Source organism: Helicobacter pullorum NCTC 12824, assembly GCF_017979475.1.
In the GTDB taxonomy this organism is placed as follows: Bacteria; Campylobacterota; Campylobacteria; order Campylobacterales; family Helicobacteraceae; genus Helicobacter_D; species Helicobacter_D pullorum.
In genome coordinates this window covers 230,687-282,205 of record NZ_JAERIT010000001.1, presented here as the reverse complement: position 1 = coordinate 282,205, position 51,519 = coordinate 230,687, and the positions used below count along the sequence as shown (strand labels likewise).

51 protein-coding genes and 6 tRNA genes (1 of these 57 running past the window's edge) are annotated in these 51,519 nt (G+C 35.6%); 25 read left to right on the top strand and 32 right to left on the bottom strand.

Translation table 11 applies throughout. From position 1 onward, the window contains the following. Positions 1 to 175: 175 nt before the first annotated feature. From JJQ98_RS01455 to accB, 3 genes are read right to left on the bottom strand one after another with little or no spacing between them, the layout of a single operon-like run. Complete coding sequence (locus tag JJQ98_RS01455; RefSeq protein WP_005021303.1) at positions 176 to 931, bottom strand: flagellin; 756 nt, start codon at positions 929 to 931, stop codon at positions 176 to 178. A 45-nt stretch (positions 932 to 976) separates the two neighbouring features. Next, the gene (locus JJQ98_RS01450) at positions 977 to 2,341 is read right to left on the bottom strand and encodes an acetyl-CoA carboxylase biotin carboxylase subunit (RefSeq protein WP_005021304.1); all 1,365 of its coding nucleotides are present in this window, start codon (positions 2,339 to 2,341) and stop codon (positions 977 to 979) included. After that, positions 2,341 to 2,814 carry an acetyl-CoA carboxylase biotin carboxyl carrier protein gene (gene accB, locus JJQ98_RS01445; RefSeq protein ID WP_134044101.1) on the bottom strand — a complete coding sequence of 158 codons (474 nt, stop codon included), beginning with the start codon at positions 2,812 to 2,814 and terminating at the stop codon, positions 2,341 to 2,343. The genes JJQ98_RS01450 and accB overlap by 1 nt, the downstream gene beginning before the upstream one ends. Positions 2,815 to 2,888: 74 nt before the next feature. On the opposite strand from accB, the gene dcd reads away from it, so the two are divergent. Continuing rightward, positions 2,889 to 3,449, top strand: a complete 561-nt coding sequence (gene dcd, locus JJQ98_RS01440) for a dCTP deaminase (protein ID WP_005021306.1) — start codon at positions 2,889 to 2,891, stop codon at positions 3,447 to 3,449. Between the two features lie 17 nt (positions 3,450 to 3,466). Here the strand turns inward: dcd and JJQ98_RS01435 are convergent, their stop codons facing one another. Beyond that, entirely contained in the window at positions 3,467 to 4,141 is a 675-nt protein-coding gene (locus JJQ98_RS01435; protein ID WP_151105259.1) for a toxin-antitoxin system YwqK family antitoxin, read from the bottom strand. Next, positions 4,134 to 5,213: an FUSC family protein gene (locus JJQ98_RS01430; protein ID WP_151105258.1), complete on the bottom strand. Its 1,080-nt coding sequence runs from the start codon at positions 5,211 to 5,213 to the stop codon at positions 4,134 to 4,136. Before JJQ98_RS01430 ends, JJQ98_RS01435 begins: the two co-directional genes overlap by 8 nt. 115 nt (positions 5,214 to 5,328) lie before the next feature. Here JJQ98_RS01430 and JJQ98_RS01425 point away from each other — a divergent pair, with 115 nt between their 5' ends. The 4 genes from JJQ98_RS01425 to JJQ98_RS01410 are packed head-to-tail and all read left to right on the top strand — an operon-like array spanning position 5,329 to position 7,977. Beyond that, positions 5,329 to 6,033, top strand: coding sequence for a triose-phosphate isomerase (locus JJQ98_RS01425; protein ID WP_151105257.1), 705 nt, complete (start codon positions 5,329 to 5,331; stop codon positions 6,031 to 6,033). 10 nt (positions 6,034 to 6,043) lie between these two features. Further along, positions 6,044 to 6,862, top strand: a complete 819-nt coding sequence (gene fabI / locus JJQ98_RS01420) for an enoyl-ACP reductase FabI (RefSeq protein WP_005021318.1) — start codon at positions 6,044 to 6,046, stop codon at positions 6,860 to 6,862. 27 nt (positions 6,863 to 6,889) lie between these two features. Further along, positions 6,890 to 7,156 carry a flagellar biosynthesis protein FliQ gene (gene fliQ, locus JJQ98_RS01415; RefSeq protein WP_005021320.1) on the top strand — a complete coding sequence of 89 codons (267 nt, stop codon included), beginning with the start codon at positions 6,890 to 6,892 and terminating at the stop codon, positions 7,154 to 7,156. After that, positions 7,156 to 7,977, top strand: a complete 822-nt coding sequence (locus JJQ98_RS01410) for a UDP-N-acetylmuramate dehydrogenase (protein ID WP_151105256.1) — start codon at positions 7,156 to 7,158, stop codon at positions 7,975 to 7,977. Before fliQ ends, JJQ98_RS01410 begins: the two co-directional genes overlap by 1 nt. A gap of 75 nt (positions 7,978 to 8,052) precedes the next feature. Here JJQ98_RS01410 and JJQ98_RS01405 read toward each other — a convergent pair. Beyond that, a tRNA-Asn gene (locus JJQ98_RS01405) sits at positions 8,053 to 8,127 on the bottom strand. Between the two features lie 150 nt (positions 8,128 to 8,277). On the opposite strand from JJQ98_RS01405, the gene JJQ98_RS01400 reads away from it, so the two are divergent. The 9 genes from JJQ98_RS01400 (at position 8,278) to JJQ98_RS01360 (ending at position 16,915) form a co-directional block, all read left to right on the top strand. After that, positions 8,278 to 8,991 carry a YebC/PmpR family DNA-binding transcriptional regulator gene (locus JJQ98_RS01400; RefSeq protein ID WP_054195091.1) on the top strand — a complete coding sequence of 238 codons (714 nt, stop codon included), beginning with the start codon at positions 8,278 to 8,280 and terminating at the stop codon, positions 8,989 to 8,991. Between the two features lie 101 nt (positions 8,992 to 9,092). Continuing rightward, positions 9,093 to 9,413 carry a thioredoxin family protein gene (locus tag JJQ98_RS01395; protein WP_172594062.1) on the top strand — a complete coding sequence of 107 codons (321 nt, stop codon included), beginning with the start codon at positions 9,093 to 9,095 and terminating at the stop codon, positions 9,411 to 9,413. A 129-nt stretch (positions 9,414 to 9,542) separates the two neighbouring features. Further along, the gene (locus JJQ98_RS01390) at positions 9,543 to 10,982 is read left to right on the top strand and encodes a M23 family metallopeptidase (protein ID WP_170252236.1); all 1,440 of its coding nucleotides are present in this window, start codon (positions 9,543 to 9,545) and stop codon (positions 10,980 to 10,982) included. An 8-nt stretch (positions 10,983 to 10,990) separates the two neighbouring features. Further along, positions 10,991 to 11,569, top strand: a complete 579-nt coding sequence (locus tag JJQ98_RS01385; RefSeq protein ID WP_054197857.1) for a septum site-determining protein MinC — start codon at positions 10,991 to 10,993, stop codon at positions 11,567 to 11,569. Beyond that, complete coding sequence (lpxC, locus tag JJQ98_RS01380; RefSeq protein ID WP_005021329.1) at positions 11,566 to 12,459, top strand: UDP-3-O-acyl-N-acetylglucosamine deacetylase; 894 nt, start codon at positions 11,566 to 11,568, stop codon at positions 12,457 to 12,459. The genes JJQ98_RS01385 and lpxC overlap by 4 nt, the downstream gene beginning before the upstream one ends. Positions 12,460 to 12,467: 8 nt before the next feature. Further along, complete coding sequence (locus JJQ98_RS01375; RefSeq protein ID WP_065829430.1) at positions 12,468 to 12,923, top strand: hypothetical protein; 456 nt, start codon at positions 12,468 to 12,470, stop codon at positions 12,921 to 12,923. A gap of 1 nt (position 12,924) precedes the next feature. Beyond that, positions 12,925 to 13,806 carry a cation diffusion facilitator family transporter gene (locus JJQ98_RS01370; RefSeq protein ID WP_054197859.1) on the top strand — a complete coding sequence of 294 codons (882 nt, stop codon included), beginning with the start codon at positions 12,925 to 12,927 and terminating at the stop codon, positions 13,804 to 13,806. Beyond that, entirely contained in the window at positions 13,790 to 15,520 is a 1,731-nt protein-coding gene (locus JJQ98_RS01365) for an ATP-binding protein (RefSeq protein ID WP_054197860.1), read from the top strand. Before JJQ98_RS01370 ends, JJQ98_RS01365 begins: the two co-directional genes overlap by 17 nt. Positions 15,521 to 15,580: 60 nt before the next feature. After that, the gene (locus JJQ98_RS01360) at positions 15,581 to 16,915 is read left to right on the top strand and encodes a sodium-dependent transporter (protein WP_054197861.1); all 1,335 of its coding nucleotides are present in this window, start codon (positions 15,581 to 15,583) and stop codon (positions 16,913 to 16,915) included. A 7-nt stretch (positions 16,916 to 16,922) separates the two neighbouring features. Here JJQ98_RS01360 and JJQ98_RS01355 read toward each other — a convergent pair whose 3' ends face one another. The 22 genes from JJQ98_RS01355 to JJQ98_RS01250 all read right to left on the bottom strand — a co-directional run bounded on the left by JJQ98_RS01355 (position 16,923) and on the right by JJQ98_RS01250 (position 36,966). Next, positions 16,923 to 17,252 carry a hypothetical protein gene (locus tag JJQ98_RS01355; RefSeq protein WP_151105255.1) on the bottom strand — a complete coding sequence of 110 codons (330 nt, stop codon included), beginning with the start codon at positions 17,250 to 17,252 and terminating at the stop codon, positions 16,923 to 16,925. 56 nt (positions 17,253 to 17,308) lie between these two features. Continuing rightward, complete coding sequence (locus tag JJQ98_RS01350) at positions 17,309 to 17,524, bottom strand: putative Se/S carrier protein (protein WP_151105254.1); 216 nt, start codon at positions 17,522 to 17,524, stop codon at positions 17,309 to 17,311. Positions 17,525 to 17,541: 17 nt separating this feature from the next. Then, positions 17,542 to 18,702 carry an aminotransferase class V-fold PLP-dependent enzyme gene (locus JJQ98_RS01345; protein WP_151105253.1) on the bottom strand — a complete coding sequence of 387 codons (1,161 nt, stop codon included), beginning with the start codon at positions 18,700 to 18,702 and terminating at the stop codon, positions 17,542 to 17,544. 15 nt (positions 18,703 to 18,717) lie between these two features. Then, on the bottom strand, positions 18,718 to 18,930 hold the full coding sequence (locus JJQ98_RS01340) for a sulfurtransferase TusA family protein (protein ID WP_005021345.1): 213 nt from the start codon (positions 18,928 to 18,930) through the stop codon (positions 18,718 to 18,720). 1 nt (position 18,931) lies between these two features. Then, positions 18,932 to 19,990 (bottom strand): YedE family putative selenium transporter, encoded by a 1,059-nt coding sequence (gene yedE / locus JJQ98_RS01335; RefSeq protein ID WP_065828668.1) that lies wholly within the window; start codon positions 19,988 to 19,990, stop codon positions 18,932 to 18,934. A gap of 187 nt (positions 19,991 to 20,177) precedes the next feature. Next, entirely contained in the window at positions 20,178 to 22,259 is a 2,082-nt protein-coding gene (gene fusA / locus JJQ98_RS01330; RefSeq protein ID WP_005021352.1) for an elongation factor G, read from the bottom strand. A gap of 73 nt (positions 22,260 to 22,332) precedes the next feature. Next, a complete protein-coding gene (gene rpsG / locus JJQ98_RS01325) occupies positions 22,333 to 22,800 on the bottom strand; it encodes a 30S ribosomal protein S7 (protein WP_005021354.1) in 468 nt (155 codons plus the stop codon). Positions 22,801 to 22,812: 12 nt separating this feature from the next. Next, the gene (gene rpsL, locus JJQ98_RS01320) at positions 22,813 to 23,202 is read right to left on the bottom strand and encodes a 30S ribosomal protein S12 (protein WP_005021361.1); all 390 of its coding nucleotides are present in this window, start codon (positions 23,200 to 23,202) and stop codon (positions 22,813 to 22,815) included. Positions 23,203 to 23,297: 95 nt separating this feature from the next. Then, positions 23,298 to 31,943 (bottom strand): DNA-directed RNA polymerase subunit beta/beta', encoded by an 8,646-nt coding sequence (locus JJQ98_RS01315; protein WP_174499460.1) that lies wholly within the window; start codon positions 31,941 to 31,943, stop codon positions 23,298 to 23,300. Positions 31,944 to 32,018: 75 nt separating this feature from the next. Then, positions 32,019 to 32,396: a 50S ribosomal protein L7/L12 gene (rplL, locus tag JJQ98_RS01310; RefSeq protein WP_005021366.1), complete on the bottom strand. Its 378-nt coding sequence runs from the start codon at positions 32,394 to 32,396 to the stop codon at positions 32,019 to 32,021. Between the two features lie 19 nt (positions 32,397 to 32,415). After that, positions 32,416 to 32,898, bottom strand: coding sequence for a 50S ribosomal protein L10 (gene rplJ / locus JJQ98_RS01305; protein WP_005021369.1), 483 nt, complete (start codon positions 32,896 to 32,898; stop codon positions 32,416 to 32,418). A gap of 95 nt (positions 32,899 to 32,993) precedes the next feature. Beyond that, entirely contained in the window at positions 32,994 to 33,698 is a 705-nt protein-coding gene (gene rplA / locus JJQ98_RS01300) for a 50S ribosomal protein L1 (protein ID WP_005021371.1), read from the bottom strand. A gap of 23 nt (positions 33,699 to 33,721) precedes the next feature. Beyond that, positions 33,722 to 34,147, bottom strand: a complete 426-nt coding sequence (gene rplK / locus JJQ98_RS01295; protein ID WP_005021374.1) for a 50S ribosomal protein L11 — start codon at positions 34,145 to 34,147, stop codon at positions 33,722 to 33,724. Positions 34,148 to 34,169: 22 nt separating this feature from the next. Then, on the bottom strand, positions 34,170 to 34,694 hold the full coding sequence (gene nusG / locus JJQ98_RS01290; RefSeq protein WP_172594092.1) for a transcription termination/antitermination protein NusG: 525 nt from the start codon (positions 34,692 to 34,694) through the stop codon (positions 34,170 to 34,172). A 22-nt stretch (positions 34,695 to 34,716) separates the two neighbouring features. Next, the gene (gene secE / locus JJQ98_RS01285) at positions 34,717 to 34,896 is read right to left on the bottom strand and encodes a preprotein translocase subunit SecE (RefSeq protein WP_040499787.1); all 180 of its coding nucleotides are present in this window, start codon (positions 34,894 to 34,896) and stop codon (positions 34,717 to 34,719) included. Positions 34,897 to 34,924: 28 nt separating this feature from the next. Then, positions 34,925 to 35,000 (bottom strand) — tRNA-Trp (locus tag JJQ98_RS01280). A 31-nt stretch (positions 35,001 to 35,031) separates the two neighbouring features. Further along, positions 35,032 to 35,202 (bottom strand): 50S ribosomal protein L33, encoded by a 171-nt coding sequence (rpmG, locus tag JJQ98_RS01275; protein WP_005021381.1) that lies wholly within the window; start codon positions 35,200 to 35,202, stop codon positions 35,032 to 35,034. Between the two features lie 8 nt (positions 35,203 to 35,210). Further along, positions 35,211 to 36,410, bottom strand: coding sequence for an elongation factor Tu (gene tuf / locus JJQ98_RS01270; RefSeq protein WP_005021383.1), 1,200 nt, complete (start codon positions 36,408 to 36,410; stop codon positions 35,211 to 35,213). 114 nt (positions 36,411 to 36,524) lie between these two features. After that, positions 36,525 to 36,599 (bottom strand) — tRNA-Thr (locus JJQ98_RS01265). Positions 36,600 to 36,670: 71 nt separating this feature from the next. Continuing rightward, positions 36,671 to 36,747 (bottom strand) — tRNA-Gly (locus JJQ98_RS01260). A 12-nt stretch (positions 36,748 to 36,759) separates the two neighbouring features. After that, positions 36,760 to 36,844: transfer RNA gene (locus JJQ98_RS01255), tRNA-Tyr, on the bottom strand. Positions 36,845 to 36,890: 46 nt separating this feature from the next. Beyond that, positions 36,891 to 36,966: transfer RNA gene (locus JJQ98_RS01250), tRNA-Thr, on the bottom strand. A 181-nt stretch (positions 36,967 to 37,147) separates the two neighbouring features. Between JJQ98_RS01250 and JJQ98_RS01245 the strand changes: the two genes are divergently transcribed. The 11 genes from JJQ98_RS01245 (at position 37,148) to JJQ98_RS01195 (ending at position 48,565) form a co-directional block, all read left to right on the top strand. Then, the gene (locus JJQ98_RS01245) at positions 37,148 to 39,112 is read left to right on the top strand and encodes a TonB-dependent receptor (RefSeq protein ID WP_151105252.1); all 1,965 of its coding nucleotides are present in this window, start codon (positions 37,148 to 37,150) and stop codon (positions 39,110 to 39,112) included. Further along, on the top strand, positions 39,112 to 39,687 hold the full coding sequence (locus JJQ98_RS01240; RefSeq protein ID WP_151105251.1) for a hypothetical protein: 576 nt from the start codon (positions 39,112 to 39,114) through the stop codon (positions 39,685 to 39,687). The genes JJQ98_RS01245 and JJQ98_RS01240 overlap by 1 nt, the downstream gene beginning before the upstream one ends. Continuing rightward, positions 39,675 to 40,355 (top strand): 5-formyltetrahydrofolate cyclo-ligase, encoded by a 681-nt coding sequence (locus JJQ98_RS01235; protein ID WP_151105250.1) that lies wholly within the window; start codon positions 39,675 to 39,677, stop codon positions 40,353 to 40,355. Before JJQ98_RS01240 ends, JJQ98_RS01235 begins: the two co-directional genes overlap by 13 nt. Continuing rightward, on the top strand, positions 40,270 to 41,841 hold the full coding sequence (gene rny / locus JJQ98_RS01230) for a ribonuclease Y (RefSeq protein ID WP_065829424.1): 1,572 nt from the start codon (positions 40,270 to 40,272) through the stop codon (positions 41,839 to 41,841). The genes JJQ98_RS01235 and rny overlap by 86 nt, the downstream gene beginning before the upstream one ends. Before the next feature lie 3 nt (positions 41,842 to 41,844). Next, on the top strand, positions 41,845 to 42,447 hold the full coding sequence (locus JJQ98_RS01225; protein WP_151105249.1) for a glycosyltransferase family 9 protein: 603 nt from the start codon (positions 41,845 to 41,847) through the stop codon (positions 42,445 to 42,447). A gap of 13 nt (positions 42,448 to 42,460) precedes the next feature. Then, positions 42,461 to 42,868: a glycosyltransferase family 9 protein gene (locus JJQ98_RS01220; RefSeq protein ID WP_151105248.1), complete on the top strand. Its 408-nt coding sequence runs from the start codon at positions 42,461 to 42,463 to the stop codon at positions 42,866 to 42,868. An 83-nt stretch (positions 42,869 to 42,951) separates the two neighbouring features. Then, complete coding sequence (locus JJQ98_RS01215) at positions 42,952 to 43,818, top strand: hypothetical protein (protein ID WP_151105247.1); 867 nt, start codon at positions 42,952 to 42,954, stop codon at positions 43,816 to 43,818. 32 nt (positions 43,819 to 43,850) lie between these two features. Beyond that, complete coding sequence (locus JJQ98_RS01210) at positions 43,851 to 45,269, top strand: capsular polysaccharide export protein, LipB/KpsS family (protein ID WP_151105246.1); 1,419 nt, start codon at positions 43,851 to 43,853, stop codon at positions 45,267 to 45,269. Then, complete coding sequence (locus JJQ98_RS01205) at positions 45,262 to 46,344, top strand: glycosyltransferase family 4 protein (RefSeq protein ID WP_151105245.1); 1,083 nt, start codon at positions 45,262 to 45,264, stop codon at positions 46,342 to 46,344. The genes JJQ98_RS01210 and JJQ98_RS01205 overlap by 8 nt, the downstream gene beginning before the upstream one ends. A gap of 9 nt (positions 46,345 to 46,353) precedes the next feature. Beyond that, on the top strand, positions 46,354 to 47,499 hold the full coding sequence (locus JJQ98_RS01200; protein ID WP_151105244.1) for a glycosyltransferase family protein: 1,146 nt from the start codon (positions 46,354 to 46,356) through the stop codon (positions 47,497 to 47,499). Next, positions 47,480 to 48,565, top strand: coding sequence for a hypothetical protein (locus JJQ98_RS01195; protein WP_151105243.1), 1,086 nt, complete (start codon positions 47,480 to 47,482; stop codon positions 48,563 to 48,565). The genes JJQ98_RS01200 and JJQ98_RS01195 overlap by 20 nt, the downstream gene beginning before the upstream one ends. A gap of 6 nt (positions 48,566 to 48,571) precedes the next feature. Here JJQ98_RS01195 and JJQ98_RS01190 read toward each other — a convergent pair whose 3' ends face one another. The 4 genes in view from JJQ98_RS01190 to JJQ98_RS01175 are tightly spaced (at most 52 nt apart) and all read right to left on the bottom strand, a layout consistent with a single transcriptional unit that may run on beyond the window. Further along, on the bottom strand, positions 48,572 to 49,669 hold the full coding sequence (locus JJQ98_RS01190) for a glycosyltransferase family 4 protein (RefSeq protein WP_210670765.1): 1,098 nt from the start codon (positions 49,667 to 49,669) through the stop codon (positions 48,572 to 48,574). A 9-nt stretch (positions 49,670 to 49,678) separates the two neighbouring features. Further along, a complete protein-coding gene (gene purN, locus JJQ98_RS01185) occupies positions 49,679 to 50,350 on the bottom strand; it encodes a phosphoribosylglycinamide formyltransferase (RefSeq protein ID WP_151105262.1) in 672 nt (223 codons plus the stop codon). Positions 50,351 to 50,402: 52 nt separating this feature from the next. Then, a complete protein-coding gene (locus JJQ98_RS01180) occupies positions 50,403 to 50,642 on the bottom strand; it encodes a hypothetical protein (protein WP_054195114.1) in 240 nt (79 codons plus the stop codon). Further along, a protein-coding gene (locus JJQ98_RS01175; RefSeq protein ID WP_060662813.1) for a DHH family phosphoesterase crosses the window boundary here: on the bottom strand, positions 50,635 to 51,519 show its 3' portion. The gene runs 174 nt beyond the window's last position; only the last 885 of its 1,059 coding nucleotides appear in the window; its start codon lies beyond the right edge, outside the window; it ends in the stop codon at positions 50,635 to 50,637. Before JJQ98_RS01175 ends, JJQ98_RS01180 begins: the two co-directional genes overlap by 8 nt.

The following is a 51,519-nucleotide window of genomic DNA, read 5'->3' as shown; positions in this document are numbered from 1 at the left end:
GGGGGGGGGGCATAATGCGTTTATATGGGTTATTGGCAATCATTGCAAATTAATTATTAGGGGGTGTTTATTTATTTTTGAAAGTGAAAAAATACAAAAGTAAAAATGAATTTTGAGATAAAAATAGCTAAAATCTCAAATCTTTGGAAAAATCCAAAGATTTGTTATGCAAGAGTTAGTTTAATAATGAATCCAAACGGCTTTGTAGATATTGATTGTTGAAACTTGCTGCATAAAGTGCCGCATTGGCTTTTAGCTTGGCTGTATTTAGCTCATTGTAATTTTCTGCTAAATCATCATCTAGCAAATTCCCCTCTGCTGCTTTTAGATTTACCACTGTGTTCATACTTGAATTAATACCGGATTGAATCCCATTCATCGCAGCTCCGATGTCTGCACGACTCATACCCACTTGCTCGATAAAATCCAAAATGCTTTGTTGGTTATTGACGCTCAAATTTGCGGTATTTGGTGCTTGTAGATTGATACTTTCTGTGCCATTACCGGTTACAAAACTCATCTGCCCACTAAAAACATTTTTGCCATTAAAGGTTGCTTGACTAACTGCATCATTCATAGATTGCGTTAATGCTGTCGCTTCATTTTGAATCATTGCTCTTTGGGAGCTATTCAAAGCCGGATTCCCCAATGCCACAGAAAGTTCATTGATTTGGATTGCAGAATCGGTCAAAGTCGAGAGTGTGCCATCTGCAATTTGCAATACACCTAGTGCATCATTAGCATTGCGAATCCCTTGAGACATTGAATTAGCCTGTGCCAAAAGTGCATTAGCAATAGCTAAACTCGCTCCATCAGTAGATTCTATGGGGCGTGGAGAAGAGATTTTTTGAAGTGCTTTTTCTTCTTCTTCCTTTGCTTTATTGAGGTTAATCAAGCTTTCATTTGTGTTTTGTGTGTTGCCAATTTTCATTCTTTAACTCCTTGCTTAAAATTTGCTTCCTTGCTTTGTAGAAAGTTAAGCATTTTTCATTCCACTTTCTATTTTTTGCTCTAAATATTTGGTGTGGATAACTCCTCTTTTAAAATCGTCATTTTTCATCATTTCTTTATGGAAATCAATCGTCGTTTTAATACCCTCGATACAAAACTCATCTAAAGCCCTTTGCATTCTTGCTATGGCTTCATCGCGAGTTTTGCCCCATACGATAAGTTTGCCAATCATCGAATCATAAAACATCGGCACTACATATCCGGCATAAGCGTGGCTATCAATCCGCACATTATTTCCTCCCGGTGCAATCCATTTGGTAATCTTACCTGCTGATGGATAAAACTTCACTGGATCTTCTGCGGTGATTCTGCACTCTATGGCACAGCCATCAAAGCTTACAGAATCTTGCTTTGGCAATTCTTTGCCCTCTGCAATTTCAATCATTAGCTTAATAATATCAAGTCCGCTTACAAGCTCGCTTACAGGGTGTTCTACTTGCAATCTTGTATTCATTTCCATAAAATAGAAATTTTGCTCATTGTCTAATAAAAATTCATAAGTCCCTGCACCCACATATTTAATCGCTTTTGTCGCTTGAATGGCGGTTTCTAAAAGCTTTTTTCTTGTATGTGGCTCTAAAGTTGGCGCTGGGGATTCTTCAATTAACTTTTGGTGTCTTCTTTGGAGTGAGCAATCTCTCTCTCCAATATGCAAAACATTTCCATGTTTATCAGCAAGAATCTGCACTTCAATATGTTTTGGTTTGTCAATAAACTTCTCCATATAAATCGTGCCATCACCAAATGCACTGATTGCTTCGCTTTCTGCTGCTAAATAGGCATTAAACATATTTTCTTCACTTTGGACAATACGCATTCCCCTACCGCCTCCACCTGCTGCGGCTTTCAAAATCACTGGATAACCGATTTCTTTTGCAAGTTTGAGGGCTTCTTCTTTGGATTTTATCGCACCATCGCTACCTGGAATCACAGGCACACCGGCATTTTTCATCACTTCTTTGGCTTTGCTTTTATCACTCATTAATGCCATTACTTCGGAATTAGGACCTATAAACTCGATATTGTGATATTTGCAAATTTCAACAAAGTTTTGATTTTCACTCAAAAAACCATATCCCGGGAAAATCGCATCTGCACTAAAAAGCTCCGCTGCTGAAATAATCGCTGGGATATTCAAATAACTCTCACTTGATTTATCCCCACCTATACAAACTTTTGCATCTGCTAAATCCAAATAATGTGCATCTTTATCTGCTGTGGAATACACTGCAATTGCCTTTTTGCCCATTTCTTTGATTGTGCGGATAGCCCTAAGTGCGATTTCTCCACGATTAGCAATCAAAATTGTATTGATTTGTTTATTTGACATTAGATTTTCTCCACCACAAATAGAGGCGAATTGTATTCCACAGGCTGTGCGTCAGTTGGGATAATTTCTTTTATCACACAATCAAACTCCGCTTCAATCTCATTCATAATTTTCATCGCCTCAATAATTGCTAGAGTTTGCCCCTTTTTGACTTTATCCCCTACATTTACATACGCTGGTGCATCTGGGGAGGGGCAACGATAAAAAGTCCCAACCATCGGAGAATTAATCGTTTCTCCTCTTGTTGTAGGACTTTGGATAGGTGCTTGAGGTGCAACTTCTATTTGAGAGGGAGATTGAGGGGTTTGCGTCGTAATGGGAGATAAAATTTGTGTATTTTGGGATTCTACAATTTGAGGGGTTTTTATGCCCTTTTCTAATTTGATTTTAGAATTTTCTTGTGTGATACTAAGCGCATTAAGAGAGCTTGCATCAAAAATCTTGATGAGTTCTTTTATTTCTTTAAAATCCATATTTCAAGCCTTTATTGAATTTAATTTGTTATAATAGCACATTTCTTATACAAAAAAGTTAAAAGGAATTATAAATGGGATTAAAAGAAGATTCTTGGATAAGAAAAATGGCATTAGAACACAAAATGATTGAGCCTTTTTGTGAAAATCAAATAGGCAAAGGTGTCGTAAGCTATGGATTATCTAGCTATGGGTATGATATAAGAGTAAGCAATGAATTCAAAATTTTTACCAACATTAATGCAATGGTAGTGGATCCAAAAAACTTTGATTCTGCTAATGTCGTGGATTTTGTCGGTGATGTGTGTATCGTCCCGCCTAACTCCTTTGCACTAGCAAGAACAATAGAATATTTTAAGATTCCACGCAATACTTTAGCAATCTGCCTTGGCAAAAGCACTTATGCACGATGTGGAATCATCGTCAATGTTACGCCATTTGAACCAGAATTTGAAGGGCATATCACAATTGAAATTAGCAATACTACACCGCTCCCAGCAAAAATCTATGCTAATGAAGGAATCGCACAAGTATTGTTTTTGGAAGGTGATGCACCTTGTGAAGTGAGCTACAAAGACAAAAAAGGCAAATATCAATCCCAAGAAGGAATCACGCTTCCTAAGATTCTCAAATAACTTTTGCCCTATTCTTCTTAGGGCTTAGATTCTTGCAAACAAACGCCTTTGGCGTATTGCTTTGTTTTGATTAATTTTCCGCTTTTATCATATTCTTTTGCTATGCCCTCTTCTTTTCCATCTTGCACAGGTGTAACACACCAAATCTGCCCATTTTCATAATACACTTTCTCTTCCCCATACATTACCCCATTTTCAAAATACGCTTCATACTTTAGCTGTCCATTAGGATAGTATTCTCTTACTTCACCACATTCTTCATCTTCTTTGTAAGAAGTTTCAGCTTTTAGTATTCCACTTTCATAAAACCACTTATCCACGCCCTGCTTTTTATCCTCTACATAAGGGGTTTGGGATTCAAGATTGCCATTTTCATAAAACCACTTTACAATTCCACACTTTTTGCCTTCTTTGTATGGAATCTCTGCTTTAATCGCTCCGCTTGGATAATACCACTTCTCTACTCCATATTTGCTATTGTCCAAATAAACACTTTCTAACTCTAAATTCCCTTGTGTATCATACTGCCTCATTACGCCACTTACTTTATCTTCAATGAAACTCATTTCTAGCATTAATTTGCCATCTTCATAATATTGCTTTGTAATACCATTTCTTTTTCCATTTTTGTAAGGGACTTCTGCTTTTAGCACACCATTTGGATAGTAAGTTTTTTCTATTTCCTCACTCATTGCCTACCCATTTATAGATAATTTTGTGTGTAATTTTCTCTAAGATATTTCGCAAAAATTTCCAGTGCATTACCGCCCCACCAAGCAATCCAATCACACTTCCAATAGCAATATCCAAAACCCTTGCTTGAATAAGTATATCTGGATTGTAATTCATAAAACTTCCCACCTCTGCCAAATAAGTCGTATAGGGCGTTACAAATATCATTGCCAAAGCATAATTTCGCACAACAACCAATTCGGCAAAAAACATCAAAATCATCATCAAAATTGCAAACTCAATAGGGCTAAAATGAAAGTGCAAAAGAAAATAAGCAAAGCTAACTCCAACAATTGTGCCAAGAATCCTTTGTGTTTGTTTAATCCAAATTTGCTTAAAAGTAATTGCTGTTAGGACAGCTGCACAACTCACCCCAACCCAATATCCCCTCTCTAACTCCAAAAATCCTTGCAAATAGGTAGCAAAAGCAACAAAACTCGCAATAATAATAGGATCAATCACAATCACTCCAAAACCAAACTCACCAGCCTTTGGAATCGGCTTTGGGGTATGCTTAAAAATATAAATCACACTCAAAGAATAAAGAAGCACCATTGCATTTGCGACAATTGTCCCAACTGCTACAAGCCCTATTACCATAAAATAATCTTCGATTTTAAAGGGTATATAAGTCCCAATAAGTGCTGCAAAAGTAAAAAAGAAAAATCCCGGAGCACCTATATTAAAATACCTTACAACTTGTGCGCTTACCATTGTTACAATAAACGCAATCAAAGGAATGAGGCTTGGAAAAAGCTGCCCTACTAAGCCCAAACTAAACGCAAGTATCATCCCAAAAGTACAAGACATACTTAAAACCATTTTGTGATAAATCGGCGTATCTGGCACATACAAAAAGATATTTGCCCCAATAATCGCCACAAGCCCTAAATCAGGACGCTTAAAATAAGCCGCAACAAACAAAATAATTGCGACCCCAACCCCTGCAAAAAATGGCATTTGCCACAATCTATCGCTTTTGTTCCAAGTAAAAATTAATCCTATTTCACCTTTGAGCCTTTCAAGATTCATCTACAATCCTCATTGATACCATTAGTTTTAAAGTTTAAAATGAGGGCATTTTACCACATACTAGTTAAATTTGCTATAATCACAAAAATATTCAATACCAAAGGAATTTTAGCAAATGAAAATCATTGCAAGCAACTTCAAAACCAACCATACAAGAAAATCCACCAAAGAATTTTGCAGAACTTTGCAAGACTTCTTAATGCACCAAAAAATCCCTCATAAAATTACAATTTTCCCTCCTGCAACTGCACTTTTGGATAATGATTTTAACGACTTTAAAATCGGCTCTCAAAATGCTTATCCTGCTGATAATGGCTCTTTTACCGGAGAAATTGGACTAGACCAACTCCGAGAATTTGCAATTAATTCACTCATTATTGGGCATAGTGAGAGGAGAGAGATTTTAGGGGAATCCCAAAAAATGTGTGCCAAAAAATTTGATTTTTTTAAGGCACAAAACTTTGAAATTTTTTATTGCATTGGTGAATCTTTGGAAATCAAAAACAAAGGTTTGCAAGCCACTTTGGATTTTTTGGATTCTCAACTTGATGGTATTGATTTAAACTACCCAAAACTTATTATTGCTTATGAGCCTATTTGGGCAATTGGAACCGGGGTAAGTGCAAGTTTGCAAGAAATTGAGACAATCCACACGCATTTAAAGCAAAAATTGGGTAAAATTCCGCTTTTGTATGGTGGCAGTGTCAAAGCAAATAACACCAAAGATATTTTAAATATTCAAGGGGTTGATGGCGTGCTTATAGGCAGTGCGAGCTGGGAAATTTCTAGCTTTTTAGAAATTTTAAAAAATTCACTTTAGGAGTAAAATTATGATTATGCAAGGCAAAAAAGGATTAATTGTCGGGGTAGCAAATAATAAATCTATCGCTTATGGAATCACAAAAGCTTGTAAAGAGCAAGGTGCAACTATCGCCCTTACTTATATGAATGAATCTATCCAAAAACGCGTTTTACCTATCGCACAAGAAATACAAAGCCCTTATGTTTATGAACTTGATGTCAGCAAAAAAGAGCATTTTGCGGCTTTAAGAGAGCAAATCAAAAAAGATTTTGGAACACTTGATTTTTTGGTGCATAGTGTCGCTTTTGCACCCAAAGAAGCATTAGATGGCAGTTTTTTGGAAACTAGCAAAGAAGCTTTTAATATTGCTATGGAAATCTCTGTGTATTCACTCATTGAACTATGCCGAGAACTAGAGCCTATTTTAGCACCTAATGCTTCAATCCTCACACTTAGTTATCTAGGCAGTGTAAAGCATGTCGCACATTATAATGTTATGGGAGTGGCAAAAGCAGCCTTAGAATCAAGTGTCCGCTATCTTGCCCACGATTTGGGAGTAAAAGGGATTAGGGTTAATGCTATCTCTGCTGGACCTATAAGAACACTTGCAGCAAGCGGAATTGGGGATTTCAAATTTATTCTTAATTGGAATGAAGCAAACTCTCCATTACGCAAAAATGTAAGTATTGAAGAAGTAGGAAATTCTGCTATGTATTTGCTCTCACCTCTTGGGAGTGCCGTTACAGGAGAGATTCACTATGTAGATTGTGGATATAATATTATGGGAATGGCAGCTGTTGAAGAAATAGATGGCAAAGCGTCACTTGTATGGGATAGAGTGAAGTAGAACTAAACTTTTGGTTTAAGGAAAATTATGGAAGCACAATTAATGAATCTAGCAATTGAAACCTACAAAATCACGCTGGTTTTGTCGCTTCCTATGCTTCTTGTTGGGCTAGTAATAGGATTGCTCATCAGCATTTTTCAAGCCACTACACAAATCAATGAAATGACTTTGACTTTCGTCCCAAAGATTCTTGCTGTGATTGTTGTGATTATTTTTACTATGCCATGGATGTTAAATATGCTCATCGACTTTACTGCGCGTATTTTTAATATGATGCCTACTTTTATTTTTTGATGATTCAAAAAGTTATTGATTTTGCAGTTTATAGCAGTATCAAAATTGGTGCTGCACTTCAAGTTTCAATCATACAAACTCCACAAGACTATTATGAAGCCCTGCAATACACAATATCTCCAAACATTGTTGGTGCGGCAAATAATCTATTAGTATCGCCTAATGCAAAAAATCTTATTATGCTTGATAAAAAGTTTTCTTATATCAAAGATTGTGGAGATTACCTAGAAGTGGGGGCTTTAACACCTAGTGGCAAACTTTTTTCTTATGCCAAAAAACATAATTTAGCAGGTTTTGAGATTCTAAGTGGATTGCCCGGCAGTATTGGCGGTATTATCAAAATGAATGCTGGATTAAAAGAATACGAAATCAAATCCACACTCTTAGGCATTTTAAGTGTCCAAAAATCGCCAACTTTAGATTTCATCAAAGCAGATTCTTTGCAATTATCTTATCGTTCAAGTGCTATCAATCAACTTATCTTTGCAGGTATTTTTAAAAAAGAGCAAGGTTTTAATCCAAATCTTGTAAAACTTTTTAAAGAAATGCGAGAAAATCAGCCCAAAGATCCGAGTTTTGGAAGCTGTTTCAAAAATCCTCCCAATGATTTTGCTGGGAGACTCATTGAATCTGTTGGATTAAAAGGTGTTCCTTTTGGTGCCAACAAAACGCTAATGTTTAGCCCAAAACATGCAAATTTTCTAATCAATTTAGGCAAAAGTTCTTTTGATGAGGCATTAGAATTGATACTTCTTGCAAAAGATTATGTTTCCAAAAAACATAATATTACCTTACAAAATGAGGTGCAAATTTTGCAATAAAATCAATTCGCCAAGAAAGTAAAACTTAAAGTTTTAAAAAATCTAAGAATAAATATATTTTTGAGAGTGTTATAGTGGCTCCGGATGTAGGATTCGAACCTACGACCAAGCGGTTAACAGCCGCCTACTCTACCGCTGAGCTAATCCGGAATATAAAAAAGAATTGAAATTATATAAAAAATGCTTTTTTGTGTCAATAGATTTTAGGAATTTTCAATAAAATTTTCTTAGAATTTTGATTTTAGCTCCAAAAAATATTACAATTAGCACTTTGATTTTATATCCTAAAAAGAGGTTTATATGGGACGAGCATTTGAATACCGCAGAGCAAGCAAAGAAAAGCGTTGGGATAAAATGTCCAAACTTTTTCCAAAACTAGGAAAGGCAATTAGTATCGCCGTCAAAGAGGGTGGAAGCGGAGATCCTGATATGAATTCCAAACTCCGCACTGCTATTATGGCAGCAAAAGCACAAAATATGCCAAAAGACAATATCGAAGCAGCAATCAAAAGGGCTTTGGGCAAAGATGGAATCCAAATCACAGAAGTTAATTATGAGATAAAAGCACCTCATGGGGCATTATTTTTTGTCGAATGTGCAACAGATAATACAACTCGCACGGTAGCAAATCTCAAAAGTTATGTCAATAAATTTGGCGGGCAAATGCTCACTAATAATTCTTTAGAATTTATGTTTTCTCGCAAAGCACATTTTGAAGTAGCAAAAGAGGGTTTGGGGAATTTAGAAGAGCTTGAGCTTGAACTCATCGACTATGGTTTAGAATCAATGGAAATAGAAGATGAAATTGTGCATATTTATGGAGATTATACAAGCTTTGGAAGTCTTGCAAATGCACTAGAAAAAATGAATGCCGATGTCAAAAAAGCCGCTTTAGAAAGAATTGCAAATAATCCTGTCGAATTTAGCGAAGAACAACTTGTAGATATCGAAAAATTATTAGATAGGATTGAAGATGATGATGATGTCCAAGCAGTTTTTACCAATATCGCTTAAAGGCAAAAGTGATAAAATCACGATAAAAATCACACTTTCTAGGCTTTTAAGTAAAATTATTTCAAAATGCTTGATGTAAATTTAATTTTAAGGATTGCAAAATGATGAATCAATTAACCAAAGATAATTTTCACAATGAAACCAAAGAAGGTGTTTGCCTTGTAGCAGTGGGTGCGCCTTGGTGTCCTGATTGCAAAAAGATTGAACCTATTATGGGAATGCTTATGCAAGAATATGCACAAAAGGTGAAATTTGGTATCGTTATGGCAGATGAACAAGAAGAACTCAAAGAGCAACTCAATGTCCGCAGAATCCCTACTTTGATTTTTTACAAAAATGGCACAGAAGTTGGGGAAAGACTTGTAGAGCCAAACTCTAAAGCCATGATTGAAGATGCTATCAAAAAAGCTATTGAAGCTTAATCTACTCTTTCAAATTAGGTATTATGCCAAATGACATAATGCCTAATCCCCATTTTACCCTCTTACATAATCTTAACATAAGCACTTTTTGGCTAAAATAAATCTAAAAGCCATATATTAAGGAAACCTATGCAAAATCAACACAAAAGAGATGGATTTGTCAAAATTCTAGGGTTAGTTATACTGATTATTTTTATAGGTGGCGGGATATTTATGCTATCTTCTGATAAATTTGAAAAAGAATCTCCAAAAATTAGCATAAAAGATGAAGCAGTTTGGAATCTCAAAGATTATTTCCCCATACAAATTACAGATAATTCTGGGATTTATAACTACACAATTAGCTTATTGCTCAATCAAGAAAAAATCCCCCTCCAAACTCAAATTTTATCTTCCAAAGATTCACAATGCCTAAATGATGGTGTAGAATTGACCCCATCTCAAGAAATCCAAGAATCCCCAAAAAGCTTATGTATAGGAATCCAAAAGCCCAAAAATATCAAAAATTCTACAAAAGAAATTACACTAGAGATTCAAGCAACAGATACAAGCAAATGGAATTTCTTTGCAGGAAATACAACCACTCAAACTATTCGCATTCCCATTGATACCAAAAAACCTCAACTCGCCATTCTTTCACATTCTTATAAAATCACACAAGGCGGGAGCGCTCTTGTAATTTTTCGTGCAATCGATGACAATCTCAAACAAATTAGAATCTCTAATGGAAAATCCGACTTTTTCCCTCAACCTTTTTACAAAGAAGGCTTTTATATTTCCCTCATTGCATGGGATAAAAACAATTCCGATTTTAATGCAAAAATCTATGTAAGCGACAAAGCAGGCAATGTTAGCATTACGCCTATCAACTTCTATCTCCAAAAAAAGCAATATCGTAGCTCTACTATACCGCTTACAGATTCTTTTATTGATGGCAAAATTTCTACCCTTGTCCAAGAAATCGGCGAAAAAGATTTAGAAGATTTCCCTGATAAACTTTCGATTTTTAAATACATTAATGAAGATGTGCGAAAAAGCAATGCCGCTAAAGTCTATGAAACCGCCTCTAATTATGATAGGGAAACTTTGGTAGAAAATTTTTCTATCCAACCTTTCTCGCCTCTCAAAAATGGTGCTGTTATGGCAAGCTTTGGGGACCATAGGACTTTTAACTATCAAGGGCAAAATGTGAGTGAATCTAATCATATGGGACTTGATCTAGCAAGCACCAAACAAGCACCCATTCTCTTAAGCAACCCCGGAGTAGTTACACTTAGTGAATTTGTAGGCATTAATGGAAACACTCTAATTATTTATCATGGACTTGGATTATCTACACTCTATGCACATTTAACAAGCCAAAATGTCAATGTTGGAGATACTCTAAATGCAGGGGAAGTGATTGCCAAAACAGGAAATACAGGATTAGCTCTAGGCGACCATTTGCATTTTAGTGTGTTAGTGCAAGGACACGAAGTTTGGACAGCAGAATGGCTTGATTCTCACTGGATAAAAGCCAACATAACAGATATTATCAACGAAGCAAAACTAATCATCAATCAATTATAAGGGGCATTATGGTTCAAGCACGACAAAGGAATGTTAGAGCATTTATCTTTATGCAAGGGGAAGAAGAAGAAACCATTGCCTATATTCAAAAAAATTTTATTTTGCTCAAAGATTTTTTATTGATTTTTACTTATCCACTCAATGACAATCTCCTAAAATTTCTACAAACACAAAACCTCAATTTTGTAGAATACAAAAATACCTCCAAACTCGCCCAACAAGAATCCTCCCAAACACAACCTATTCAAAATACACAAGAATCCGCACAAGAAAAAACACCAGAAACAAAAACTCTAACCCTCCACAAAACAATTCGCAGCGGTGAAGAAATCATAACAAAAGGCGATATTACAATTTTTGGTCGTGTCAATAGCGGAGCGAGCATTCAAGCTCAAGGCAATGTTCAGATTTTTGGCGAAATTAATGGAAATGTTTTTTGCAATGGTTCTTATATGATACTTGGTCCTACAAAAGAGGGCAATATACTTTTTGATGGTGAAATTATTGACAAAGAAAAACTCTCTTCTCAAGGTTATAAAAAAATTTACAAAAAAAATGATACAATTGTAGTAGAGGAATTACTATGAATGAACAAACACTTTCCAAACCCATTGAGCTAGTAGGTATTGGCTTACACAAAGGTGTGCCTGTAAAAATGCGTTTAGAACCATTAGAAGAAGGGAGTGGGATTCATTTTTATCGGAGTGATGTGGGAGTAAATATTCCTTTGAAACCAGAAAATGTTGTGGATACAACAATGGCAACCGTCATTGCAAAAGATGGTTTTAAAGTTTCTACAATCGAACATTTACTCTCTGCAATCCATGCTTATGGGATTGATAATCTAAGAATCGTTTTAGACAATGAGGAAGTCCCTATTATGGATGGAAGTAGCATAGGATATTGTATGCTCATAGAAGAAGCCGGCATCCAACAACAACAAGCCCCCAAAAAAGTGCTTAAAATCAAATCCCCCATTGAAATAAAAGAAGGGGATAAATTTGTGCGTTTAGAGCCGAGTGAGCAATGTATTTTTGACTTTTCTATTCATTTTCCTCACCCAGCTATTGGGACACAAAAATACAAATTCACTTTTTCTACTCGCAACTATAAAGAAGAAATTGCAAGAGCAAGGACTTTTGGCTTTTTAAGCGAAGTGCAATATCTACGCTCACAAGGACTTGCATTGGGGGGTTCTTTGGATAATGCGATTGTTTTAGATGATACAACTATTCTCAATAAAGAAGGATTGCGTTACAAAGAAGAATTTGTCCGCCATAAAATTTTAGATGCAATTGGGGATATGTCCTTACTTGGTATTCCTTTGCTTGGAGCGTATGTTTCTTATGCAGGAAGCCATAAACTCAATCATCTTTTAACCAAAAAGATTTTTGAAGAGAGTCAAGCTTATGAGATTGTTCAATCTAGTCAGCCACAAAAAATCTATGACTACTCATTGGTTTATCAAAATATCTAAGATTTCAAATGTTGCAAATCTTTGTTATCCCAACAAGTCAGCCTATTCTTATTGGTTTGTATAAGGATTATCATTTGCTAGAAGAATATACCCTTCAAGCACAACTCTCCGAATCTCTCATTCCCTTTTTTTCTAAGCTCAAACAGCAAAAAAAAGATTTTGAAAGCCTTTATTTCGTGCGTGGTCCGGGTAGTTTTATGGCACTCAAACTCATTTATCTATTTGCAAAAACAATGCAAATTACACAAAATATCAATCTCTTTGGGGCTATTGGATTTCACTTCAATGAAAATTCCCCTATCAAAGCTTATGGGAATTGCTATTTCATCAAAGAAGAAAACCAAGTTATCTTAAAAAACTTTTCCACTCCCCCAAAAACAAAACCCTATGCTCTCCCCAAACAACTCAATCCAAACTTTTTTTCACAAGAGATAGAGCCTCTTTATCTCCTGCCCCCTGTGTAAAATGACGATTCAAAAAAAAGCCACTATCATCTCAAGCCTTGTCGCTTCTGTCTTGATTTGTGTAAAATTTATCGTTGGAATCTTGAGCGGTTCTATTGCAGTCCTTGCTTCTGCTATTGATTCATTGCTTGATTTATGTGCTTCACTTTTCAATCTTTATGCTATTTCAAAATCTGAAAAACCCGCCGATTTGCATTTTAATTATGGTAGAGGAAAAATCGAATCTTTAGCAGCTGTAATTGAAGGGAGCGTTATTTGCATCTCTGGAATCTTCATCTTTTATCAATCCTGCAAAAAGCTCATCTATGGACATCAACTTGAATTGCTCGCATATTCTTTAGGTGTGATGATTTTCTCGACCTTTGTAACCTTTTTTCTCGTCCTTTATTTAAGCTATGTTGCCAAAAAAAGCAATAATCTTGTTATCAAAGCAGATGCCCTGCATTACAAAACGGATATTTTGAGTAATTTAGCGGTTCTTTTTGCATTGATTTTGGTGCATTTCACAGGCATTAGCGAATTTGATGCACTCTTTGGAATAGGGATTGGAATCTATATTGTTTATTCTGCTTTTTTCTTGCTTAAAAGTGGAGTTTTAATCTTGCTTGATGAAGCACTTGATGATGATATTTTGGATTCTATTAAAACCATACTTGATTCAAACAAAGACATTCAAAGTTATCATGATTTGAAAACAAGACAAAGTGGAGAGACTTATTTTGTGGAAGTCCATTTGGTATTTAACCCCGATATTTCTTTGCTTAAAGCACACGATATTGCAGATACTATCGAAAATTCTATTAAAGCTCTTCGGGGCAACTGGATTATTATCACTCACTTAGACCCTCACGATGATGGAGAAAATAATGCAATACCTACTTGATTTTTTACAAACCAATCCGATTAATAAAACCAAAATTTACCCCTTCTTGCGTTGCACAAAAGAAGAAGCATTGATTTTGAGATATTTCTGCCAAGAAATCTTAAAAGGCAATGATGAAATCATTTGCCTTGATATTATTAACTCTCTTTTTGCCCCAAATAATGATGAAGAAATCTTGAAATTCCTTCCTTTGTTTAAAAATTTATTAGATTTAGGTTGGCTGACACAAAATATTTTTCTAAAAAACTTAAGCAATGAAATTCTCTTTTTGGAATTACTCAATTCTGCATTTTCTTTAAGTAGCAGTTTTTTAAAACTCATTCAAGAAGGCGGAATCTATCCAAAACTCCCAAAAATCATTCCCTACTCTGACCATTTGGATTATCTAAAAGACCAATTTTTAGTCATTGACCTCCTCTCAAGCCTCGTCCCTTACAAAAAAGACACTCTCTCTTCACCCCTTTTGGAAAAAGGCAAACAAAAAATAAAATCCCTCCAAGAGCGTATCAAACAAAAGCTTGAACTAACCAAAGATAAACCTGCCCTTGAGATTCTTTTCAAAGAATACAACCTTAATTTACAAGAAAAAATCATCTTTCTAGCATTACTAAAAGAAGAATATTCAGGCAAAGAATCCCAAGCAAGAGAGCTTAATGCCCTTATCAATCTAGTTAGCATGAATGATTATGAAAGAATCAAAAATCGCGCATTGCTTGATGATAGAAGCAAACTCGTGCAAAAAGGCTTAGTTAATTACGATGAGATTCTAGGCAATTTTAGTGGAATCAACCGCACTTTTTTTATTCCCGATGAGATTCTAAAAAAAATCACCCACCCCAACAACGAAGAAAAAAGGCAAAAAATTAGCCTCCAATCCCTCATTGATGAACAAGATATTTTTGAATTTCTTCAACCCAAAATTCCCCTTAGCGAAGTTGTGCTAAATCCAAACACAAGAGAAACTCTAGAGACACTTTTAAAACAAATGGATTCTAAGGTTTTACAAAACCTCAAAAAATGGGGCATAAAAGACAAAAAACGCGGAATTGATGCAAAAATCATTTTTTATGGCACCGCAGGGACAGGAAAAACACTGACTGCTTTAGCACTTGCAAAATCACTCAAAAAAAGCATTTTAAGCTTTGATTGCTCAAAAATCCTCTCAATGTATGTTGGAGAAAGCGAAAAAAATGTGCGAAAAATCTTTGATACTTACAAAGAATTATGCAAAGAAAGCAAAGAAAGTCCCATTTTATTATTAGATGAAGCAGACCAATTTTTAAGTATGCGTAGCACAAGCGCCAGTGGAGCTGATAAAATGCACAACCAAATGCAAAATATTTTCCTAGAACAAATTGAAAAATTTGATGGAATCTTAATTGCCACAACCAACCTATTAGAGACTATCGACACTGCTTTTTCAAGACGCTTTAATTATAAGATTGAATTTAAAAAACCAAACTTAGAAGAGAGGCTTTTATTGTGGGAAAAACTCTTGCCCAAAAACGCTCCCTATGAAAAAAATTTCAATCTTAAATCCCTAGCAGATTTTCCATTGACTGGCGGACAAATTTCACTCATCATCAAAAATTCCGCTTTTCTTGTTGCTGCACAAAAATCTCCGCTTTTTACTATTCAAATATTCATTGATGAGATTAAGCGTGAATTAAATTCAAATTTTGATGGACAAAGAGAAATGGGATTTCACATTTAACTTCATAATTTGCAAGTTTTTTGTTAAGATACATTTTAAATTATACACAAGGTAACTACAATGCGTTTTTCAAAAATAGGCTTTATTTTGGCAGCAGCAGGAAGTGCTATCGGACTTGGCGGGATTTGGAAATTCCCCTATATGGTGGGAGAAAGCGGGGGTGGGGCTTTTGTCCTTGTATTTATCATTGCTTTTTTGATATTTGGATTGAGCGTTTTTATTGTAGAAATGATCTTAGGTAGGGCAAGTGAGCGTGATAGCTTTAGCACCTTTTATACCCTTGCTCCCAAAGACAAAAAATATCTCCAATATGGTGGCATAATGGTTTTTTCAGGCATAATGATTTTTTCATTTTATGTAATTGTGCTTGGGTGGCTTACACATTATATGTTTTTAAGTATCACAGGAATGCCAAAAACGCTTGAAGCTACAAAATCTCTATGGGAGCATTTTATAGGGGAACAAATAGGCTATCAATTATTGTGGCATTTTATCATCGTGGCACTTTGTGCTTATGTGCTCAACCAAGGCATCAAAAAAGGGATTGAACGACTTAATCTCATCTTAATGCCCTTGCTTTTGATTATTTTTGTTGGGCTTTTAGTTTATTCTATGTGCCAAGATTCTTTTATGGAATCTTTTAAATTCTTATTTGCACCCGATTTTAGCAAACTCACTCCACAAGTTATTGTTGATGCGATAGGACAGGCTTTCTTTGCACTTTCTTTGGGTGTAGGTGTCATCCTCACTTATGCAAATTCATTGCCCAAAAAGGGCAATTTCATACGCTCTGCCGTGATTGTAGCGTTATTAAATTTCTTCTTTTGCCTTATGGCTGGACTTGTGATTTTTACCTTTATTTTTGGTTATGGTGCAGAGCCAGATAGTGGAACGGGGCTAGTTTTCATCTCTTTGCCTTTGATTTTTGCTAATATGGGCATAAGCGGGCAAATCATTGCTTTTTTATTTTTTGTTGCACTCATTTTTGCAGGAATCACTTCTGCAATTTCTATGCTAGAGCCACTCAATGCTTGGTTGATTGACAAATTTTCTTTTTCACGCACCAAAGCAAACCTTACAAGTATCGGCATCTCTTATGTGCTTGGTATTTTATTGCTTTTAAGTAATAGTGTATTGTTTGGAGAACATTTAAGCCTTTTGGGTAAAAATCTCTTTGGCTGGTTTGACTATATTAGTGCATCTTATATGCTTCCTTTAGCAGGTGTTTTTATGTGTTTGTTTGTAGGTTGGATACTCCCAAAAAGCAAAGTCTATGCAATGTGTGAAGGACATCTAACAGGCAAAATCTTTCATCTTTGGTATTTTATCATTAAGTATATCGCTCCACTAGGGATTTTAGCAGCAATGATTACACTTGCCATAGGGGGATTCTAAACCCAAACTATTCCCCCTCAAAGATTCCATTTTGAATACTTCGCTGTAATTCTTGTGCTTTTTTTAACAATTCTCTTTGATCCTCACTAGCTTCTTTGGTATTTTTATCTTGAATAGATTCTGCACTCAAAGAAGCTTTGGAGGAATTATTTTGAGGATTATCTATTACCCCCATTTTCACAAAAGTATCTTCATAATTCTTGCCACCTTTTTTAACTCTTATATAAACTTGCCCGCTTGCTTGATCATACAAATAAGTATCATCCATATCATTAAACATTACCCAAGGTTGTGCATATAAACTACCAGCCATTAAAAGAATGCAAAATATCCTCATTACTTACCTCTTTTGATAATTTTGCAATATTTTAACACAAATAGATTGGATTGATTCTATAAAATCTTCATTTCAAATTCTATATTTGCTTCTTGCAAGGCTTCTTGAAGTATTTGTAAATTCTGCACTTCAAAATATATCGCAATCCCACAATCACTTGAAAACTCTCTAGGTGTAGGAGTAAGCTTGAAAGTAAGATTGAGATTTTTGCAAACTATTTCTGCTTCAAATGCGCTTGCAGTAGTAAAAAACAAAAGATAGCCCTTTTGCATTAAATCCCCTTTTTTGCTTAATTTCTTGCAATTGTTGCTAGAGCGGCAATACAAGATTCTATCTCTTCTTGTGTGGTAAATATCCCCGCACTCAAGCGTATGCTCCCTCCACTCTCAAAACTTCCTAAAATCTTATGTGTCGCAGGATTGCAATGCAACCCTACACGCGCACAGATTCCAAACTCCCTATCAAGCCTAAGTCCCACTTCAGACACACTTTTGCCCTCTATTGCAAGCGAAAGTGTAGCATTAGCAGGATTTTTAACCTCATAGATTCTTAGATTTTTTATCTTTTGTAATCCTTGTGTGAGTTGCTCCCTTAATTGCATCTCATAGCAGTGAATCTCCCCTATGCCTTTAGATTCTATCCACTTTAGCCCTGCACACAGCCCAGCAATTCCATGCATATTTGGTGTGCCACTTTCAAATCTATCGGGCAAAAACATTGGCTGAATCTCTTCCTCGCTCAAACTCCCTGTTCCACCAAATATAAGCGGCGAAAGGCTTTTTGTATCAACCCTATCACTCATCACCAATGCCCCCACACCCATAGGGGAAAGTAGCCCTTTATGCGCACTTAATGCCAAAAAATCCACCTGTTCCATCACATTGTGCATTTCTACACAACCCACACTTTGTGCAGCATCAAGCAAAAATGCTACCCCTTCTTGTTTTGCCAATACACTGAGCTCATCAAGTGGTATCATTGCTCCACTAACATTATTAATATGCGCACAAGCAAGAAGTTTTGCCCCCTTTAGAATCTCTCTAGTAGATTCTAAATCTAGCTCACAAAACTGCGTGCAAGGAATCTCCCTAATTTCTATATTTAGTCGCTCACACAATACATTAAGGGGACGCTTCAAAGCATTATGTTCCATTGATGTCGTTACCACCACATCATTTTTTTGCAAAAACCCAAACAAAAGCGTGTTGATTGCCATTGTGGCATTAAGTGTGAAAAGCACTCTTTTGCAATCTTTTAAGCCCAATAAATCTGCCAAAAGTCGGCGTGTATGGTAGAGAATCCGCCCAGATTCGATAGAAAGCGTATGTGCGCTCCTCCCCGGGCTTGACCCAATACCCTCCATAAACTCACACACCGCTTCTTTCACACCCGGAGCTTTAGGGAAACTTGTAGCAGCATTATCCAAATAAATAAATTTTGGGAGTTCCACACTCTACCTTTACTATCACTGCTTTTGTAAATGATAAGTTATCTCGCCTTGCTCCTCTTTGAGAACCTCTACTGCATAGCCATAATGACTTGCCATACGCTTAATATTATCACTTGAAGCCCCACAGCTACATAATACTTCTATTGTATCTTCACCTTCTTCAAGTAGTGGCTTGAGATTTAGCACCGGTTCTGGGCAAGAAAGCCCTCTAACATCAAGTTGTTTCATACTATCTCCTTTCTCTTGCAAACAATGCTACAAGCAAACAAAACACTATGCCCACAAACACTGCAATCGGTGCATTTGCTCCAATTCCATTTGCTGAACTTGCAAGGCTAAAATTATGTGCAAATGCCGCACCCATCAGCAAACCAAATACAAACACGCCCGCATCACTATCACCCTCTCCACTTAGCACAAGTTGCCTACCCGGACAACCACCTGCCAAACTAAAAGCAAATCCAGAAAGCAACATACCCAAAAAATTCCAAACCCAATCATTATGAGCTATGGGCTGTCCGCTAAACCCGGGATTGAAAAAACCTAATGCAAGATTTGTGAAAAATGCCGCAACCACAAGAGCTATGACACCTTGCAAAATATGCGTATCTTTGAGCAATATTGTATCACGCACTGCTGCTATCATACAAAAACGACTTTTTTGAAATATCGCACCCAAAAACAAACCAGCAACAAGTGAAATAATAAGTGGTGCGTGTTGTGAACCCGGACCTTTTTCCGAAAATTTCACTGGTGCTGAAGAATCTACAAGCCCCCAAAGCAACAACCCAAAAAGCCCAAGCACAAAAAGCGGGAAAACAAAGCCTACAACTTTGCTAGCAGGGTAAGAACGCCCAAGTGAAAAACCTCGTTTTAAGAAAAATATACCCATAAGGATTCCAGCGACAAGCCCAAAGATTCCAGCTATTGCAGTAAAATCCCCCGCACTAAATCGAAGCCACATTCTCCAAGGACAACCCAAAAACACTAATGCACCAATCATTGCAAAAAATCCAAGCATAAATCGCACCACCGGTGCAGACCCAGCACGAGGGCGAAACTCTCCAAATGCAAAACTCGCTACCAATGCACCAAACACAAGCCCAATAATTTCAGGACGAATATATTGCACGATAGGGGCTTGATGCAAATTTATCCCACCTGCTATATCACGCGTAAAACATGCTGCACACATTCCCATATTGCCCGGATTTCCCAAAGAAACCAAAATAGGCGCTAAAATACCCAATGCTACACCTGCCAAAATAGGCCAAATAGCTAATCGCATAAAAACTCCTAAAAATAATCAATGACAGCTTTAGTAAGAATCTAAGAAGTGCTGTGTGCTTAATCCTTAAGCCAAACAAAATAAAATCGTAATGCAAAATGCCTTAAAAAGGTATAAAATACAACCAATGAAGAATTTAAAAAAGTATTAATGAAGTAAAAATAAAACTTTAAGCTAAGCAAAAAGCTTAGCCATTTCTTTTTTCCATAATTTCTTTAGAAATATTGCTTGGCACTTCACCATAATGGTCAAATTCCATTGTGTAAGTCCCACGCCCTTGTGTAGCAGAACGCAAATCTGTAGAATAGCCAAACATCTCTGCTAATGGGACAAACGCATTAACAATTTTCAATCCCATTCTATCATCCATTGAATTAATCTGCCCTCTTCTACGATTCAAATCTCCAATTACATCACCCATATATTCTTCAGGGACTTCCACTTCTACTTTCATCATAGGTTCTAGCAATACTGCACCTGCTTTGCGACACGCATCTTTGAAAGCCATAGAACCAGCGATTTTAAATGCCATTTCTGATGAATCCACATCATGGTAACTACCATCATACAATGTTACTTTAAAATCAACTACAGGATACCCAGCTAATACACCATTTTGCATTGCTTCTTGAATCCCTTTATCAACTGCGGGAATATACTCTTTAGGAATTACACCACCTGAGATATTATTCACAAACTCATAACCTTTGCCCGGCTCTTGTGGCTCTAAGCGAATAAAGACATGCCCATATTGCCCTCTACCACCAGATTGTTTAGCGTATTTACACTCTTGCTCTACACTTTGGCGGATAGTTTCACGGAATGCTACTTGTGGTTGTCCCACTTCTGCTTCTACTTTAAACTCTCTTTTTAATCTATCTACAATAATCTCTAAGTGCAATTCACCCATACCAGAAATGATGGTTTGTCCAGATTCTTCATCTGTATGCACCCTAAAGCTTGGATCTTCTTCAGCAAGTTTTGCCAACGCTAAAGCCATTTTTTCTTGATCAGCTTTTGTTTTTGGCTCTACAGCAATAGAAATAACCGGATCTGGGAATTCCATTCTCTCCAAAATCACTGGCTCTTTTTCAGAACAAAGTGTATCTCCTGTCAATGTTTCCTTCAAACCAACAAAAGCACAAATCTCCCCTGCATACACTTCTTTGATATCTTCGCGTTTGTTGGAGTGCATTTTTAGCAATCGCCCTACACGCTCTTTCTTGCCTTTGGTAGAATTAAGCACATAACTTCCAGATTCTAAACTTCCACGATATACACGCACGAAAGTTAATTGCCCTACAAATGGGTCTGTCATAATCTTGAAAGCCAATCCTGCAAATTCTCCATCATCTGTAGATTTTACGCTAATTTCTTTTTCTTCATCTTTTGCATCAACACCACGGATATCAGCCACTTCTGTTGGAGCAGGCAAATAATCAATAACTGCATCTAGTAATGTTTGAACCCCTTTATTTTTAAAGCTAGAACCACAAAGCATAGGGATAATTTCCATTGCCAAACAGCCTTTTTTAATAGCTGCTTTAATTTCCTCTGTGCTTAATTCCTCACCACCAAGGTATTTTTCCATCAAAGCTTCATCTTGTTCTGCAGCAAACTCCACCATTTTTTCACGATATTCATTTGCCTTTTCTACCAAATCTGCAGGAATCTCTTCGATATCATACTTCGCACCCATAGATTCATCATTCCAAACAATCGCTTTCATTTGAATAAGATCCACTACGCCCTTAAAAGTATCTTCTGCTCCAATTGGAATTACAAGCGGAACTGGTCTTGCTTTTAATCGGTTAGCAATTTGAGATTCTACATTATAAAAGTTTGCTCCAATTCTATCCATTTTATTTACAAAAACAATTCGTGGAACACCATATTTATTAGCTTGTCTCCATACAGTTTCACTTTGTGGTTGAACCCCACCAACAGAACAAAATACAGCAACAGCACCATCCAAAACACGCATTGATCTTTCTACTTCGATTGTAAAATCCACGTGTCCGGGAGTATCAATAAGGTTGATTTGATGATCTTTCCAAAAACAAGTTGTCGCAGCAGAAGTAATTGTGATACCTCTTTCTTTTTCTTGTTCCATCCAATCCATCGTTGCAGCACCATCATGCACTTCACCGATTTTATGACTTACACCAGTATAAAACAAGATTCTTTCAGAAGTTGTTGTTTTACCAGCATCAATATGTGCTGCAATACCAATATTTCTAATTCTATTTAATGGGGTTTTTCTAGCCATTTTGTAATCCTTTGAGAATATAATTTTCTAAAGAAATGCAGGAATTTTAGAAGGAAAAAACCTTCTAAAGGAATTACCAACGATAATGTGCAAAAGCTTTATTAGCCTCTGCCATTTTATGCACATCTTCTTTTTTCTTAAAAGCTGCTCCTCTTTCATTTGCAGCATCAATAAGTTCATTTGCCAAACGCTCAATCATTGTTCTTTCATTTCTTTTTCTTGCAGAATCAAGCAACCAACGAATTGACAAAGATTGTTGTCTTGCAGGACGCACTTCTACAGGAACTTGGTATGTAGCCCCACCCACACGACGACTTCTTACTTCTACCAAAGGCTTAACTTTCTCTAATGCTTTTTGGAAAGTTTCAATGCCTTTTTCTTTTGTTTTTTCTTCAATTTTGTCAAATGTTGCATAGATGATTTTCTCTGCTACGCTTTTTTTGCCATCATACATCATTTTATTAATAAACTTTGTTACTACAATGTTATTATAAATTGGATCGCCCAAAACCTCTCTTTGAGGAGCTTTTCTTCTTCTCATTTTTTACCTCACTTACTTTTTAGAATCGCCTGATTTAGCTTTTTTAGCACCATACTTACTGCGTGAAACTGTTCTTTTTGCAACACCTGCAGTATCTAATGCACCACGGATAATATGGTATTTAACACCCGGTAAATCTTTTACCCTACCGCCACGAATAAGCACGATAGAGTGCTCTTGTAAGTTATGTCCTTCACCGGGAATATAACTAATTACCTCAAACCCGCTCGTTAATCTAACTTTTGCTACTTTTCTCAAAGCAGAGTTAGGTTTTTTAGGCGTTGTTGTATAAACACGAGTACAAACCCCTCTTCTTTGGGGGCAAACTACCAAAGCTGGAGACTTTGATTTCTTAATAACTTTTTTTCGTTCTTTTCTAATCAACTGGTTAATAGTTGGCACTTGTATTCCTTCTTAAAATAATTTCAATAGAGAAAATGAAGCGGATTATATTCAAATCACACTTTATCTTTGCTTAAATTAAGGTTTAAATAACCTTAATTTTCCTTAATTTTAACCTTCTTGCTCTTATAGATTCCCGTTCCAACAGGTATCATACGCCCTAATACAATATTTTCTTTCAAATCTTCCAAATTATCAATTTTAGCTGCAATACTTGCTTCTGTCAAAACTTTGGTTGTTTCTTGGAAAGAAGCTGCTGAAATCACAGAATCGCTTCCAATAGCCGCCCTTGTAATACCCAAAAGCACTGGCTCTGCAATTGCTGGGATTCCTCCCATTCTAATAATTCTAGCATTCTCCTCTCTAAAATGTCTTTTACTTACCAAATCTCCTTCTATGAATTTCGTGTTGCCACTATCATAGATACGAACTTGCCTTAGCATTTGTGAAACAATGATTTCAATATGCTTATCTGCAATGCTTACCCCTTGTCGGCGATAAACTTGTTGTACCTCACTTACAATGTATTTATACAGCTCTTTTTCTCCACCGATTCGTAGGATATCTTGACTAGCTACTACACCATCTGTCATTGCTTCACCTGCATGGACAAATTCACCATCATGCACCAAAATTTGCTTGGACTTGTCAATGAGATATTCTGCCACTCTTCCATCATTAGCGGTAATAATAATTTTTTCTTTACCTCTAATTGGTTTGCCAAAGCTCACAATTCCATCAATTTCCGCTAAAACTGCAGGATCTTTTGGTTTTCTTGCTTCAAAAAGCTCTGAAACTCTTGGGAGACCCCCTGTAATATCTTTTGATTTTACAAGTGCTTTTGGAGTCTTCGCTAGAATATCTGCCATTTCTACTTGAGCACCATCGGCAACAAAAATTGCAGTTTTAGGATCAAGTGCATAGCGTATCAACCCACCCTTAGCAGTAGATAATACCAAAGTAGGCTTATAGGCACTTGCGATATATTCATTAACCACCAATCTTGTTTGTCCTGTTAATTCGTCTGTTTGCTCAGAAACAGTCAATCCCGGAATGATATCCTCAAACTTAATAGTTCCTGCCTCTTCTGATATAATCGGATTAGAATAAGGATCCCAATCTGCAATTACAATTTGCTCATCATTTTCTGGGCTTGCAATCAAAGTGCTTTTTGTCACCCTTTGATTGTCTTCTACTTCAATCACAGAATCTCTAGCAATGTAATGACGCGCTGCTTCTTGATCATACTCATCAGCAACCACCGCAAATACACCTTTTTCGGTAATTTTTTCGCCTTTTTTCAAAGCCCTATAACGCTCTAAGTGATCGCCTTGCAAGTAATAATACTTCACAATCCCTTCTTCTTTGGCATAAATTTTTTGAGTAATTGGTGCGTTGTCTTCTACTTTTAATTCACTTGCATAAGAGATTCGATTAGGAATATTCCAACTATCTTTGATAATATCTACAATACTTCCCTCATCTCTCACATAATGCCCACTTGGATATGGAATATAGAATTTTCCTTCAATTTTCCCTGTTACACCTGCTAGCTCATTTGGTTTTGCCACATCACTTTTTCTTAAAGTGTATTTTGCGGTTTCTTTTTTGCCAATCACAGAGATAATCACTTCATCATGCACAATATCTACTTTCAATTCTCCCTCAAATGGAGCTTTGATTTTTGGTTCAACAAGCAAGATTGCAGCATTTCTTCTATTGGAAATAATTCGCTTGCCTTCCCTATTCTTATAGGTTTTGACATTATAATAACGAATAAATCCTTCTTTATCAGCTACAACTTGACGCTCTTCTTGACTTCTACTCGCTGTCCCACCGATATGGAAAGTCCTCAATGTCAATTGTGTTCCGGGCTCACCGATAGATTGTGCTGCCACAACTCCAACTGCCTCACCCATCTTAGAAATTCTAGATTCTCCAAGATTTAATCCATAACATTTAGCACACACACCTTTTTCGGCTTTACAAGTTACAGGAGTGCGGATAATGACAGATTTTACACCTGCTTCTTTTACCTTTCTAGCTTTTTCCTCATCTATAAGCACACCTTCACTAATAAGAACTTCATTAGTGATTGGGTCGATAATGTTTTCTGCTATAACACGCCCAAAGATTCTTTCATCCAAAGATTCAATGAGTTCGCTACCAATAGTAATATCTGTAATTTCAACTCCCTCATTAGTGCCACAATCATCCATTACAATCTTCACATTTTGACTTACATCGATGAGTTTTCTTGTCAAATAACCTGCATTTGCAGTTTTAAGCGCGGTATCTGCCAAACCTTTTCTTGCACCATGTGTTGAAATAAAATATTCTAACACATTCAAACCTTCTTTGAAGTTTGAAGTAATAGGCGTCTCAATAATCGTTCCATCAGGCTTTGCCATCAAACCACGCATTGCAGAAAGCTGTCGAATCTGCCCTGCACTACCTCTTGCTCCAGAATCTGCCATCATATAAATGGAGTTGAATCCAGCCTTATCATTTTCAATAAGCTTCATCATTTCATTACCCAAAGCATTATTGGTATCTGTCCAAACGTCAATAATCTTATTATAACGCTCTTGCTCTGTCAATAAGCCCGCTCCAAATTGCGCTTGAATATCTTTTACTTTTTTCTTTGCACCCTCAATGACTTTGTTTTTATTGCTTGGGACAATAATATCATCTGCAGAAATAGAAATACCGGCTTTGGTTGCATATTTGAAACCTAAATTTTTTAAGTTATCAAGGAAGCTAGCAGTAATCCCAACTCCGCCTTCTTTATACACATAGTCAATCAAGGTTGCAATATCTTTTTTCTTCAATACCTTATTCCACAAATGCATCGGAACAAAATCAGGCAAAATGGATTTTAGAATCATTCTACCAATTGTTGTATTAACAATCCTATCTTCCACATACACTCTTACTTTGGAGCTAATTTCGACCACCCCTGCTTCTAGTGCAATATGAATTTGATCAATATTAGAGAAGAGTTTATGCTCTCCTTTGGAATTGTCTTTTTCCAAAGAAAGATAATAAAGCCCCAAAACCATATCTTGACTAGGAACAGTGACAGCCTTACCACTTGCAGGAAGCAAAATATTCATAGAACTAAGCATTAATAGCTTGCATTCTGTAATTGCCTCTTGAGAAAGCGGAACATGCACTGCCATTTGGTCACCATCAAAGTCTGCATTAAATGCAGCACAAACTAATGGATGCAATTGAATCGCCTTTCCATCAATAAGCTTAGGATGGAAAGCTTGAATAGATTGCTTATGCAAAGTCGGCGCACGATTCAACATTACTGGATAATCTTCTACAATCTCTTGCAAACATTCCCATATTTCACTGCTTTTGCGTTCTATCATTTTTTTGGCTTGTTTGAGAGTTGTTGCATAACCTTTCTCTTCAAGCTTAGATAAAATATGTGGTTTAAATAATTCTAAAGCCATATTTTTAGGCAATCCACATTGATCCATTCTCAAATTTGGACCAACAACAATAACGCTTCTTCCTGAGAAATCCACACGCTTTCCAAGTAAGTTTTGGCGGAATCGCCCTTGCTTACCTTTAATAATTTCAGAAAGAGATTTCAATGGACGCTTATTAGCACCTTTTACAGCATTTGCATTTCTACCATTATCAAAAAGTGCATCTACCGCTTCTTGCAACATTCTCTTTTCGTTTCTTACAATAATCTCTGGTGCATCAAGCTCAATTAATCTCTTTAATCTTTGATTTCTGTTAATTACCCTTCGGTACAAGTCATTGACATCACTTACTGCAAATTTTCCACCATCAAGTGCAACCAAAGGACGCAAATCTGGTGGCAACACAGGAAGAACAGTAAGCATCATCCACTCTGGACGATTTTGCCCACCAGAAACCACGAAACTTTCTACCACTTTTAAACGCTTAATAATAGTTTTCTTTTTGGCTTCTGAATTAGTTGTTTTAATTGCTTCTTTTAGCTCGGCAATCAAATCCACCAAATCAATCCCTTCTAGCAATTCTTTGACAGCCTCTCCACCCATTTGCGCAACAAAACCTGTATGCTCGAATCTTTGAGAAAGATTTTGGTATTGCTCTTCATTGAGCACATCATATTTTGCAACCGGTTTTGTTCCTTCATTATCATAAAAAGCCTCTCCGGGTTGCTTGACAATATAAGCTTCATAATACAATACACGCTCTAAATCTTTCATTTTTACACCAAGCAATGTTCCAATTCTGCTTGGAAGTGAATTAACATACCAAATATGAGCTACTGGGGTTACTAGCTCGATATGTCCCATTCTTGAACGACGAACTTTGGAGCTTGTAACTTCCACTCCACATTTTTCACACACTATGCCTTTGTAACGCATTTTTTTGTATTTTCCGCAAAGGCATTCATAATCTCTTACTGGACCAAAGATTTTGGCACAAAACAATCCATCACGCTCTGGCTTTAATGTGCGATAGTTAATTGTTTCTGGCTTTTTAACCTCTCCATGACTCCAACTGCGAATCTTTTCTGGACTTGCAAGCAAAAGCTGAAATGCATTAAAATCGCTTGGACGATTATCTTCTTTAATAAGGATTGGTTCATTCACCCCTTCCTTATTCTTTGCAAATACATTGACATCTAATGCAAGGCTTTGCAATTCTTTAGTTAAAACATAGAAAGTTTCTGGTATTTCTGATTCTTTAACAGACTCTCCCCTAGTAATGGCTTTGTAAGCTTTTACACGCCCTTCTACATCATCTGATTTGATAGTTAGCATTTCTTTTAAAGTATGGGCTGCACCATAAGCTTCTAATGCCCAAACTTCCATCTCTCCAAACCTCTGACCACCAAAGAGTGCCTTACCACCCACTGGTTGTTGTGTTACAAGACTATATGGACCCGTACTTCTTGCATGCACTTTTTCATCGACAAGATGGTGAAGTTTTAGCATATACATATACCCTACATTCACACGCTCCATCATTTTTTCACCGGTTCTACCATCATATAGTTCTGTCTTACCATCTGAATCAATTTTAGCCAATGCAAAGAGTTTTTCAAATTCTTTTGCATTAACGCCTTCAAAAACAGGGGTAGCAAATTTTACACCCTTGCTCCAATCTCGTGCATAAGTTAGCAAATCCTCATCACTCAAAGAATTCAAGAAAGTTTTAATCTCTTTCATTCCTGAAGTTTCTGCAATTTCTTGCATTTTATCTCTTAATTTGCCAATCCACTTACCTTTTTCCTCTTCAAATACAAGAGAGATTTGTTCGCCTAGATTCTTCCCTACTAACCCCAAATGGACTTCCAAAATTTGCCCAATATTCATACGACTAGGCACCCCTAGAGGATTTAATACAATTTCTACTGGACGCCCATCTTTAGTATAAGGCATATCGACTTCTGGGACAATATTAGACACAATCCCTTTATTACCATGTCGCCCTGCCATTTTATCGCCGACTTTTAATTTGCGTTTTGTTGCCACATAAATCTTGACAAGTTTGACAACACCACTTGGCAAAATATCATCTTTTTCAATAATAGAAAGCTTTTCTTCATGCTCTTGACTGAGATTCTTCTTTTGTTCTAAGAAATTAGCTTTGAGTGCGTCATATTTGCTTTGTATCTCTTTTGAATATCCCTTAATAATTGTTCCCATTACAAAGCGATTTACATTTTCTAAATCTTCTTTTGGAATTACACTTCCTTTTTTGTATTCTTTATCGCCTATTTTTACATTGCTTGCAAGTTTTTCTTTAGAAAGAATAGAACCAATCCTTAAGCTTTCTTCTCTATCAAGCATTAAAAGTTTATCGTGATGCTCTAAATCCAAACGAGCCTTTTCTTCCTCATAAGCGACGATAGCACGCTTATCTTTGTCATAACCTTTTTTTGTAAAAATTTTAACATCTACTACTGTCCCTTCTAAACTTGGAGGACAATACAAAGATTTATTTACAACATGCCCCGCTTTTTCACCAAAGATTGCTCTTAATAATCTCTCTTCTGGGGTTGGCTTTACTTCACCTTTTGGAGAAGCTTTCCCTACTAATATCATTCCACCTGTAACATAAGTCCCGATTTTGACGATTCCACTCTCATCAAGATGAGCTAATTCTTCTTCACGAATATTTGGAATATCTCTTGTGATTTCCTCTACACCATGTTTGAGTTCCCTTGCTTCAATCTCTTTTTCATAAATGTGGATTGAAGTAAAAGCATCATTGCAAATAAGCTTTTCACTCACAACAATAGCATCTTCAAAATTATAACCATTCCATGGCATAAAGGCTACACGAATATTCTTTCCTAATGCAAGCTCTCCTTTATCCATATTTGGACCATCTGCGATTACATCACCAGCTTGCACTACATCACCAGCTTTGACAATCGGTTTTTGGGAAAAAGAAGTATTTTGGTTAGTCCTTAGATTCTTTTGAAGGGAATAATGATCAATGAATGCACCATTTTCATCTTCACCCAAAATATAAATATTCTTAGCATCTACTTTTTCAACAACACCGCCACGCGTTGCTTTTACACTCTCCCAAGAATCCCTTGATACAATTTTTTCAATCCCTGTTCCAACCACAGGTGCATCAGGGCACAATAAAGGAACAGCTTGGCGTTGCATATTTGAACCCATCAAAGCACGGTTTGCATCATCGTGCTCCAAAAATGGAATCAAACTAGCAGCAACACCTACCACCATTCTTGGACTAAGATCAATTAATTCTACCTTAGAAGATTCCATAAGGATAATTTCACCATCTTTACGCACTTCAATAATATCTTCTTTGATTACATTATCATTAGTCAAAACAGTGCTTGCAGGAGCAATTACAGCCCCTTCTTCTTGAGTGGCAGTTAAATATACAATCTCATCTGTAACTTTTTTATCCACAACCTTTCTATAAGGTGCTTCAATAAAGCCCAACTCATTTACCTTCGCATAAGTAGATAAGGTATTAATCAACCCGATATTTTGCCCCTCTGGAGTTTCAATAGGACAGATTCTTCCATAATGCGTTGGATGCACATCACGCACTTCAAAGCCTGCTCGCTCTTTTACCAAACCGCCTTCTCCAAGTGCAGATAATCTTCTTTTGTGTGTAACTTCAGAAAGTGGATTTGTTTGATCCATAAATTGAGAAAGTTGCCCACCGGTAAAAAATTCCAAAATCGTTCCTGTAATCATTTTGGAATTAATCAAATCATGTGGCATAAGCTCCTCTAAACCGCTACTAATTGTTGAGAGCTTATCGCGAATCGCTTTTTGCATTTTTACTAATCCCAAATGAAGTTCATTTGCCAAAAGCTCCCCAATAGCACGGATTCTACGATTCCCTAAGTGATCCCTATCATCGATTCTACCTTGTCCATTTTTTACATGGATAAGATAACGCACGGTTTTAATAATATCTTCATGAGTAAGAACAGTCACATAATCTGGCACGGAAATATCAAGCTTATGATTCATCTTCATACGCCCTACTCGCGTCAAATCATAACGCTCTGGGTCAAAGAATAGCTGTTGCACAAATTGCTTAGCCGCTTCTTTTGTTACAGGCTCTCCTGGTCGCATTACTTTATAAATACGGATTGTTGCCAAATCATTTTCATTATCAATTTTTTCAGTTTGCTTAAGAAGCTTGAGAGATTCTGCATCGGCAATAAAAGCATTAATCACAGAAGAATCCACGCCACTTGCTAAGTCATTTGCAATTACAAACTCATTAATGCCAAGCTCTGCTAATTTCTTAAGCTTTGAATCATCCATCAAAGTCAAAGCATCAAAAAGAATCTCGCCACTCTCTTTATCAATGATAGGTTCTGCAAGATAACGATTTGCCAAAATATCAATTGGATATTCAATCATATTAAGCTTTTCTTCTTTTAATGCTTTTGCCTTTTTTGCAGTCAAGCGTTTCCCTGCTGCAAGAATCAATTTCCCTTTTGTATCTCTAATATCAAAATCTACACGCCCTATAAATTCTTCTGGATCAAATGGAATGAAGTATTTTCCAGATTTATGTTTAATTGTCAAAAGCGGATAGAACATTTTTAAAATATCTTGCTTTGAGTACCCTAATGCTCTAAAAAGAATTGTAACAGGAATTTTTCTTCTTTTATTGACACGCACAAAAAGGGTATCTTTGGCATCATATTCAAAATACAGCCAAGAGCCTCTATCAGGGATAATTTGCCCTGTATAAACAAGCTTATTAGAAGCTGTTGAAGATTCTTCTTCTTTAAAAATAACTCCCGGGCTTCTATGAAGTTGATTTACAACAACTCTTTCAACTCCATTAATAATAAAACTTGTCCTATCTGTCATTAATGGGATTTCTCTTACAAAAATATTTTGCTCTTTAATATCCTTGACGCCAAGTTTTTCACCCGTCTTTTCATCTCTCTCCCAAAGCACTAAACGGATTTTGATTTTCAAAGGAATCGAATAAGTCAAACCCCTTTCCATAGCTTCTCTTACCGTATAACGCGGCTTTCCATATTCACAACCTGCATATTCAAGACTAATACGATTTTGTGTATCATGTATAGGAAAAATAGACTTAAAAACTTTTTCAATACCTGATTCATTGTTATCTTGTGATTTCAAAAAAGCTTCATAACTACTTCTTTGCAATTGAAGCAAATTTGGAACTGCTATATTTTGCGGTATTTTAGTAAAATCAACTCTTAATCTATTTCCGGATTTTAAACTTATTGGCATAATCACTACCTTTATTATTTAATGTAGAATTTTGGAAGAAAAATGAAAGGGAGCCTAAACTCCCCTCTTATGACTTTATTTAATTTCGACTTTAGCACCAGCTTCTTCAAATTTTGCTTTAATTGCTTCAGCGTCTTCTTTTTTAACACCTTCTTTAACAGTAAATGGAGTTTTCTCAACTGCATCTTTTGCTTCTTTCAAGCCAAGACCTGTAACTTCTCTTACTACCTTGATAACATTGATTTTCTTATCTCCGCTATCTGCAAGGATAATATCAAACTCAGTTTTTTCTTCTCCACCACCAGCAGCACCACCAGCAACGGCACCACCAGCAACAACAGTTGGAGCTGCAGAAACACCAAATTTCTCTTCAAATGCTTTTACAAGCTCTGAGAGTTCCATTACAGAAAGATTACCAATGTATTCTAATACTTCTTCTTTTGAAATTGCCATAATTCATCTCCTTATTATATTATTCAGATTCTTTTTGTTTTCGTAAATTATCCAACCCTGTAACAAAATAGCGAGCAGGGGCAGTCCATACAGACAACAACATACCAATAAGCTCTTCTTTTGAAGGTAGTTTTGAAACTGCTTCAATGTGTTTTGCATCAACCAAAGCACCTTCATAATAACCAGCTTTAATGATCAATTTTCCACCAACTGAGTTTGAAAATTTACAAACTGCTTTGGATAAAGAAATTTGGTCTTCACCCCACAAAAAGATATTATTCTCTCTTAGCTCTAATCCTTCAATATTAGAGTTTTTCAATGCAATAGAAGCTAAAGTATTTTTAATCACTTGAACTTTTGCATTTTGAGACCTAATATCCGCTCTCAAAGCTTCTAATTCTTTTACTGTGAGACCTTTATAATCACAAACTGCTATCGCTTTAGATGCTTTAAATTCAGTTGTTAATTTCTCAATTAGGGCACTTTTCTCTGCTTTTGTCATTTTAACCTCCTTTCAGACGAAAGACTTATATAGGAATTTTTAAGCTTTTTTCAAAGCTCCTATAGTCATTAGTCTAAGATAAAAACAAGAATAAATTATTTCATATCAATTAACTCTTGAGTATCAAGCTTTAATGAAGGACTCATTGTTAATGATAAAGTAGCATTTTTAATATATTTACCTTTTGCAGTTGCAGGTTTTTGTCGGTTGATATTCCTTACAAGCGCAATGATATTTTCTTCTAATTTTTTAGCATCAAAGCTTACTTTTCCAACTGGTGCATGAACAATACCTTTTTTATCAACACGATAATTGACTTGACCGCTCTTAGCATTGCTTACCGCTTTTGATACCTCCATAGTCACTGTTCCTGTTTTTGGATTTGGCATCAAACCTTTTGGACCAAGGATTCTACCTACTTTACCAACCAAAGCCATCATATCTGGAGTTGCAATTACCATATCAAAGTTCAAATCACCTGCTTTGATTTGCTCTGCTAAATCTTCATCTCCTACAATATCTGCTCCTGCTGCTTTAGCCTCATCTGCCTTAACACCTTTTGCAAATACTGCAACACGAACATTTTTACCTGTTCCATTAGGCAAAACAACCGCTCCACGTATCATTTGATCAGCATGTCTAGGATCTACACCCAAGCTCAACGCTATCTCAACTGTTTCATCAAATTTAGCAGATGCTAAAGATTTCACTGTTGCAGAAGCGGTTGTAATATCGTATATCTTTTTACAATCTACTTTTTCTAGTAGATTTTGCATTCTTTTAGTTAATTTTTTCGCCATATTTATACTCCAACGCGTCTTTTTTATTCTACAACTTCAATGCCCATACTGCGAGCACTTCCTTCGATAATTTTAATAGCTGCTTCCTCTGAATTTGCATTCAAATCATCCATTTTAGTTTTTACAATTTCCATTACTTGTGCTTTTGTTAATTTACCAACTTTATTTTTTAATGGATTATCAGAACCTTTTTGGATTCCTGCGGCTTTTTTAATTAAATCTGTTACAGGTGGTTTTTTTGTAACAAATGTAAAACTCTTATCTTGATAAACTGTAATTAATACTGGAATATTAAAATCTCCCATATCTTTAGTTTTTTCATTAAAAGCTTTACAAAATTCCATAATATTTACACCGCGTTGTCCTAATGCTGGACCTACTGGTGGAGATGGATTTGCCTTACCTGCAGGGATTTGAAGCTTAAGTTCGCCAATGATTTTCTTTGCCATAACTTATCCTTGTTTTTAGTAATTAAACTATTTTTTCCACTTGTGAATAAAGTATTTCAATAGGAGTACTTCTACCAAAAATTGAAACATTGAGTTTTAGCTTTCTATGTTCCATATCATATTCTTCCACCGTCCCAGTGAAATTCGCAAAAGGACCTTCAATAATTCTAACAACTTCACCTGCTTCAAAAATGATTTTTGGTTTGGGAGCTGCACGATTTTGCACCTTTTCAATGATGTGATTAATATCTGCTTCACTCAAAGGAGTAGGTTTTTTTGCTTCACCAATAAAACGACTGACTTTTGGTAAAGATTGGATTGTATGCCATAATGCTGTATCAAGATCAACCCGTATAAAAACATATCCCGGATAGAGACTTCTTTCGCTTATCTTTTTCTTATTATTCTTAACTTCAATAATATCTTCTGTTGGAACAACGATATCTGTCAAACGCTCTTCTAAATGATGCTCTTTTACAAGATTTTCAATACCACGTTTTACTGCTTGTTCACTACCAAAATATGTTTGAATCGCATACCAATACAACGCCATAGATAAATCCTAATAATTATAAAATACTAGAAACAAAACTGCCAAGAATGAAATCAACCAGTGCTAAAAATAGAGCAATAATTGTTACAACCATAATAACAGAAATAAAAGCATTTCTTACTTGTTCTTTTGTGGGAAAAATAACTTTTGATAACTCTTCTCTAGATAGTCTATAATAATTTATTAATTTTTTCATCACTTGTTTGTCTCTCTTTATTCCAAAATGGCAGGCCAGGAGGGACTCGAACCCCCAACACTCGGTTTTGGAGACCGACGCTCTACCATTGGAGCTACTGACCTACAAAAAAACAAAAAGCTAAGGGAAAATCCCCTAGCTTTTAAGTTTTACTTCTTTATGAATTGTATGTTTATTTAATCTTGGGCAGAACTTTTTTAGCTCCAGTTTTTCTGTTTGTGTTTTTGCATTTTTTACAGTGCTGTAATTAATGTCACCACATTCAGAACATTTGAGACCAATTTTTACACGATTACCTTTAGCCATTTTAAAGCCTATTCAATAATCTTTGTAACAACACCTGCACCTACAGTTCTACCACCTTCACGGATAGCAAATCTTGTTCCCTCTTCAAGTGCAATTGGGTTGATTAATTCAACAGTGATTTTGATATTATCACCTGGCATAACCATTTCTACACCTTCTGGCAATGCGATAGAACCAGTGATATCTGTTGTTCTTACATAGAATTGTGGTCTATAACCATTAAAGAATGGAGTATGTCTTCCGCCTTCCTCTTTTGAAAGAACATAGATTTCGCCTTCAAATTTTTTGTGAGGAGTGATTGAGCCGGGCTTACATAATACCATACCTCTTTCAACTTCTTCTTTTTTAGTTCCTCTTAGAAGTACCCCAACATTATCACCAGCTTCACCTTGATCAAGTTCTTTTCTAAACATTTCAACGCCAGTTACTGTTGTTTTTTGTGTTGGTCTAATACCTACGATTTCAATCTCATCACCAACTTTTACGATACCTCTTTCAATTCTTCCTGTAACAACTGTTCCACGACCTGCAATTGAGAATACATCTTCAATTGGCATAAGGAAAGTTTTATCTGTTTCACGCACAGGAGTTGGAATATACTCATCTACTGCATCCATAAGCTTCATGATTTTTTCACTCCACTCACCTAAACTTCCTGCTTTTGCTTCCTCAAGTGCCTTAAGAGCAGAACCTGCAATGATTGGAGTATCATCTCCGGGGAATTCATAGCTTGATAAAAGCTCTCTAATTTCCATTTCAACTAATTCTAACAATTCTGGATCATCAACCATATCTTGTTTATTCATAAATACTACAATATAAGGAACACCAACTTGACGAGATAGCAAAATATGCTCTCTTGTTTGTGGCATTGGACCATCAGCAGCAGAAACAACAAGAATCGCACCATCCATTTGTGCTGCACCTGTAATCATATTCTTAACATAGTCAGCGTGTCCGGGGCAATCTACGTGCGCATAGTGTCTTTTTTCTGTTTCATACTCAATGTGTGAAGTTGCGATAGTAATACCACGCTCTTTTTCTTCTGGAGCGTTATCGATATTATCATAATCTTTCATCTCCGCCAAACCCTTTGTGGATAGAACAGCAGAAATCGCAGCACTTAAAGTTGTTTTACCATGGTCAACATGCCCGATAGTTCCAATATTTACATGGGGTTTTGATTTGACATATTTTTCCTTAGCCATAAGCTTCTCCTAAAATTTAAAGTTTAAAATAGTTCAAATTTTACACTATTTTTACCAATTTTAAAATTAAGAATCGTAACATTTTCTACAATTCTATCACAATCTCTGAAAAACTGGAGCCCATAAGCGGGATTGAACCGCCGGCCTCTTCCTTACCAAGGAAGTGCTCTGCCACTGAGCTATATGGGCATACAAAAATAAACAACATAAAAAGTGTTAGGCTGATTTAAAAAAACTACAAGTAGAATCAGCTCCCAGTATGGAGCGGGAAACGGGGCTCGAACCCGCGACCCTCAGCTTGGAAGGCTGATGCTCTAGCCAACTGAGCTACTCCCGCATACTTTATTAATGGTGGTGAGACGTGGATTCGAACCACGGAAGGTAGAACCAGCAGATTTACAGTCTGCCCTCGTTGGCCACTTGAGTATCTCACCCCTAAAACTGGTCAAACACTGAAAAATAACTATTTAATTTTTAAAATGGAGCTGGTAAAGGGACTCGAACCCCCGGCCTGCTGCTTACAAGGCAGCTGCTCTACCAACTGAGCTACACCAGCAAATTTTAAAAATGAGACGAAATTTTACCCTTTTTTGAAATTATTGTCAATAGCTTTTAAAATTATTGTAAAATTCTTTTGCATTTTTAGTGAGAATTTACATCAAATAATGCGTATTTGCGTGATTATATTTATGTTAATCCATCACTAAATAATTGCAAAATTTTCAAAAAGGAATTTTATGAAATCCCATAAAAATCTACAACCTAGGGGATTTAGAAAAAAATATTTTTCTTTGGCTGCAATTTTGATGCTAAATAGCACCCTCATTGCACAAAGTCAAAATATTGCTTTAAATGAAAAATCTCTCAAAACAAAAGAGCAATCATTGAAGCTTTCTATTATCCATGCAGATGAGTTTGTAGAGAATGCAGACTTCAAAGAAGAATTTAGTGCAGAGGAAATTAAACAATCCAATGCTCAAAATGTCTATGAATTCTTAAATCTTCATTCTCTGCTTAAAACCACTTCCAGTTATGGCAATCCTTATACTCAAAACATTGATTTGCGTGGCTTTGGGCAAAACGCACACAAGAATCTTGCTATTATCGTTGATGGAATGCGTCTTAACAACATTGATTCTCCGCCTATTTCACTTAGTGCAATCCCGCTAGATTCTATTCAAAAAATAGAAATTATACGAGGTAAAGGCACCACAAAATATGGTAATGGTGCAGTGAGTGGGGTGTTAAAAATCACTACTACGCGTAAAGCTGGTGGTGAAATTAACTTGAGTTATGCAAGTTATGATACTTTTAATTCGCAATTTTTTGCACGGCATGCTGGGGATAATTTGAACATTGGATTATATGGACAATATCAAAATTCACAAGGCAGCAGAAGAATCTCTCCAGATTCTGATGAAAAAGATGGCAATTACAACAAAAATGGCGGTATTACGCTTTTTTATTATCCCGATGATTCTTTATTGCTTAGAGCAAATATGAATTATTCCAAATATGGAATCAAATACGCTGATCCACTTACCAAAGAGCAGTTTGACAAAGATCCAAGCCAAGCGGGAGATTCCTTTACCCATCAAAAACGCTGGGATTTGTATCACAATGTAGGCTTAACTTATTTTGCAAATAACGGCTTAGTTACAGAAGTCAATTTTGGTGGGAATCGCAACGAGAGTGAATATATCAACTTCGCTAATCTCTATGAGGGCAAAGGTTTGTATGGGAATTTCAATTCTCAATACAAAAATGATTCCTATCTTGCAGAAATTGGTGGAGAAATCAAGCAAAACCAACGCTCAAGCAGCACAGCAAAAGCTCAAGTAAGTGAGATTTTACTCTATTTAAATGGAGAAAAATATTTCAAAGATTCTACGCTAAATCTTGGAATCTCCGCCCAAAGAGTAATCAACCAGCAAAAAGGCGATGGCACTTATAGCACACAAGAAAATCTCATAGGTGGAGAGCTTGGATACAACTATCAAATCCATCCCCTAATCAATCTTTTTGCCTCTTACTCTCGCACCTTTGCTACTCCAAATGTCGATTGGCTGCTTGGATATGATCCTATTACCTATGCACCCATGCTAAATACACTAGCCAAAACCGCCACTTTTGATACTTTTCAAATTGGCTCCAAAGCCGTTTTTGGGATTCATGAGTTAAGCGGGAATATCTTTTATATCCATGGAAATGATGAGGCTTACTATGGGTTAAATAAAATCACTGGAATCTATGATAATCAGACTTTGGGGGAAACTCGCAGAATCGGTGGGGAACTAAAATTCACTACCTATTTTTCACAAAATCTCTTTAGCACCTTAAGCTATGCTTATGTTGATGCGACAATGCAGGGCAATGAAGGGTATAAAGGCAATACTATTCCGGGAGTTTCTAAACATACTTTTATTATAGGATTAAACTACCTTCCTATCCCAAATCTTAATCTTGGAATCTCTTATAAATATGCTTCTAAAGCTTATGATTACAATGATTTTGACAATACTTTAGAAAAAATGCCAAACTACCAAAGCCTCAATGTAACCCTTAGCTACACTCTCAAAGATTTTGAAATTTATGCCTTTGCTAATAATCTCACAAATCATAAAAATGCTCTAGTTGTTGATAAATATTATCCCTATGAGTTTGAAACAACCTTTGGTGGGGGAGTGAAATATAAATTCTAATGGAACATTTCACTTTTAAAACCTATTTAAGCTACAAATTTCTTAACTCCCTTTTTGGGAGTGCTTCTTTGGGGACAATTTTCACAATCTACGCTATTTTGCCACCAAAAACCTTTTCCATAGGTGGCATTACACTTGCACTTGGTGCTTGGATTCTTACCTTTTTTTATACTCAACTTTTAAAAACAAAACCTTATAAAATCATTCTTTTAATGATTGAGATTCTACCCTTTTGTTATCTTGCCGCTTATTTATTATTCCCTAATACCTTTTATGGTGCAATCTTGGTTTATGCCCTTTATCAAATAGGGTTTATTTTTGGAGACTATCTTTCACGCAATGAAACTTTGATATTCCACACCAAAGATTATCTTTCAAAAATTGATAAAACAAGACAAATTGGATATTTAAGTGGATTATCTTTGGCATTTATTTTTTATTTTATATTAGAAAAATTTGGTATAGATTCAAAAGAAACACAAATTTATAATATCCATTTTCTCTTACTTTTGCTACAATGCTTGGTTATTTTAACCCTTATTTTTTCATTCAAAGGAAAATCTTGCAAAACCTAAAAGAATCCTACCGCAAAAACTGCAAAGCCTCTTTAGAGAAAATCAAAGCTTCCAACCAAACAAGAATCTTAGACTACAAACTCCAAAAGCAACTCAAGATTCTTTTGGATTCTCTAATCTCCCTCCACCAAAAAACCTCCAAAACCCCTCTTAATATTTTATTTTATTATCCTCTTGCAAGCGAATTTAATTGCAAAAAACTTTTAAATGCCTATCGCAAACAAAAAAAGATTCAAATTTTTACGCCTTTTATGTGTGGTATCAGCTTTAAAATTGTAAAATATAGATTACCATTGCAAAAAAAAGTATTTGGTATTTACGAATCTTATAATTCATCTTTTAAGGTTAATAAAATCCATATTGCAATTATTCCAACACTTGGAATAGATAAAAATTTCAAAAGAATAGGATTTGGCAAAGGTATGTATGATAGATTTTTTGAAACTCTAAAACAAAAACCTATTAATATTTTTATTTGTCGTGCTACTCATTATAATCATCAAATCATTACACAACCACACGACATTCAAGCAAATTTTTTCATCACACCTTTTGTCAGTCTAAAATTAGAGGACAAAAAATATGATAACTTGGATTATAATAAGCTCCGCTTTATCAGCCTTAGTCGCTGGCGGTGGAAGCTACCTTATTTCACGCAAACTTTCTAATGCTAATTTAGAAGTTTTACTCGAACAATCAAAGGCAAAGGCAAAAGCCATAGAATATGAGGCAGAGAAGATTCTTCAAGAATCAAGAATCAAAGCCAAAGAGCTAGAAATAGAATCTCAACAAAAATACGAAAGAGAAACTGCTAAGATTATCAAAGAATACGAAAATAATCTTTTGGAATTAGAAAAAGTAAAGCTCAAAGAAAATCAACAAATCGAACGCGAATATTGTAAGCTAGAGCAAGAAAAACAGCTTATCCGCAGAGACAAAAACAATCTCTCTCAAGAAAGAGAATCCCTCAAAAAACTCAAGAATAATTACCAAGAAAAGCTAGAAGAACTCACTCATCATCTCACAGCCGTCAATTCTATCACCAAAAATGAAGCAAAAAAACTTCTTTTTGAAAAAATCACAGAAGAATCAAGGCAAGAAATTGCACAATTCTTAAGAAAAATAGAAAATCAAGCCAAAGAAGAAGCCAAAGCAAAAGCTACTTATATTTTAGCACAAGCAACCTCGCGTTTTGCAGGTGAATTTGCCGCTGAGAGACTTATCCATACAATCATACTGCCTAATGATGAGATGAAAGCTAGAATTATCGGCAAAGAAGGACGAAATATCAAAACATTAGAAATGATTTGTGGCGTGGATATTATCATTGATGATACACCCGGTGTGATTATTGTAAGCTCACACAATCTCTATCGCCGCTCTATTGCGGTGCAGACTATCCAAAGACTCATCGAAGATGGTAGAATCCAACCAGCTAGAATCGAAGAAATCTATCAAAAATGCTATGATGAATTTGAACAAAATATCTTTGAAGAGGGGCAGAGAGTTACTCTTGATTTGGGGCTTGGAAATATCCATCCTGATATCCAAAAGCTCATAGGAAAATTGCGTTATCGTGCAAGCTATGGACAAAATGCCTTAGCTCACAGCCTAGAAGTTGCAAACCTTGCTGGAATCATTGCAGCAGAATTAGGGGGAGATTGCCTACTTGCCACAAGAGCAGGATTACTCCATGATATAGGCAAGGCTAGGACACATGATTTCAAAGGTAGCCATGTAGAACTTGGGGCTGAAATTGCAAGGCGATACAACGAACACCCTGTGGTTTTAAACGCAATTTTATCCCACCACGGCGATGAAGAGATTAAAAGCATCGAAGCTGCCGCTGTTTGTGCTGCTGATTCTCTCTCTGCAGCGCGTCCGGGTGCAAGACGAGAAGTGCTAGAAAATTATCTAAGAAGAGTAAGCGAGATTGAGCGAATTGCACTTTCAAAAATGGGAGTTTTGCATGCTTATGCAATCAATGCAGGACGAGAAGTGCGAGTAATCGTGAAATCTGAAGATATTAGCGATGATGAATCTTATCTGCTAGCTAGAGAAATCGCCAAAGACATAGAAGCAAGCGTGCAATACCCTGGTGAAGTCAAGGTAAGCGTGATACGCGAAACAAGAGCTTGTGCGATAGCAGAATAACCGATGAAAGCAGTTTATACCTTTTTGACTAATTTATGGGTCAAATTTTATCTCAAGAAAAATCCCATCATCAAGCTCCCCAAACCAACCAAACTAGAAAATATCCAAAGCATTGTTATTTTTTCTAACACCGCCTTAGGTGATACTCTTATGCGAACCCCTGCGATTGTAGCTACAAGAGAGGCTTTTCCAAATGCAAAGATTGCTTTATTTATCGCAAAAAATATTTACCCACTTTTTAAAGATTATGAATTTGTAGATGATTTTATCCTTTATGATAAAGGCTATAAGGGATTTTTAAAAAATATTTTCCAAATACGTGCCTTAAAACCTGATTTGATTTTAATGTATCACTCCAATGGACCACAAGATATTCCAACTGCGATTCTAAGTGGTGCAAAATATATCCTCAAAACTCCAAGAAATGGCAAGCACGAATCTCTGCTTTCTACAAAGCTCTCACGAGATATGGCTGCACATTTTATCCCTCTAAGCCTAAAAACCTTAGAATACATTACTCTAAAAGAAAATTCCAATATCACAATGAAACTCCCCTCAAAATACCATGATTTTATAGCCAAAAAAGCTCTGGGGGGGGGGGCTTAGAATAGGGTTTCAAATGCGAACAAGCAAACCCCAACGAGAATGGGGAGTAGAAAATTTTGCCAAACTTGCACAAGAGATTCTAGGACATTTCACTAATGCAGAAATTTCCTTAAGTGGGACAAACCAAGAAAAAATATATTGCGAAAAAATCTACTCTTTGCTTCCAAGTAATCTCCACAACAAAGTCCATAATGTCTGCGGTAAATACAAAATCGATGAACTTCCCTTTTTTCTAAAATCTCTTGATTGTCTTATCACGGGCGATACAGGACCTATGCATCTTGCAGGTGCTTTGAAGATTCCAAGCATTGCTTTATTTTTAGGGGGAGCAAACCCAAAGGGCAGTGGAATCTTGCAAGATAGAGAAATCCATATAGAAAATTTGCCAAAAAGAGCCTATCACGCACAAGCAAGTGTTTAAGGAACTAACGCAAATTCTTTCAAAAATTTAAATTTTTGCTATAATTTCAAGCTCAATAGATTTACTTAATTTAAGGATAACATTTGCGGATTTCTTTCGATAAAAATCTATACTTGGTTGCTAAAAATTATTATTACTGGCTATATATAATTGGACTTGCTGGAATAGTTGGAATGACTGTATTTTTTATCCATTTTAATCAATTCTCCATTGCCTTTCTTATATTGCCCACAATAAGCATATTTATCCCAACCGTTATAGATTTATCAAAAATAATAAAACGATTACTAATATATTTCAAGAAATTACAATACATGCTTTATCTATTTTGTTTTCTTGTCGGCTACATTATCTATGGCTTTTCTACAATATTATCCAAAGAATATATTTCATTAATTTTAAAAGTTTTACCAGACACATATACTGATGCCATATATTGGTTTAATTTGCTATTCTCTTTCATTATCATTTTATGTCTTATTTTATTCCTTTCCATTATTATGCCTTTTTTATATTTTACAATTAGAATATTAGTTGATATCCCGTTAAAATTATTATATGTTCTATATGCTCCGCTTGGAAATTTCTTTAACCAGCAAATACAAAAAATTTCAACATATATTACAAATACTGCAGTTTTCTTTTTTGGCTTTCACCATAAAACACATTTCCGCTGTTTTATACTTAGCATCACCATTTTTATTGCAATTGCACTACCTTACATATTAACATCCACTATTACTTTTATTGAAAAAAATAGTTTATACATCATTCACTACACCTCATACTTTCAAAATTATAGCACTTGCAAAAAAATAGGCAATAATGCCTATATAAAATTGCTGGGGGAGAATCAAGTCTCAGTTTCACCTTTTAAAAACAAAAGTCTTTCCTCTCTGATAGTAAGCAAAATGCCCAATGGTGATTTTTACACTGCGGAATGCAACTAAAGTAAATTAATATTATATTCAAAGGTTTAAAAATGTATAAAATTATTTTACTAGATGATAATAAATTCTTAAAATCAATCCTTGCTACCAATCTCTTTAAAATAGAACTGATTATTTTAGACAATAAATGTATCCCAAATATCAAAAAACTTTACAAAAAAAACTTATCTAACACTATACTTTATCCAAAATTTCCAAGTGATATAGAGTTTAATAATATTCATACAAGCAATTATAATCTTACATATGAAGAAATTAAAATTTTCAAAAATACTCAATTAAAAGTTGAACGTTACTATCATAGACTAACATCAGATCTTGGAATTATTCAATATAGATACTATACCGCCCTATCATTTTGGTTAAATTTTTTTCAAAATAATAAAATTGATTTATTAATAATTACAGACCTCGAACATGGTGGACATTGGGATAGCATTCCTATAGATATTGCTATACATTATAATATTCCGGTTTATAATATTGCGGTAGCTTCCGGCTTTGGAAAAAAAAGCATTCATCAGATATTACATTTGAACGATAGAACTTTTTTGGATTTATCCAAAGCAAATTTACCACAAGTAAATCTACAAAAATATCTCAAAGCATTAACACAAGATACTACCAACTTTCTTCACCACCTTAAATATCCTTACCATAAAAAAATAAAAAATATTTTACGCTCCTTTAGATATTCAATTGCTAGCCCGCATAAAATTTTCTATCGTGATAGTTCAAGCCATATAAATCATTTTCTTGAAAAATACAAATTTCATCATCAAATAACATATGTAAGGAATTTACAAAAATATTACGATCAGATTTCAGACCCCTCCCCTTCAATTCAAGAAAATTATATCTATTACCCATTACATTTTGAACCAGAAGCATCCATTATGGTAAGAACTCCTCTTGAAAATCAATTATATATTATCAAGCTCGTAGCAGAATTGTTACCAAAAGGTTGGAAATTATATGTCAAAGAGCATCCGCATCAATTTACAATATACAAAGATCATGACTTTTTTTTAAAAAATATTGAATTCTATCGAACTCCAAAATATTATCAACAAATTAAAAATACTAAAAATACGGTACTCATAAACTCTAAAATTAGAGGATTGAATTTGATTCAAAATTGCAAAGCTACAATATCAATAACTGGCTCCTCAATATTAGAAGCTATCACTTTCAAAAAACCTGTTATTATTTTCGGAGATTCACTTAATTTTAGTGAATTATTAAGTGATACTTTCAAAGTTACTTCTTTGGAAACATTAAGTCAAGCACTTCAAAAAATAGAACAAGGAAACTGGAAACCAAATTACTCAGATTTAGAAGATATTATCAATAAACATACATTTGAAATAAATAATCAAAACTATGATACTTCACTACAAAATCTATTTATGACAATATCCAAACACCACAAAAGGCAATACAATGCCTAAGCTTTTCATCCTCCTTTCAGATATCACCACCTTTGGAGGGATAGAAAGAGTAGTTAGCAATCTTTGCAACCTCTTATGCAATCACTATGATATTACGCTTATAAGTTGCCATAAAGCCAATGAAACACTACCTGCAACTTACAACTTCCCAAAAAATATAAAAATCATTTATTTTGATGGAATTTATCCCGATTTTAAACTTAATAGCCTATGGGACAAATTACGATTTTCTCATCGCATTAATAAGCTTTTACCCAAAGACAGCAAGAATATTCTTATTGTCAATAATCTCCTCTATCCTTTTTTCAAACAAAAAAATACAACTTATATCCGCCTCTTTCATAATTCCTTTGAAAATGCTTACAAAAAATACTTAAACAAAAAGCCTCTATTCCCACCAAGAATCGCCTTATTTGATAAACTTGTAGTGCTATCCACAAAAGAATTGAATCACTGGCAAAAGCTCCATAAAAACATAGCAGTGATTCCAAACTTCCTGCCTACTATCCCTGAAGATTTTAGTACTTTAGAATCAAAAATCATCTTAAGCGTCGGTCGCATGGATAAAGGTGATCAAAAAGGCTTCTTTCGCCTCATTGACATCTGGGAAATCGTGCGACAAAACCCAAAATTCCATGAGTGGAAGCTCTGCATTGTAGGTGATGGGCCACTAAAAGAGCAAATTTTATCTAAAATCCATTCTAAAAATCTCCAAGATTCTATTATTCTAAAACCCTTTACTAATACAATAGAACAAGAATATTTAAAAGCTAGTATTTATGTAATGACGAGTCATTTTGAAGGCTTTGGTATGGTGCTTATTGAAGCAGAATCTTTTGGTTTGCCTTGCATTGCCTTTGATATTAATACAGGTCCAAGTGATATTATAGAAAATGAAAAAAGTGGATTTTTGATTTCTGATGGAGATTTAGAAGACTATGCAGAGAAACTAAAAGCTTTAATGCAAAATCAAAATTTAAGAGAATCTATGGGTAAAAGAGCAAAAGAAATAGCACAAGAGAAGTTTAGTAAGGAAGTGATTTTGCTAAAATGGCAAAAGATATTTGACAACTAAAGGTACTCTATGCGAATCCTCTGTATAACCGACAAACAATACAACGAAGAAGAAACGGCTATTAAAGGTATTTTTGAAAAATATATTTTACAATATTGTGAGGTTTATAGCGTATATTTCACAAAAGAAAAACAAGTTTATTTGCGGGACAAAAAATTTGTGTTTCCCTACTCTACAAAACATAGAAAATTCATCAAAACACTAATGCAATTAAACTTCAATTTACTTGATTTCGACTTAATCATAGTCCGAAATTTCTATCCCACAGCCAAGCAGCTTTTGCCTTTTCACCCAAAAATCCTCTTTTGGGAAACATTCCCTCACGATTATCGCAGAATCTACGAGGCAAAAAGAGACAAAAAAGCAGTTTGGAGGAAAAGCATAGAATACAAAATCAAATATTATCTCCACGCAAAAATCTTAGAAAAATGCGCTGGATACATCACAATGACTCCACAACTCCAAAGTCAATTCCAACCACAACTCAAGATACCTATTCATATCATTCCAAGTGGAATTGATTTTGAAAATTGCGATTTAAATGCTATACAACAAAATCTTCAAAATATCCACACGCCTCTAAAATTCCTTTACATCGGCACAATAGACAAAAATCGCCAAATACTAGAAATTATTACCTCTATTAGCCATACCAAAGGCGATTTTATTCTTGATATTTTTACTCCAAGCAACAACAAAGAAACCCAAGCCATCGCACAATTAAGCCAAAAAGATTCCAGAATCAAGCTCTACCCTCCACTCTCTTTTACAGAAATGCTAAAAACCATTCCAAACTATGATATTGGATTAGGAATTATTCCAAATACGCCACTTTATAGCGTATCTTCCCCAATTAAAGCTATGGAATATGCAAGCAATGGCGTGATTCCACTTATCAATGACTTGCCAGAATATTTACGACTTTTTGATGAAAATACTGCATTTTTTACCACTTTGGATTCTAATGCCATTTCTAATACACTAGCACAAATCCTCTCCACTCCACCAACAATCCTAAAAGCAAAAAAACAAGCTTTATTTAAACTTGCAAAAGAAAAAATGGATTATCAAATTATCGCTAGGCAAACCTATGAATTTTTAGAATCCATATTGCAAACCAAAATAAAGGAAATCTATGTTACAAACCATCTTTAAGCGTTATTTAGCAAAAACTATTTGTGCCTTTATCCCTTATAAACCCCTAAGACAACATTTAAGAAAATCTATTGAAAACCGCTGCATTACCATTATGCTAGGCAAAGTTGATTCTTATCTCCCACCCAAAACTGCAGAACAAATCAACACTATAAGCAATGAATTTTTCATAACTAAAAATGCTACAGATAGGAGGCATTATGGCTTCTTTGATTTTGATTCAAATTCTAAAAATCCAAAATCCCCTTTAAACCCATGGGCTTATGTGCGTGTAAAGAATGAAGCAAAAACACTAAGGGCAAGTTTAGATTCTATTCTCCCAGCAATCCAGCGAGGAGTCATTGGATATAATGATTGTGATGATGGAAGTGAAGAGATTATTTTAGAATTTTGCAAACAATACCCTAGCTTTATCCCCGTCAAATACCCTTACAAAGTCATTATAGAAAATCCCACAAAAGAAGAAAACAAACTTTATAGCTATTGTAACTATGTATTAAGTTTTATCCCCAAAAATGAATGGTTTATTAAAATTGATGTGGATCATATCTATGATGCCAAAAGGCTTTATAAGAGTTTTTATTTGCCAAACAAACAGACTGATATTGTAACGCTCTCTCGTATGGATTTTTATATAAAAAACAATCAAGTTTTTATAGCTAAAAGCCCAAGAGGATATTTCAACCGAGCTGGAGACCAAAATTTAATTTGCAATTTAGGGAAAAAATTCCATGAAAGGATTATACATGTAAATCTACTAAGCTATAGTCAACAAATTATCAAAAACAAACCAACTAAACCCCAAAAAGAAGCTATGAAAGACTATATTTCTATGGAAGCTTGGATTCATAGTCCTTATAATCGAATCTATCGTTCCGAACTTTGCCATTATCACTTTCCTTATGTTAAAACTTCAAGGCAACATCTAGCAAAAAATGGGATTCCACTTAAAGAATTTTTAAACAGTGGTGATTCAAGCCTAGGCACAGAAATAGACTTAAAAATGCTAGATGAAGATTACATTCTCTCACTCTATAAAAGATTTGATTTCTCCAAAGAAAACTAATCTTATTTATCTTTCTAATACTTTCCAATATACTTCTGCTATCCTCTCTCCCATCACTTCTTTAGAAAAATTATCTATGATAAACTCTCGGCTAGGTTTGACCTTCAAATCCCCTCTCAAAATCCCCTCCAAAGCCTCCAAAAATTCCTCTTTATTAGGATTATTAGTCAAAACAAAATTGCTTCCATTATGCAAATCCCTAATGCTCCCAATATCACTAGCAATACTCACAATCTCCATAGCCAAAGCTTGCATAAGACTTTGAGGCACACCCTCATGAGAATCTGAAGTGAGTATAAACACATCCAAAGTGCTTAAAAATTCCGCTGGATTTGCAACATGCCCCAAAAGCTTGATATATTTGCTTGCATCTTCAATCTCCCCACCACCTACAACAAGATTTTTAAGCCACTCTTTCCCCCCTCCATCTCCTGCAATCACAAAGCAAGTATTTGGATATTTTTTGTGAATCTCCCTTGCAATATGTATAAAAATATCTTGCCTCTTGAAATATCTCAAAACACCTAAATTTCCAATGATAATTTTATCCTTTGGGATTTTGTATTTTTCTTTCATTGCATCTTTATTATATTTTGCTTTATCAAAAATTTCCATATCAATTCCCGTTGGAATTGACATAATTTTGGCAGGATTAATGCGATTATCCCTTATCATCGTCTCCCTGACACTCTCTCCTGTTGTCATAATAAAATCCGCCAAACTGTTAATAAAATTCCACCTTGAGGGGTGAATAGGAGTCGATAAATGCCTTGTGCGGATAAATTTCGCCCCACTCAATAAACTTCCAAGCCCACCGCACCAAGTATCAATTCCGCTATGTGTGTTAATAATATCATACTTTTCATTCCTTAGTATCTTTGCAATCTCCCACATTGTCTTAAAATCGCTCTTCCTTGCAAAAGGCAAAATATAAGTTTTAAAGCCCTTTTCTTGTGCTTTTGGAAGTATCATAGAATCCTCCCTACAAGCCAACGCAAGCTCACAACCAAGATTCCGCATCATTTCCATTTCTGAAATAATCCTTATCTCTTGACCTCCCCAGCCACTACTCCACTCTGTATGCAATACCTTAATCTTTTTCACACAATGCCCTTATACTTTCTTTAACGCCTCTAAAACCGCTAAAGGATACAAATAATGCTCCAACTTATGTATTTTTGATTCATAGTTTTCCAAATCCTTGTCTTTTTCCACCACACCTTGTGCGATAATCTCTCCACCATCTAATTCATCACTGACCCAATGCACACTCACTCCCCCAAGCTTCATTTGCGATTCAAAACTTTCCTTAATTCCATTTGCTCCCTTAAAAAGCGGCAAAAGAGAAGGGTGGATATTCACTGCTTGCACCGCTTGCGTAAAAATAGGCGTCAAAATCCGCATAAATCCCGCCAAAACACACAAATCAAGCGAATATTGCTTCAAGATTCCAACCAACTCTCTATCAAAATCCTCTCGTCTAGCAAACTTCGCACTCTCTAAAACTTGTGTTTTAACCCCTAGATTCTTAGCCCTCTCTAGCCCATAAGCACTTGCCTTGTTACTAAGAGCCAAAACCACCTCAACCCCAAAAGCCTCTTTGTCCTCTTTATCTGTCTCCACAAACTCCGATTCTATCCCGCCAATCAAAAATCCTCTTGCTTGTGAATCTTTGAGTGAAAATTCCCCCAACCTCTTAAAATACTTCTTATGCAAACAGCGTATCAAAGATTCTAAATTACTGCCATTCCCGCTAAACAAAATCGCAATCTTTCTAACTTTCATATTTTCTTCTTTCATCAATTCTACACTTTTTGACTGATTATGCCCTCTCCCATTACTTTTTCCCAAACAGCTCTGGTTTGTTTTTCTTAAGATTTTCAATATTATCCAAAATCTCTTTTACTCCATATTCCAAACTCTCTTCATCAAGTGCTTCAATATACGCATCTAATGCTTCTTGCATTTTTGATTCAACTACACCAGAAAGCTTTAATACCGCACAAAGCATATCGCTAAGCTGGATAGATAACTCCTCATTCATTTCCTCTAGTTCTTTTATTCTCTCTTTACTCATCATTTTCTCCTCTAAAAATTTGCTCTATCGCCTCTTTAATATCCGCATAAATAAAGCTTTCTTTGAAATTATCAATCTTGCCTCCACTTGCATTAAAATGCCCACCACCATTAAAAAATTTCTTTGCAATCACACTCACATCACAATTCCCATTTGCCCTCAAGCTCACATTTCCTCTAGCATTCACATCCAAAAAAAAGTCAAATTCTGTATGTGTTTTCAAAAATAAATTAGCAAGCACAGAGATATTGCCAACCCCATAGCTCAAAAATCCCCTATACTCCCCACAATACAAAGTGCATTCACTCGCCTTTTGCCCCAAAAGCTTATTTTGAAAATGCGAGATAAGATTATCAAGAGTATCGCTAAGCAAACTGCCATTTAAATAGCATTTTTTCATCTCCAAAATCGCATTATCTAGCAAAATATGCCCTCTCTCTTCCCCCAAAAAACGACTAGATTCCCGCAAAAGAGAAAGTTTATAAGCCCTATCCTCATCATCAAACATAAACCGATTAAGCTCTTTGCATTCGACAATCAAACGCATAGCTACTTTACCAAACTCAAAAGCAAACCCTTCTTCATTCCACAAATCAATGCTATTAATCATCTCCACCATAGGTTCTAGCCATTTCCTCACGCTCTCATCAAGCCCAAACCGACCCAAAAGCGTATCATAAACAATTTTTGTTGCACATCTTTTGGTATCTAGCACATACCATTCATATTTATTTGCACATTCTTGCCCACTTTTGTGATGATCTAGCAATTCATAACTCACCTGATAGCCACTAAGATTAAGCTCTAAAATCTCTTTTTTTAGCTCATCGCATTCACTCATTGTAAGATTCAAATCACTAATTAAAATATGCGATTC

Bases quoted from the DNA above. Each gene is read 5' to 3' on its own strand.
- JJQ98_RS01455 (WP_005021303.1), bottom strand. From the start codon at position 931: ATGAAAATTGGCAACACACAAAACACAAATGAAAGCTTGATTAACCTC.
- JJQ98_RS01450 (WP_005021304.1), bottom strand. From the start codon at position 2,341: ATGTCAAATAAACAAATCAATACAATTTTGATTGCTAATCGTGGAGAA.
- accB (WP_134044101.1), bottom strand. From the start codon at position 2,814: ATGGATTTTAAAGAAATAAAAGAACTCATCAAGATTTTTGATGCAAGC.
- dcd (WP_005021306.1), top strand. From the start codon at position 2,889: ATGGGATTAAAAGAAGATTCTTGGATAAGAAAAATGGCATTAGAACAC.
- JJQ98_RS01435 (WP_151105259.1), bottom strand. From the start codon at position 4,141: ATGAGTGAGGAAATAGAAAAAACTTACTATCCAAATGGTGTGCTAAAA.
- JJQ98_RS01430 (WP_151105258.1), bottom strand. From the start codon at position 5,213: ATGAATCTTGAAAGGCTCAAAGGTGAAATAGGATTAATTTTTACTTGG.
- JJQ98_RS01425 (WP_151105257.1), top strand. From the start codon at position 5,329: ATGAAAATCATTGCAAGCAACTTCAAAACCAACCATACAAGAAAATCC.
- fabI (WP_005021318.1), top strand. From the start codon at position 6,044: ATGATTATGCAAGGCAAAAAAGGATTAATTGTCGGGGTAGCAAATAAT.
- fliQ (WP_005021320.1), top strand. From the start codon at position 6,890: ATGGAAGCACAATTAATGAATCTAGCAATTGAAACCTACAAAATCACG.
- JJQ98_RS01410 (WP_151105256.1), top strand. From the start codon at position 7,156: ATGATTCAAAAAGTTATTGATTTTGCAGTTTATAGCAGTATCAAAATT.
- JJQ98_RS01400 (WP_054195091.1), top strand. From the start codon at position 8,278: ATGGGACGAGCATTTGAATACCGCAGAGCAAGCAAAGAAAAGCGTTGG.
- JJQ98_RS01395 (WP_172594062.1), top strand. From the start codon at position 9,093: ATGATGAATCAATTAACCAAAGATAATTTTCACAATGAAACCAAAGAA.
- JJQ98_RS01390 (WP_170252236.1), top strand. From the start codon at position 9,543: ATGCAAAATCAACACAAAAGAGATGGATTTGTCAAAATTCTAGGGTTA.
- JJQ98_RS01385 (WP_054197857.1), top strand. From the start codon at position 10,991: ATGGTTCAAGCACGACAAAGGAATGTTAGAGCATTTATCTTTATGCAA.
- lpxC (WP_005021329.1), top strand. From the start codon at position 11,566: ATGAATGAACAAACACTTTCCAAACCCATTGAGCTAGTAGGTATTGGC.
- JJQ98_RS01375 (WP_065829430.1), top strand. From the start codon at position 12,468: ATGTTGCAAATCTTTGTTATCCCAACAAGTCAGCCTATTCTTATTGGT.
- JJQ98_RS01370 (WP_054197859.1), top strand. From the start codon at position 12,925: ATGACGATTCAAAAAAAAGCCACTATCATCTCAAGCCTTGTCGCTTCT.
- JJQ98_RS01365 (WP_054197860.1), top strand. From the start codon at position 13,790: ATGCAATACCTACTTGATTTTTTACAAACCAATCCGATTAATAAAACC.
- JJQ98_RS01360 (WP_054197861.1), top strand. From the start codon at position 15,581: ATGCGTTTTTCAAAAATAGGCTTTATTTTGGCAGCAGCAGGAAGTGCT.
- JJQ98_RS01355 (WP_151105255.1), bottom strand. From the start codon at position 17,252: ATGAGGATATTTTGCATTCTTTTAATGGCTGGTAGTTTATATGCACAA.
- JJQ98_RS01350 (WP_151105254.1), bottom strand. From the start codon at position 17,524: ATGCAAAAGGGCTATCTTTTGTTTTTTACTACTGCAAGCGCATTTGAA.
- JJQ98_RS01340 (WP_005021345.1), bottom strand. From the start codon at position 18,930: ATGAAACAACTTGATGTTAGAGGGCTTTCTTGCCCAGAACCGGTGCTA.
- yedE (WP_065828668.1), bottom strand. From the start codon at position 19,990: ATGCGATTAGCTATTTGGCCTATTTTGGCAGGTGTAGCATTGGGTATT.
- fusA (WP_005021352.1), bottom strand. From the start codon at position 22,259: ATGGCTAGAAAAACCCCATTAAATAGAATTAGAAATATTGGTATTGCA.
- rpsG (WP_005021354.1), bottom strand. From the start codon at position 22,800: ATGAGAAGAAGAAAAGCTCCTCAAAGAGAGGTTTTGGGCGATCCAATT.
- JJQ98_RS01315 (WP_174499460.1), bottom strand. From the start codon at position 31,943: ATGCCAATAAGTTTAAAATCCGGAAATAGATTAAGAGTTGATTTTACT.
- rplL (WP_005021366.1), bottom strand. From the start codon at position 32,396: ATGGCAATTTCAAAAGAAGAAGTATTAGAATACATTGGTAATCTTTCT.
- rplJ (WP_005021369.1), bottom strand. From the start codon at position 32,898: ATGACAAAAGCAGAGAAAAGTGCCCTAATTGAGAAATTAACAACTGAA.
- rplA (WP_005021371.1), bottom strand. From the start codon at position 33,698: ATGGCGAAAAAATTAACTAAAAGAATGCAAAATCTACTAGAAAAAGTA.
- rplK (WP_005021374.1), bottom strand. From the start codon at position 34,147: ATGGCAAAGAAAATCATTGGCGAACTTAAGCTTCAAATCCCTGCAGGT.
- secE (WP_040499787.1), bottom strand. From the start codon at position 34,896: ATGAAAAAATTAATAAATTATTATAGACTATCTAGAGAAGAGTTATCA.
- rpmG (WP_005021381.1), bottom strand. From the start codon at position 35,202: ATGGCTAAAGGTAATCGTGTAAAAATTGGTCTCAAATGTTCTGAATGT.
- tuf (WP_005021383.1), bottom strand. From the start codon at position 36,410: ATGGCTAAGGAAAAATATGTCAAATCAAAACCCCATGTAAATATTGGA.
- JJQ98_RS01245 (WP_151105252.1), top strand. From the start codon at position 37,148: ATGAAATCCCATAAAAATCTACAACCTAGGGGATTTAGAAAAAAATAT.
- JJQ98_RS01240 (WP_151105251.1), top strand. From the start codon at position 39,112: ATGGAACATTTCACTTTTAAAACCTATTTAAGCTACAAATTTCTTAAC.
- rny (WP_065829424.1), top strand. From the start codon at position 40,270: ATGATAACTTGGATTATAATAAGCTCCGCTTTATCAGCCTTAGTCGCT.
- JJQ98_RS01225 (WP_151105249.1), top strand. From the start codon at position 41,845: ATGAAAGCAGTTTATACCTTTTTGACTAATTTATGGGTCAAATTTTAT.
- JJQ98_RS01220 (WP_151105248.1), top strand. From the start codon at position 42,461: ATGCGAACAAGCAAACCCCAACGAGAATGGGGAGTAGAAAATTTTGCC.
- JJQ98_RS01210 (WP_151105246.1), top strand. From the start codon at position 43,851: ATGTATAAAATTATTTTACTAGATGATAATAAATTCTTAAAATCAATC.
- JJQ98_RS01205 (WP_151105245.1), top strand. From the start codon at position 45,262: ATGCCTAAGCTTTTCATCCTCCTTTCAGATATCACCACCTTTGGAGGG.
- JJQ98_RS01200 (WP_151105244.1), top strand. From the start codon at position 46,354: ATGCGAATCCTCTGTATAACCGACAAACAATACAACGAAGAAGAAACG.
- JJQ98_RS01195 (WP_151105243.1), top strand. From the start codon at position 47,480: ATGTTACAAACCATCTTTAAGCGTTATTTAGCAAAAACTATTTGTGCC.
- purN (WP_151105262.1), bottom strand. From the start codon at position 50,350: ATGAAAGTTAGAAAGATTGCGATTTTGTTTAGCGGGAATGGCAGTAAT.
- JJQ98_RS01180 (WP_054195114.1), bottom strand. From the start codon at position 50,642: ATGAGTAAAGAGAGAATAAAAGAACTAGAGGAAATGAATGAGGAGTTA.